The sequence below is a fragment of the Rhodopirellula sp. MGV genome (assembly GCF_002251265.1).
In the GTDB taxonomy this organism is placed as follows: Bacteria; Planctomycetota; Planctomycetia; order Pirellulales; family Pirellulaceae; genus Stieleria; species Stieleria baltica_A.
Genome location: NZ_NPDI01000067.1, coordinates 57,672 through 115,342, shown reverse-complemented (window position 1 = coordinate 115,342; position 57,671 = coordinate 57,672). Strand labels below are relative to the sequence as shown.

The 57,671-nt window shown below is 55.8% G+C and carries 31 protein-coding genes and 1 pseudogene (2 of these 32 cut by a window edge); 15 read left to right on the top strand and 17 right to left on the bottom strand.

Annotated elements, in window-relative coordinates; translation table 11 throughout:
- The 4 genes and pseudogenes from CGZ80_RS23055 to CGZ80_RS23040 all read left to right on the top strand — a co-directional run.
- Positions 1 to 1,347, top strand: a pseudogene (locus CGZ80_RS23055) (circularly permuted type 2 ATP-grasp protein); its annotated part reaches 143 nt to the left of the window's first position; the annotation flags it as partial.
- A 138-nt stretch (positions 1,348 to 1,485) separates the two neighbouring features.
- Positions 1,486 to 2,439, top strand: coding sequence for an alpha-E domain-containing protein (locus tag CGZ80_RS23050; RefSeq protein ID WP_094418032.1), 954 nt, complete (start codon positions 1,486 to 1,488; stop codon positions 2,437 to 2,439).
- On the top strand, positions 2,436 to 5,768 hold the full coding sequence (locus CGZ80_RS23045) for a DUF2126 domain-containing protein (RefSeq protein ID WP_094418031.1): 3,333 nt from the start codon (positions 2,436 to 2,438) through the stop codon (positions 5,766 to 5,768). Before CGZ80_RS23050 ends, CGZ80_RS23045 begins: the two co-directional genes overlap by 4 nt.
- 119 nt (positions 5,769 to 5,887) lie before the next feature.
- Positions 5,888 to 6,298 (top strand): hypothetical protein, encoded by a 411-nt coding sequence (locus CGZ80_RS23040; RefSeq protein WP_094418030.1) that lies wholly within the window; start codon positions 5,888 to 5,890, stop codon positions 6,296 to 6,298.
- On the opposite strand, the gene amrS is transcribed toward CGZ80_RS23040, so the two are convergent.
- Entirely contained in the window at positions 6,295 to 9,390 is a 3,096-nt protein-coding gene (amrS, locus tag CGZ80_RS23035) for an AmmeMemoRadiSam system radical SAM enzyme (RefSeq protein ID WP_094418029.1), read from the bottom strand. The genes CGZ80_RS23040 and amrS overlap by 4 nt on opposite strands.
- A gap of 120 nt (positions 9,391 to 9,510) precedes the next feature.
- Between amrS and CGZ80_RS23030 the strand changes: the two genes are divergently transcribed.
- From CGZ80_RS23030 to CGZ80_RS23020, 3 genes are all read left to right on the top strand, one after another.
- A complete protein-coding gene (locus CGZ80_RS23030) occupies positions 9,511 to 10,413 on the top strand; it encodes a sugar phosphate isomerase/epimerase family protein (RefSeq protein WP_094418028.1) in 903 nt (300 codons plus the stop codon).
- A 140-nt stretch (positions 10,414 to 10,553) separates the two neighbouring features.
- A complete protein-coding gene (locus CGZ80_RS23025; RefSeq protein ID WP_158222826.1) occupies positions 10,554 to 12,350 on the top strand; it encodes a CRTAC1 family protein in 1,797 nt (598 codons plus the stop codon).
- Positions 12,347 to 13,780, top strand: a complete 1,434-nt coding sequence (locus tag CGZ80_RS23020) for a tetratricopeptide repeat protein (protein WP_094418026.1) — start codon at positions 12,347 to 12,349, stop codon at positions 13,778 to 13,780. The genes CGZ80_RS23025 and CGZ80_RS23020 overlap by 4 nt, the downstream gene beginning before the upstream one ends.
- Positions 13,781 to 13,807: 27 nt before the next feature.
- On the opposite strand, the gene CGZ80_RS23015 is transcribed toward CGZ80_RS23020, so the two are convergent.
- From CGZ80_RS23015 to gatA, 5 genes are all read right to left on the bottom strand, one after another.
- Positions 13,808 to 15,385: an autotransporter domain-containing protein gene (locus tag CGZ80_RS23015; RefSeq protein WP_094418025.1), complete on the bottom strand. Its 1,578-nt coding sequence runs from the start codon at positions 15,383 to 15,385 to the stop codon at positions 13,808 to 13,810.
- A 642-nt stretch (positions 15,386 to 16,027) separates the two neighbouring features.
- Positions 16,028 to 16,927, bottom strand: coding sequence for a hypothetical protein (locus CGZ80_RS23010; protein ID WP_094418024.1), 900 nt, complete (start codon positions 16,925 to 16,927; stop codon positions 16,028 to 16,030).
- Positions 16,927 to 17,472 carry a hypothetical protein gene (locus CGZ80_RS23005; protein WP_094418023.1) on the bottom strand — a complete coding sequence of 182 codons (546 nt, stop codon included), beginning with the start codon at positions 17,470 to 17,472 and terminating at the stop codon, positions 16,927 to 16,929. Before CGZ80_RS23005 ends, CGZ80_RS23010 begins: the two co-directional genes overlap by 1 nt.
- Before the next feature lie 181 nt (positions 17,473 to 17,653).
- A complete protein-coding gene (gene gatB / locus CGZ80_RS23000) occupies positions 17,654 to 19,126 on the bottom strand; it encodes an Asp-tRNA(Asn)/Glu-tRNA(Gln) amidotransferase subunit GatB (protein WP_094418022.1) in 1,473 nt (490 codons plus the stop codon).
- 3 nt (positions 19,127 to 19,129) lie between these two features.
- Positions 19,130 to 20,587 carry an Asp-tRNA(Asn)/Glu-tRNA(Gln) amidotransferase subunit GatA gene (gene gatA, locus CGZ80_RS22995; protein WP_094418021.1) on the bottom strand — a complete coding sequence of 486 codons (1,458 nt, stop codon included), beginning with the start codon at positions 20,585 to 20,587 and terminating at the stop codon, positions 19,130 to 19,132.
- 368 nt (positions 20,588 to 20,955) lie between these two features.
- Here gatA and CGZ80_RS22990 point away from each other — a divergent pair, with 368 nt between their 5' ends.
- Positions 20,956 to 21,855, top strand: a complete 900-nt coding sequence (locus CGZ80_RS22990; protein ID WP_158222825.1) for a PEP-CTERM sorting domain-containing protein — start codon at positions 20,956 to 20,958, stop codon at positions 21,853 to 21,855.
- A 10-nt stretch (positions 21,856 to 21,865) separates the two neighbouring features.
- Here CGZ80_RS22990 and CGZ80_RS22985 read toward each other — a convergent pair whose 3' ends face one another.
- The 3 genes from CGZ80_RS22985 to mnmG all read right to left on the bottom strand — a co-directional run bounded on the left by CGZ80_RS22985 (position 21,866) and on the right by mnmG (position 26,062).
- Positions 21,866 to 23,197 carry a sensor histidine kinase gene (locus CGZ80_RS22985; protein ID WP_094418019.1) on the bottom strand — a complete coding sequence of 444 codons (1,332 nt, stop codon included), beginning with the start codon at positions 23,195 to 23,197 and terminating at the stop codon, positions 21,866 to 21,868.
- A gap of 58 nt (positions 23,198 to 23,255) precedes the next feature.
- Positions 23,256 to 23,840, bottom strand: coding sequence for a response regulator (locus CGZ80_RS22980; RefSeq protein ID WP_198953774.1), 585 nt, complete (start codon positions 23,838 to 23,840; stop codon positions 23,256 to 23,258).
- A 362-nt stretch (positions 23,841 to 24,202) separates the two neighbouring features.
- On the bottom strand, positions 24,203 to 26,062 hold the full coding sequence (gene mnmG / locus CGZ80_RS22975; protein ID WP_094418017.1) for a tRNA uridine-5-carboxymethylaminomethyl(34) synthesis enzyme MnmG: 1,860 nt from the start codon (positions 26,060 to 26,062) through the stop codon (positions 24,203 to 24,205).
- 181 nt (positions 26,063 to 26,243) lie between these two features.
- Between mnmG and CGZ80_RS22970 the strand changes: the two genes are divergently transcribed.
- Positions 26,244 to 28,295 carry a hypothetical protein gene (locus CGZ80_RS22970; RefSeq protein WP_143544109.1) on the top strand — a complete coding sequence of 684 codons (2,052 nt, stop codon included), beginning with the start codon at positions 26,244 to 26,246 and terminating at the stop codon, positions 28,293 to 28,295.
- A gap of 26 nt (positions 28,296 to 28,321) precedes the next feature.
- On the opposite strand, the gene CGZ80_RS22965 is transcribed toward CGZ80_RS22970, so the two are convergent.
- Positions 28,322 to 29,566, bottom strand: coding sequence for a DUF5658 family protein (locus CGZ80_RS22965; protein WP_094418015.1), 1,245 nt, complete (start codon positions 29,564 to 29,566; stop codon positions 28,322 to 28,324).
- 246 nt (positions 29,567 to 29,812) lie between these two features.
- Between CGZ80_RS22965 and CGZ80_RS22960 the strand changes: the two genes are divergently transcribed.
- Together CGZ80_RS22960 and holA are read left to right on the top strand one after the other, a co-directional pair.
- A complete protein-coding gene (locus CGZ80_RS22960; RefSeq protein ID WP_198953773.1) occupies positions 29,813 to 31,306 on the top strand; it encodes a sulfatase in 1,494 nt (497 codons plus the stop codon).
- Positions 31,307 to 31,473: 167 nt separating this feature from the next.
- Complete coding sequence (holA, locus tag CGZ80_RS22955; RefSeq protein ID WP_094418014.1) at positions 31,474 to 32,511, top strand: DNA polymerase III subunit delta; 1,038 nt, start codon at positions 31,474 to 31,476, stop codon at positions 32,509 to 32,511.
- A 39-nt stretch (positions 32,512 to 32,550) separates the two neighbouring features.
- On the opposite strand, the gene CGZ80_RS22950 is transcribed toward holA, so the two are convergent.
- The 5 genes from CGZ80_RS22950 to CGZ80_RS22930 form a co-directional block, all read right to left on the bottom strand.
- On the bottom strand, positions 32,551 to 34,812 hold the full coding sequence (locus CGZ80_RS22950; RefSeq protein WP_094418013.1) for a ribonuclease R family protein: 2,262 nt from the start codon (positions 34,810 to 34,812) through the stop codon (positions 32,551 to 32,553).
- Between the two features lie 24 nt (positions 34,813 to 34,836).
- Positions 34,837 to 36,294: an aldehyde dehydrogenase family protein gene (locus CGZ80_RS22945; protein ID WP_158222824.1), complete on the bottom strand. Its 1,458-nt coding sequence runs from the start codon at positions 36,292 to 36,294 to the stop codon at positions 34,837 to 34,839.
- Positions 36,295 to 36,405: 111 nt separating this feature from the next.
- On the bottom strand, positions 36,406 to 37,101 hold the full coding sequence (locus CGZ80_RS22940; protein ID WP_158222823.1) for a class I SAM-dependent methyltransferase: 696 nt from the start codon (positions 37,099 to 37,101) through the stop codon (positions 36,406 to 36,408).
- Complete coding sequence (locus tag CGZ80_RS22935; protein ID WP_094418062.1) at positions 37,098 to 38,306, bottom strand: glycosyltransferase family 2 protein; 1,209 nt, start codon at positions 38,304 to 38,306, stop codon at positions 37,098 to 37,100. Before CGZ80_RS22935 ends, CGZ80_RS22940 begins: the two co-directional genes overlap by 4 nt.
- 23 nt (positions 38,307 to 38,329) lie before the next feature.
- Positions 38,330 to 39,787, bottom strand: a complete 1,458-nt coding sequence (locus CGZ80_RS22930) for an ArnT family glycosyltransferase (RefSeq protein WP_094418011.1) — start codon at positions 39,785 to 39,787, stop codon at positions 38,330 to 38,332.
- Between the two features lie 260 nt (positions 39,788 to 40,047).
- Here CGZ80_RS22930 and arsS point away from each other — a divergent pair, with 260 nt between their 5' ends.
- Both arsS and CGZ80_RS22920 read left to right on the top strand, forming a co-directional pair.
- On the top strand, positions 40,048 to 41,058 hold the full coding sequence (gene arsS / locus CGZ80_RS22925; protein ID WP_094418010.1) for an arsenosugar biosynthesis radical SAM (seleno)protein ArsS: 1,011 nt from the start codon (positions 40,048 to 40,050) through the stop codon (positions 41,056 to 41,058).
- Positions 41,059 to 41,091: 33 nt separating this feature from the next.
- A complete protein-coding gene (locus CGZ80_RS22920) occupies positions 41,092 to 42,195 on the top strand; it encodes a methyltransferase domain-containing protein (protein WP_198953772.1) in 1,104 nt (367 codons plus the stop codon).
- Between the two features lie 6 nt (positions 42,196 to 42,201).
- Here CGZ80_RS22920 and CGZ80_RS22915 read toward each other — a convergent pair whose 3' ends face one another.
- Both CGZ80_RS22915 and CGZ80_RS22910 read right to left on the bottom strand, forming a co-directional pair.
- Positions 42,202 to 43,812, bottom strand: a complete 1,611-nt coding sequence (locus CGZ80_RS22915) for a glycine--tRNA ligase (RefSeq protein ID WP_094418060.1) — start codon at positions 43,810 to 43,812, stop codon at positions 42,202 to 42,204.
- A 181-nt stretch (positions 43,813 to 43,993) separates the two neighbouring features.
- Positions 43,994 to 44,800 (bottom strand): tetratricopeptide repeat protein, encoded by an 807-nt coding sequence (locus CGZ80_RS22910; RefSeq protein WP_094418009.1) that lies wholly within the window; start codon positions 44,798 to 44,800, stop codon positions 43,994 to 43,996.
- A gap of 472 nt (positions 44,801 to 45,272) precedes the next feature.
- Between CGZ80_RS22910 and CGZ80_RS22905 the strand changes: the two genes are divergently transcribed.
- Positions 45,273 to 47,810, top strand: a complete 2,538-nt coding sequence (locus CGZ80_RS22905) for a hypothetical protein (protein WP_094418008.1) — start codon at positions 45,273 to 45,275, stop codon at positions 47,808 to 47,810.
- A gap of 11 nt (positions 47,811 to 47,821) precedes the next feature.
- Positions 47,822 to 57,671 carry the 5' portion of a GEVED domain-containing protein gene (locus tag CGZ80_RS22900; protein WP_094418007.1) on the top strand. It continues 3,356 nt past the right edge of the window, so the window shows 9,850 of its 13,206 coding nt (coding positions 1-9,850); the start codon lies at positions 47,822 to 47,824; its stop codon lies off the right edge, out of view.

Below are 57,671 nucleotides of genomic sequence, written 5' to 3'. Positions count from 1 at the left end.
GTCCCTGTTCAATCGCTTAAAACCCGCTGAACTGTTCCGTCGGCAACAAGCGATCGAAAAATCGCTGTACCAGATGGGAATCACGTTCACCGTTTACAGCGATTCCGCAGGTACCGAGAAAATCTTCCCGTTTGATGTCGTCCCGCGGATCGTTTCGGCGATGCTGTGGAAACACATCGATGCCGGTTTGAAACAGCGGATTCGGGCGCTCAATCGCTTCTTGTGCGACATTTACAACGAACAAGCGATTGTCAAAGACGGGATCATTCCACGTGTCCTGATCGAAAGTTCGCCAGCGTATTTGAAAGAGTGTCAGGGTTTGGCACCGTTCAATGACGTCTGGTGTCACATCACCGGGACGGACTTGATCCGTGACAACGAAGGCACCGTCTACGTCCTCGAAGACAACCTGCGTTGCCCATCAGGCGTGTCATACGTGCTGCAAAACCGGCACGTGATGAAACGCAACTTCCCGCAGGTCTTCGGTGCTTCGCGAGTCCGCCCGGTATCGGATTACAGCTGGCGTCTGTTCGACTTGCTTCGCGGGATTGCTCCGCCGCACGTCGATAACCCAGCGATCGTGGTGCTGACCCCGGGCATTTATAACAGCGCGTACTACGAACACTCGTTCCTAGCCCAAAACATGGGCGTTCGATTGGTCGAAGGACGTGACTTGGTGGTCGAAAACGACTTCCTTTACATGCGAACAACCGGCGGGCTGAAACGAGTCGACGTGATTTACCGACGAATCGACGACGCCTTCCTGGACCCTAAAACCTTCCGCAAAGACAGCGTGCTGGGTGTTAAAGGCCTGATGGACGTTTACCGCGCCGGTAACGTCAGCTTGGCAAACGCACCAGGAACCGGGATCGCGGACGACAAGGTCATCTATGCCTTCGTCCCCGACATGATTCGCTATTACCTGGACGAAGAACCGATCCTGCCGAACGTTCCTACCTACGTTTGTCAAAAGGACGACGACCGGAAATACGTTCTCGAACACATGGACGAACTGGTCATCAAAGCGGCTGGTGAATCCGGCGGATATGGCGTTTTGATCGGTCCTCATGCGACGAAAGAACAACGCGAAGAATACGCCGCGAAGATCAAAGAAAACCCGCGTAACTGGATCGCGCAGCCAACACTGCAGCTCTCCCGCGTTCCGACACTGATCGACGGCCAACTCGAAGGCCGTCACGTCGACCTGCGTCCCTACATCCTGTGCCGTCGACAAGAGACGTGTGGGTGTTGCCAGGCGGATTGACTCGGGTCGCGCTTCGCAAAGGCTCGCTGGTCGTCAATTCATCGCAAGGCGGCGGCAGTAAAGACACCTGGGTCGTGGCCGAAGAAGGCCAGCAAGTCGCCTCGCCCAAGAACGGACTCAAACCCGTTCAACCGGTCGACAAGATGCCGCCGATTGACACTGTGTAAACGCGCCGCGATCTCCTCTTCTTCCGAACCACCCTCCGGTCCACGCTAGCCTCCATGCTTTCCCGAGTCGCCGAATCAATTTATTGGATGAGCCGTCAGGTCGAACGGGCTGAAAACCTCGCCCGGTTCATCGAAGTCACCCTTCACATGACGCTGGAACAGGCGGAATACATTGTCGAGCCCTGGGAACCGTTGGTGCAAGTCACCGGCGACAACGAGTGGTTCTTGGCGAAGTATGGAAAGCCGGACCGACAAAATGTCGTTCAGTTCTTAGCGTTCGACGAAGAATACCCGAACTCCATGCTTAGCTGTCTGCGGGCCGCACGTGAAAACGCACGCGGCGTCCGCGAGATGATTTCCACCGAGGCGTTCCGCGAACTGAACAGTTTTTATCACTTCGTCTGCGAAGGCAGCACGCCGCAACTGACCAGTGATCCGACGGAACTGTTTTTTGACCACGTCCGCAGCCAAGCGTTGATGTGGAGTGGCGTGATGGAAAACACCATGACGCACGACCTCGCTTGGCAATTCATCAACCTTGGTCGCATGTTGGAACGCGCCGACAAGACGTCGCGAATCTTGGATGCAAAGTATTTCAACTTGCTACCCAGCGTCGATGACGTCGGTACCGCCGTTGACGATTTGCAGTGGTCAACTTTGCTGTTGGCGATCAGTGGCTTCGAAGCCTATCGTCGTGAACACCACTTGGTTGACGTCGAAAAAATCGTCGCGTTCTTTTTGTTTCATCGCTCCTTCCCACGCAGCGTTTATTACTGCGTGGCGGCAGCGGACTGGTCCCTGCGAGAAATCGAAAAGGTCTCCGGTGCCGACCGCCCGGGCGAAGCCAAACAACGCATCTCTGCACTTCGTCACCGCTTGAAAAATACGAACGTCAAGGAAGTCATCGCCGGCGGCATGCACGATTTTATTGATCGTTTGCAACTTGAACTTAATGCCATCGGTGAATCGCTCGGCCGCGACTACTTTCACAACACTGGAACCTCATGACGATCCGAGTCGCACTCCACCACAAGACCCAGTACAAATACGACAAAGCAATCGGACTTGGACCTCAGTTGGTGCGACTTCGACCTGCTTTTCACAGCCGCACGAAGATCGCATCGTACAACTTGAAGGTCGAGCCAGAGGAGCACTTCCTCAACTGGCAACAAGACCCGTTTGCGAATCCAGTCGCGCGATTGGTCTTTCCTAAAAAGGCAACCCAGTTTTCGATCACCGTCGACTTGCAAGCCGACATGACGGTTATCAACCCCTTCGATTTTTTTATCGAAGAGGGTTCTGATTCGTGGCCGTTCGAATACTCGCCTACCGTAAAAGTTCAGCTCGCACCCTACTTGGATGCCGAGCCGTTGACGCCGCAGTTTCAAGAATGGCTGCGTGAAGTCCCCGAAAAAAGCGAACGAGTGATCGACTTTCTGGTTGACGTCAATCGCTATGTCCAACGTTCGGTGAACTACACCGTCCGCATGGAACCCGGTGTGCAAACCCCGGAAGAGACGTTGACCTTAGCCAGCGGATCGTGTCGCGATTCGGCGTGGATGCTGGTCCAAGCGTTTCGAAACATTGGGATGGCCGCGCGATTCGTGTCAGGTTACCTGATCCAGCTCGCACCCGACGAAAAACCGATCGAAGGCCCCGAAGGTCCTGTCGCTGACTTCTGTGACTTGCACGCCTGGACCGAAGTCTATCTGCCCGGCGCTGGCTGGGTCGGCTTGGACCCGACCAGCGGATTGTTAGCCGGTGAAGGACACATCCCGCTGTCCTGTACGCCACACTATCGCGATTCCGCTCCGATTACTGGTGGCCACGAACCGGCCGAAGTCGAATTCGCACACGAGATGACCGTCACGCGGATCATCGAACAGCCTCGCACGACGAAGCCTTACCAAGACGAACAGTGGGAAGAAATCCTCTCGGCGGGTGACCGCATCGATCGGATGTTGTCCGAAGGTGACGTGCGATTGACCGTCGGCGGCGAACCGACCTTTGTCGGCATCGATGACACCGACGATCCGCAGTGGAACACCGATGCGGTGGGCGTTGAAAAACGTGTGCTCAGCAACGTGCTGCTGCTGAAGATGCGTGACGAAATAGCCCCCGGCGCGATGCTGCACTACGGCCAAGGCAAATGGTACCCCGGCGAATCGCTGCCGCGTTGGGCGCTGACTTGCATGTGGCGTCCCGACGGCGAACCGATTTGGCAAAATCCGAAGTACATCGCTGACGAAGGCAAGGATTATAAACTCAACCACGAAGACGCCGGTCGCTTCGTCAAGCATCTCTCTGGCGTACTGGGAATCGAATCGCGTTTGACTTTCCCTGTCTACGAGGACGTGTTTCATTACCTTTGGAAAGAACAGCGTTTGCCGATCGATGTCGACCCGGCCGACCCAAAACTAGACGACCCCAACGAACGTGCGATGATGATGCGCACGTTTACCCAAGGCATGGGAAAACCGATCGGGTTCGTCATGCCGCTGCGTCGTGCTTGGTGGCAAGCTCATCCCGGTTGGGTCGGCGGACGCTGGCCCGTTCGTGGCGACAAAATCTTTGTTATCCCTGGCGATTCGCCCATCGGTCTGCGATTGCCGTTGGACAGCCTGCCGGTCGGCTCACGCCCCGGGCCAACCAGTTCGCTGCCGTATGACCCGTTCGCATCACGCAACCCGTTGCCTTCGGTCCAAATTATTCGGCACGATCCCAAACGGATTCAACAAGTCCAAGAGCAACTGGACAAGGCGGACGATTCGGAAGTAAACCCGGAAGACGACGGCGAGATCATCCCAACTGCGTTGTGTGTCGAAGCTCGCTTCGGCCGCATCCATGTTTTCATGCCGCCAACCCAACGCTTGGAAGACTATCTCGATCTGCTTTCCGCCGTCGAAGAAACCTGCGTCGACTTGGACATGCCAATCGTCCTCGAGGGATACTTGCCGCCGCCGGATCACCGCGTCGAGCTGTTCAAGATTACGCCGGACCCTGGTGTCATCGAAGTCAACATCCAACCGACGTCCAACTGGAAAGAGCTGGTAGACCTGACAACATCGCTGTACCAACACGCACGCGAAAGTCGATTAACGGCACAGAAGTTCGACATCGACGGAACCCATACGGGAACCGGCGGTGGAGCTCACGTCGTCTTGGGTGGCAAATCACCGATGGACAGCCCATTTATCCGGCGTCCAGATCTGCTGGCTAGCATGTTGCGATTTTGGCACAACCACCCTGCCCTTTCGTATCTGTTCAGCGGCAAGTTTATCGGCCCAACCAGCCAAGCGCCGCGGATGGACGAAGCTCGTCGCGACAGCGTTTACGAAATGGAAATCGCGATGCGCGAGATGGAGACCTTTTATCAGAAAGGTCAAACCATCATGCCATGGACGGTCGACCGTTTGTACCGTGACTTGCTGGTTGACCTTACCGGCAACACGCACCGTGCAGAATTCTGCATCGACAAACTGTATTCGCCCGATTCCAGCACCGGTCGCTTAGGCTTGGTCGAGCTGCGTGGTTTCGAAATGCCACCGAACTCGCAAATGAATCTCGCCCAGCAATTGCTGATCCGAGGCATCATCGCGGCGTTTTGGAAGACGCCGTACAAAGCACCGCTGGCACGCTGGGGCACGGCCCTTTATGACCGGTTCATGCTCCCGCATTTCGTTTGGAATGACTTGGGCGAACTGCTATCGAAACTGCGTGACTGCGGCGTCAACTTGAAACACGAATGGTTCTTGCCGCACTACGAGTTCCGCTTCCCCAAAGTCGGCGATGCGATCTTCGGTGACGTCAAAGTCGAAGTGCGTAGCGCGATCGAACCTTGGTACTTGATGGGTGAAGAACCAGCATCGGGCGGCACCGCTCGTTTTGTCGATTCGTCATTGGAACGGCTTCAAGTCACCGTCGACGGATTCGATCCCGCTCGGCACGCGGTGCTTTGCAACGGACGCCGAGTCCCAATGCACCAAAGCCAAATCGCAGGTCGATACCTGGCGGGAATCAAATTCCGTGCTTGGCAGCCACCGCGTTGCTTGCACCCAACCATCCCAGTCGATGTGCCACTGCAGTTCGACATTGTCGATCGCGTGACACAGTTCTCGATTGGCGGTTGCCGCTATCATGCGGCTGACCCCAGCGGTCGGGCACACGAGATCTTCCCGATCAACGCCAACGAAGCCGAATCACGTCGCGCGGCAAGGTTCCAAACCGGAACACTGACCGGAGGCCGAATGTACATTCCTGAAATGCCACCGGTCGACTCGCCCAACGACTTCCCTGTGACCTTCGATCTCCGACGCTACCGGCACACGGTGTATTAACAGTAATACGTGATTTAACAAGCACGTGGATGTATCGCTCGCCGTCGCAATGATTGCGGGTCGGAAATTCGAATACCCGGCATAGGTATCGGAACATGTATCCCACACTCCGACCTGCAATGTTGCTGCGAGGGACGATCGGCTATCTGCTGATCGTCTTTCCGCTGGCCTATGTTTGGCATCTCGTCGCGTTTGAATCGACGTATCGTGAGCTTGGCTATTTCAGCCGTGAAGAACCGATCGTCGCATTCGGATTCGTAAGCGTTGTCTTGCAAGGTGTTCTGCTTTCGTTTCTTTATCCATTAATTTGCCGAACGTCGTCTGTTCTCGCCAACCTGTTTCTCTTTGTGTTGGTGATGGGTGGCTATCACTGGACGGTTCATGTGCTTGCCGAAGCTGCCAAACATCCAATCGAACCTTTATCGACTTGGTTTGCACTCGAATCAGCTTACTTGCTGATTCAATTCGCAAGTACCGGCTTGCTGTTTGCGGTAGTGCATCGATCAACAACAGTCGCTTCGAGTAGCTAACCAAGAATCACGCCGGCATAACCAACGACGCGTTGACGGTCGCCGCCCGCATCAGCACTGGTGGCATAGGCGATTTCTTCGCAAGTGACTTTTTTGCCCAGTCGCTTCATCACCATCAAGATCAATGCGGCAGGTAACTGACCACACATACTGACGTTTTCCGTTCGGCAAACCTCAAGCAACTTTGCGCCATCGCCACTTGCCAATGCGTCGAGAGCCAGGCGATCGCGACGGCGATTTTCGCTCTCCTCGGCAAAGTGATTCATGTCACTACTGACAACCAACAATGGCGGCTCAGCTTGTTCCGACCACCACTGAGCCAATTGATCGGCTGTCTTTTCCAATTCATCAACGGTGGCCCCATGCATTGCGATTGCGGTCAACTTTGTCGTTGGACACAGGCGATACATCAGCGGCAGCTGGACTTCGATGCCATGTTCGCGTGCATGGGCAGCCGAGTCGAGTTCGAAACCCTCTAACCGCTCCGCCAACTGCGTCGCCATTTCCTTGTCGCCGGAAAGCCCGGCCGTCTGACTGATCATCCAGCGTTCATACGGTGCGACGGCCCAATCCATGCCGTCCGGAGTGTGCTTGGGGCCGAGGATCAAAACACGTGAAGGCACGTTGATCCTCCGCCAAACTTCCGCAGCAACGCGACCACTGAACCGTAAACCTGCATGTGGCACCATCACCGCAAACACGTCACGTTTTTGAGGATTGTCAGAGCCTGCTGCGATCAATTGATCCACCATCGCTTCACGGGCGTTGTCTTCGGCCGGATAAAAGGCACCGGCGACGGCGGGTTGACGGATCGATTGCTTGTCATTTGGCTTGGGGCCCGTCGAAACGAACATCACGTCTGAACTCGCGCAGCAGGCCATCGAATAGGCTTGTGTCGGCGAACGAAACGATTCGCAATGAGCGGTTTGATGCAGCACTCGATCCAGCGGAACGCCGGCTTGATAGCCGATTGCCCATCGACGCTGGTCAGTCAAGATGATCGCTCGCTTGGCCGTTTCGAAGCCTCGCCAATCTGCATGCGACAAGTCACCATGATGATTGCAGTCAGTCAACACGGCGAATTCGATCGTCGACTGAAGTGGATCGGCACTTCCAAGCCAACCGGCAGCTCGCTGAGTCATCTGAAACAGCGTCGACTGCAACGGACGCGATTCTTTGAATCCGAGTTGCATCCATTGTTGCCGACCCAAAACCGGATGATCCACCACCAAGATCAAACCCAGCACCTCTGCATCGCTAAGGCCGGACGCGTAATACATGGGCGTCGCGCCGCTGCACATCGCAACTAAGTTTTGCCGAATCCATTGATGATAGGACACCACTTCGTCCGGACGCAGCAGCGACGCGCGTGTCGCGACCATTCGCGGATCGAGTTTCAGCGTGTCATCAAAATGGACACCGTCAAAAAGCATCAGCCGAGCATCATCGCGTTGCCAAGTTCCAGCCGGCAAACCAGCTTTGCGACAAACGGCATCCAAGAACTGTCGCGAATTCCATCCTTGTTCGGTCGCAACTTGCGGGAGCAACAGTCCGCTAGATTGGCCTAACGAGATCCGCAGCCCGTGCTTGCCGATTTCGATCGCCTCGGCGCGTTGATCACCGCGTTCGCTAATCTCTCGTGGTGGCCCAAGCAGTGAAACCGACAGATTCAAGTACGGCAACTCGGCCGCCGACAGCGGCGCCATCCTTGGGTCACGCGCGGTCCTGGTTGCGGAATGCCACATCGCTTCACCAAGTTTGACGGTGCTTCCCAGTTGTCCACAGCATCCGCGCAACGCACCTCCACGCTTGACGGTGAGGAAGACTCCGTCGACGAGCATCTCGGCCAGATCGCCAAGTGTCTGCATTCCAAACGAAGGATCCTGCCCCAGAACAGTCGATTGAATCATTTGCGATGCCGCATGAATGATTGTTTGCTTCTGGGGCTCAGTCAGCTGCGTAAAATCCGGCATCGTGTTCGCAAGACGAGGTGTTTGAATGGTAGGCAAGACGACCGATGGCAACCCAATCGGTTCAATTCGGACGCGCTGACGCCGAGCTCCCCAATCGCCAGCCTTCGCTTCGAAAACGCCGGGTATGGGGTGATCACAATGTGCACAGCGATCATGACGGAGCGAGTATTGCCCAAGTTGATGCCAATCTCGTTCAATGATCAACCGTTGGCAATGATCACAGTAGGTACTCTGACGCTGCGTGTCGTGGACGTTTCCGAGATAAACATAGTTTAGTCCCACCCGCTTCGCGATCTCATACGACTGAATCAAACAATGGTGTTCTGTACGGTTTCGATCGGTCAGTCGAAAGTCAGGATGGAATGCCGTGAAGTGCAGTGGCACGTTCGGGCCAACATGATCGATTATCCATTCGCACATCGCTTCGATCTCACCTGGTGAGTCGTTGGCATCGGGAATGATCAGATTTGTTAGTTCGACCCAGCAATCGGTTTCGTTGCAAACCGCTTCGATCGTGTCGAGTACTGGCTGCAAATGCGAACCTGTCAACTTGAAATAGAACGACTCGGTAAACGCTTTCAAGTCGATATTGGCTGCATCCATCTGCCCAAAGAATTCGCTACGTGCCTCCGAGGTAATGTAGCCTGCTGTCACGGCAACCGCTTTGATGCCGGCTTCGCGGCAGGCGATTGCCGTATCAATCGCATACTCGGCCCAAATCACAGGGTCGTTGTAGGTAAATGCGACACTCCGGCATCCGTGTTTCGTTGCCGCGGCAGCAATTTCATTGGGCATCGCGCGATCACTTAACCGAGCGACTTCACGGCTTTTGGAGATATCCCAGTTCTGACAAAACTTGCAACCAAGATTACAGCCAGCGGTACCGAAGCTGAGCACCGGTGTGCCCGGCAAGAAATGATTCAAAGGCTTTTTCTCGATCGGATCGATGCAAAATCCGGTGCTTTTCCCATACGTATCGAGCACCATTTGACCGCCTTCATTCTTGCGGACAAAACAGAAACCACGATCCCCTTCGTGCAAATGACAGGCCCTCGGGCAGAGCTCGCAAAGCAATCTGCCATCTTCGGTTTTACGATACCACTGGGCTGCGTTGGTCATTTGACTTGCTTCTCCATCCCAACTTGAAATCAGGCATAATATGGCAATCGGTTGCGACCGAACCACTGCTTCGCTGCTCCCCTGCCCTGCCCTTCCCCTGGCCGACGAGACCTTCCCATCATGTCAATCGACCGCAGACGATTCTTAGCATTAGCCGGAACCATCACAGCCTCCGCCAGCGTTCAAATGGCAGCCAACGCGGCAACACCGCTTGCGTCTAATCCGATTGCCGTTTTTACGAAGCCATTTAATTCTCTATCGTTTGATCAACTGGCTGAATCGATGGCAGAGCTGGGCGTCGACGGGATCGAAGCCCCAATTCGTAGTGGCGGACATATTGATCCTATCAATGTAGTCGAACAGTTACCGCGACTTGTCGAAGCTTTGGCGAAGTGCAACTTGAAAGTCACGATCTTGACCTCCGACATCAATGACGCCGACGATCCCGCGACCGAGCGTGTCATTCGCACCGCGGCGACACTTGGAATCACGCGATACCGGATGAAGTATTTCCGATACGACGCCAAACAATCGGTGAAAGACCAACTTCAGGGCTGGAAGCCAAAGTTTAAAGCGCTCGCATCGCTCAACCATGATTATGGGGTCACCGGTTTGTATCAAAACCACGCCGGCACGAATTACTTGGGAGCACCAATTTGGGACTTGGCAGAAGTACTTGATGGAATCGAACCGAGTGACTTGGCGATGGCTTATGACATCCGTCATGCGACGGTCGAAGGCGGTACCAGTTGGCCAACGACGTATCGCATGATTCGCGATCATATCGACACTGTTTATGTGAAAGACTTTGTTTGGGAAAACGGGTCGGTGAACAACGTCCCACTCGGAACCGGCTTGGTTCAAGAGTCGTTTTTCGAGATGCTGAAATCAGACGGCTTTTCGGGGCCGATTTCGCTGCACGAGGAGTATTTGGATCATCGTCCGGCGGAACTGGTTCCGCAGCACCTTGCCGCCATCAGAGAGGACTTGGCCAAGCTTGACCACCTGCTGGGACGTGCTTGATCGCTGGCATCTTCGGACATGAGCCTTCTTAGGGGCTAAGCAGCGGATTGATCTTGTCCCAGCGGCGAGATACTCCTATATGCAGTTTTGAACTGCCCTATCGAACGCCCCGACCGACCATGCCCCATCGCGATCAACCGATGTCGAACGTGACATCGGCCAAACTTGCATGCCTGTTTTTGGCAACTCTTGCGTTGGTGCCTGGATGCGCCGATCGCTCAGCGTCGTCTGACACCAACCCCGACGCAACAGAACTCGAGTCAGAAATCAGCGGTTCGTCCGAAAAACCAACCGCATCTCAATCCGCTGACTATGCGTTTGAAGAGGTTTCATCTGAGTCTGGTTTTGAGTTTCAAAATCTGTCCGGTCGGACGTTGGAGTATCGTTTTTTTGAGATCGTCGGCACGGGCGCGGCATTGTTCGACTTTGACAACGATGGCGACCTAGACGTGTATGTCGTCCAAAGTCACGAAGGCCCTGTTCTGACAAAAGGATCGACATCAGATACACCAAGTGATCGTCTCTATCGAAACGACACTGCTGGAAGCGGCCCCAACGTCGAATTGAAGTTCACTGACGTTACCGTATCCAGCGGTGTATCGGTTGCCACCGGGTATGGGCAAGGCGTCGCCTGTGGTGACATCGATAATGACGGCGATGTCGATGTCTTTGTAACCAACGTTGGCGGCAATCAATTTTTGATCAACAACGGCGACGGCACGTTCAGCGACGCGACCAAAGCGGTCGGTCTGCAGTCCGACCGTTGGAGCACGAGTGCGTGTTTTGTGGACTTTGACCGCGACGGTTGGTTGGATTTGTTCGTATCGAACTATGTGATCTACTCCGCCGAGTCCCAAAAACCTTGCTATGGGGCCAGCGGTCGGCGTGACTACTGCGGCCCCAACAGCTACACCGGAGAAGCCGATCAACTGTATCGAAACGATGGAACAGGACGTTTCATCGATGTCTCGGTCAAGGCAGGGATCGCATCTAAATACGGCGCCGGACTTGGCATCGTTAGCGCCGACTTTAACGGTGATCACTGGCCCGACATCTATGTTGCCAACGACGGGATGGAGAATCGACTCTGGATCAACGGCAAGGACGGCACCTTTGAAGACGCTGCGTTATTGTTTGGCTGTGCCTTCAATGCGGTCGGAGCTGCAGAAGCCGGGATGGGCGTCGATGCCGGTGACTTTGATAACGATGGCGACGAAGACATCTTTGTCGCCCACCTGACCAGCGAAACGAACACGCTGTATCTGAACGACGGTAGCGGCGGATTCTCCGATCGAACCAACTTGCTCGGACTCGCCGCCCCCAGTCAAGCGATGACCAGCTTCGGCTCTGGATGGCTCGACTTTGACAACGACTCGCGTCTCGACTTGGTCGTGGTCAGCGGAACCGTCAAACGCGAAAACGGCACGGTGACAACGAGCCAAGATTATCCGCTCGGACAACACAACCAACTGTTTCATAACGAAGGCGATCGGTTCGTCGAAGCCAAGCGTCGCGTTGCCCCTTCGTTCGAGCAACAAGAGATGAGCCGCGGCCTGTCGATGGGCGACATCGACAACGATGGCGACATGGACTTTATCGTAATCAACAACGAAGGCCCGGCGAGAATGTACCGCAACCAATTGGGCCATCAACAAAACTGGACCGGCGTTCGGCTCGTCGACGCCAGCGGACGCCGCGATCAGCTTGGCGCGGTCGCGCGATTGACACTCAGCAGTGGTGTCACAATGCAACGTCGCTGCCGCGCCGATGGCAGTTACTGCAGCGCCCACGACCCTCGTGTCTTGTTTGCTGTCCCTGACGGCGCCAAAGCGACCAACTTAACCGTCCGTTGGCCCGACGGAACCATCGAACAATTTCCCGCCCCAACTTTGCGACAGTACAACACCCTTCGCCAAGGAACAGGTCAACAGCTGTGATCGAATCCAAACGCATTCAAACTGTCGCTTCGCTGTGCCTGTCGATTGGCATCAGTTGCAGCATGACGGGCTGCTCCCCATCCCCCGTTGCGAAAACGGAACCGATCGAAGCCTCGATTGAAGCACCCTTCGACGAACATCTCTTCAAAGTCGTCGGCGGACATCGAATCCCAAGACTGGACGATCCTTCGATCGAAGCATCGATCCAAAAGCAAATCTCGGATCTAGAACTTCGATTTGAACAGATCGCCAAATCACCTGACGCAATTCGCCACGGCAAAATGGTCGAGTGCTATGGCGAAATGGGAATGATCAGCCAATGCTTGGAAAGCTTCGATGCCGCGCAGTTTTGCTACGAACAAGCACTTCAGCACCAACCCGACGACTATCGCTGGCAATTTCTGATCGGGCATCTTCACCGACTCGAAGGCCGACCCAAAGAAGCCAAGACAGCTTTCGCCAATGCACTTGAAAATCTTCAGCCCATTGATGCGGAATCGCTCGAGACGCAACTGGCCGCGATGTGTTGGTTAGGCGAAATCGAGTTATCGACGGGGCGTACCGACGAAGCCGAAACCTGGTTCGACAAGGTACTTTCGATTGCCCCCAACCATGCCTTCGCACGATATTCGCTGGGCCGAATCGCAGAACAACGCGATGAATTGCAAACGGCCATCGAACACTTGCAAGCTGCGTTGAAGCAGGACCCACATTCTGGAAGCATCCAGCACCTGCTGGGCACCGCCTATCGCCGAAGCGGACAACTCGAACTTGCGAAAGAGATGCTGACCAGTGCGGCTTCGAATCGCAAACCCTATGGGCCATATGATCCATTGTTGTGGGCTGTCGAGTCATCGCTTCACAGCCACCGGCGTTATCAGTTCATCGCCGACCAGAATTTCAAAGCACAACAATACGATCGGGCAATTGAGTTCTATGTCAAAGCGTTGTCACTTGGCGCGAGCACAGAAGCACTAGCACAAACCCATTGCAATTTGGGAAGTGCGTTGATCAAAACCGGACAACCTGCCAAAGCGCTCGAACATTGGAAACGAGCCGCGACGCTGAATCCGAATCACGTCGAAACGCTACTCAACTTGGCAGCGTTAACGACAGCGATGAAGCAATATGACAAATCGATCGAGCTCTACCGAACCGTGTTGGCCAGCCAACCGGAGCACCGCAAAGCACGATTGAAACTTGCACAAGCTCTGCAGTCGACGGAAGTGTATGCGGGCGCTATGACTGAATACGATACGTTGCTGAATATCGACCCAGGCAATCGACAGGCATGGCTGGGAATCGTACAGATCCACATCGCCGAAGGTCGGCAGGAAGAAGCTCGGAAACTAGCCGAGGAACACGGCCTATCTGAACTAGTCCCGCATCTCGCAAATCGCCAAGAAGAAACGTCCAATCAGCAGCGTTAACACTGCTGATCAAACGGCACGTGAGAGTTACCAAGCAAACATTAATCCGCCTTGGCCGGTGTGCTGGTCATGACTGGATGTGAACTGGGCATCGTAGTCGGCGTACAAAGTGATGCCCGAGCGAGTCGAATAGCCGAAACCGACGCCAAGGTCCAAGAAGTCGCGACCAAGTTTTGCACCTTGGACCGACAACGCGTTTCCGCCGGCAAATTGCGTCGTCAACACTTGGTTGGTATCGGCAAACTCGTGGGCGTATCCCAGCCGATAGATCGGTGCCAACGTACCGCCAAGCACGCACATGTTCTTTGAAAAGCTCGTGCCAATAATCCCACGTGCCGAATTGAAGTGGTCTTCGGCGACTTGCAAGTTCGATGCACCCGCGCCGCTTTCGGTGTATCCGTCGTAGCTGATTCCGATGTACTGCATTGCGACGTGTGGCTGAACGCTCCAATCGCCCGCCCGAAGGTTTCGACCGAGCTCGAAATAGCTCTGGAACGAATCGCTCTCTGTATTGCCAAGAGCATCACCCGTTGTGGTCGAACGGTAGGTGTCGTAGTCGCCTTGGTTGAAACCCAAAATCCCGGTGAAGTACCGGTTCGATGCGAGTTGACGACTTGCATAGGCCGCGAGTCCGAACGCTTCTAAATCGACGTTCGCTGCCAAACGACCGCCGTCAGCACCGAAGTAGTTGCCAGCCAATCCAACGGTGGTAAAGCAATCGATTTGACGCTGGGCTCCGAAGGTGAGCCCCGAAAAGTCATAGCTGAATCCGTTGTCGACCGAACCCTGCGACCCGTAGCCCGAGATCCAAGCTTGGGTTTGCGAGATCTTACGCCGTTTGTAGACAGGCGATGTGTGATACGAAACCTGCTCGACCGTGTGATCCGAAGGAGCCGTCGAAACCAGACGAATTGGGTTGGCGGAATCTCCTGAAGCAATGGACGGAGCCGCCGCCGAAAATTGCGAAACCTGATACGCGTATTGCTTCGCACTGGTCGGAACACCACCACGTAGACGGTCGGCGAGCTGACCGAGGAACTGGTTCGTCGCTTGGACTTCCAGAATCGCCGAACTGGCCAACACGTCCGCGTAACTGAAGTCCTCTGCAGCCACAAACAACAACTGCCAAAAGTTCAAAAAGCCGGAGTCGCCTGGTAATTGATCGTTGATAGTTAACGTCCATGTTCCCTGGGCGTTCTCTCCATCAAACGCGGACAGCAGTTGGTTGGGGCGATAGGTTCCCGGGGGAATGGGATTGCCGCTACCGAACGTATTCCCGGACTCGTCATCGAATCGATAACCGCCATTGGCCGCATTGGCTCCCCCACCCACTCCGTCGAACAGCTTCGCGGTCGTTCCATTCGGTGATGTTACGGTCGCGACCAAATCACCGTTGAACGAGTGGTTGTAATCAACATTGACGTCGAGATCAGAAATCGAAAGTCCACTCCCAACGGTGATCGACGAGATCGTCGTTCCCGAAGTGCCTCCCGGCGGAATTCGAAGTGGGGTGTCCTGTGAAGTAAACGTCTGTGCGGAAGCGTTGGAACCGAAGAACGCGAGCAATCCAGCAAGCGCAACACGACGGAGCTTTTTCTTGGCCATAGTGATGGCATCCTTTCCAATCACAGAATCAACAGGTCACCGTCCTGCGACTTGATCGTTGTCACAAGATGAAGCGGTGATGGTGATATCGGAAGCGGGTTTTCCCTCATCGCAAAGATTCCATCCACCGCGGCTCAACCGCGATAACTCGTCCAACCGGACTCCTAAAACTGCTGCCCCATGGCCGACCGAGCCCCCTTCTCTGAGTCCCTCCGCAGCGCGCCGAGGCTCCATAGCCTAGGACTTGGGCAGCCTGCCTGATGTCCGTGCAAAGTTCAGGTTGCGTCATCAATGGGCGACTGAGCGCCGAAATGCGTTCAGCGGTGACAAACGCAAAATGCGAGCTGATTGTGCGGGACCGGATTGAATAAAAGGCCGCTGAGGTGAATCCGTTTCCCGTAGAGTCGAAGTCGTCCCCGAAAACAAAAGGCTTCCGTGAGAACGATGCCAATTGGCACTGGGTTAGCGGTGTGTGTTTGTCCAGACAAATCACTACGGCTAATCAACCGACATTGAGTGGGGCAGACCATTGTCGGATTGATGTTGCGATGCGGCGAGCAGTTGAGTGAGCTTTCAATCGAGAGTGAATTTGATTGAAATCGAAACTCAATCGCTCGCCGCTATTCGCTTTAATGGGCTGACCTAAGAAGTCAGTGTCGTTTTCGCGGGGACAAAGAACCCGACGGCCGAAAGCCCGACCAGACATGTCAGCACGGAAAACAACAGTGGGTTGGATAGAAAGGCGATCGAAAAGAAGATCGTCACGCCGACAAACGCTGCCCATCGTGCAGGCAGAAGCCACATCCCTAGACCTGCGATCGACTCGACCAGGATCACTTTGCGGCTATACCACATTGCCATCGTCTTTAGGGTCTCGGTGTCGAATCGTTCTCGCATCAAATTGAAAACCCAGAAATCGCGGTCGACGAAATAGATGTCATAGAACACCTCGCCGGACCAATACTCTGGCGTCCATTTGCCGACCGCCCCGCCAAGCAGAATCATGGAGCAAATCACGCGTGCCAAAAAGGCGGCCCGGCGTAGCAGTGGATAGGGATCCTCATGACTCATTCTGGTCGTCAACCAACAGACCCAAAGTGAGACCCACGCACTTGTCGCGAAGGTCATGTCATTGTGACTGGATTGGTGCAATAGCAACACACCGAGGCACCCCGTCGTTCCCATCGCTGCGAACGTTCGCATCCAAGGCGTCAATCCGAACACGCCCAAGATGATCGCTGACAGCGATCCGATGTACGCGTTGCGTGCGACATCGGGTGACTGCAACCACTCTGGAAAGAACGAATCACTGATCGGAAAGTGTCGATAAACTTGGTCTGCGAGGTAGAAGAACGAATACTTCCAAACCAGTCCGATGAACAAGCAGCACTGCACCACCAAGTAGGCCGCGAAAACGCGTCCGCTTCCGGGTTCAGGCATTGTGACGGAAGCGATTGAGCCTTGACTCCGATCCGCTGACACCGAGTCATCGTGTTGGCGTGAGGTGGCCGACACTGGCGATTCCAAAACTTGGCCAGACATCACTGCAACACCTCCGGAAGAACGAGCTGATCCAAGCCTAGTGGATCGGTCGATTTACTTTGATCCATTGCAGCAGGGTCGATGAACTCGGACGACTCACGAATCCATTGATAACGCCCTTCACCGATTGGTCGGGCTTCGATTTTGGATTCGAGCAACTGACCGCGATAGGCCGACCGAATTGTCAAATAACAATGCCGGCCTTCGCACAATAAGTTGTAGCGAGTGTTCGCGAACGTCAGCATTCGCGTTGGAAAGTGATTGATGTAACGAGGACGCGTCGTATCTAACACCGGCGTGATCAAGCCTGCGGGCAGATCGCTGACTTCGTACTGATTGCCAAAGTTGTACATTGCGGGGATGGGAGCCTGGATCGCCCACAGCCCGAACGATTCACTGCTCAGATGAAACCGCCGCATCGTCATGCGGGCAATCGCCGGGACGAACGGCATCAAGAGCAGCCATCCGGACACCAGGCCGGTCAGCAGCAACACGGCGATAAAGAAATAGTCAGGGCGTTTGGGTTTCGAAGGAGCCACAGCCATCAGACCTTACCCGTCAAAGTCGGCAACAATCCTCATAATGCGACCGCCTCTGCGGCAGTCCCAATCGTGCGGTGAAACGGTATTACCATCGACTGATCGGCGGCGCGACAATCACTCTCGTGTGACCAATCGATGGTAACTCGTTTTGTTCCAACTTTACCTTACGGGTTGGGCAGGTTTGCTAGGCTTGCTCAATCAACCGCAAGGCAATTTGTCGCACAGTTTGTGGATCTGCGTTCGGGTTTTTCTTTTTTGCCTGCCCGATCAACGGTCCGATCGCCTTTTGGTTCCCGTTTTGCAGGTCCTCGACAACTTTGGGGTTCGCGTCCAGAAGGCTCTGCACAAGCGATTCCAGTTCGGATTCGTCGACGGCTTCGATCCCAAGTGACGAGACGGCGTTCTCGACGCTGCCACCATTTTCCAGAATGTGTTTGAAAACATCGCGGGCGCGATCGTTTGGCAATTCGCCTTTACTGACCATCGCCAACAATTGCCCCAGTTCAGTGGCACCGACCGGAAACGTTTCGATATCTGCGTTTTGTTCTTTCAGCGTCCGCAAGACGTCTTGCTGGATCCAACTGCTAGCTCGTTTTCCGTCACCGCATTGTGTCGCGACCTCATCAAAATACTCCACCATCGCGCGGCCCTGCGACACGATTACGTCGGCGTCGTATTCTTTGATGCCGTATTGCTTCTGTAAACGCTGACGAGCTTCGCCGGGAGTTTCACCGAGTGTCTGACGGATCTCCTCCACACGTTCCTGCGTGATTCGGACGGGCAAGAGGTCAGGACATGGGAAGTAGCGATAGTCAGCCGACTCTTCTTTTTCACGCTGCGGGTACGTGACCTCTTTGACGTCGTCCCACCCAAAGGTTCGCTTCCCTTTGGTTTCCTTGGTCCAACCGTTCTCTTCCCATTCGGCATATTGTCGTTTCACTTCGTAATGCAACGCGGAAGCGACATTGCGGAAGCTGTTCATGTTTTTGATTTCGACAATTGGCGTGCGAATGACTTCGCCATGTCGATCGATTTCCAAATTCACATTGGCATCGACACGCAATGATCCTTCTTGCATTTCACAGTCCGAAACGCCGAGGTGAACCATCGTCTCTTTCAGCTTGGTGAGGTACGCCAAGCACTCTTCGGCCGTGCGCAAATCTGGCTCGCTAACGATTTCCAACAGCGGCGTACCACAGCGGTTCAAGTCGATCCGGCTGTCGCCGCTGCCGGCGGCTTCGTCGTGCATGCTCTTGCCGGCGTCCTCTTCCAAATGGGCGCGCGTGATTCGGATTTTGCGCGTCGCATCGGGATCTGCCGGGTCTTCGATCTCCAAGACTCCATCGACACAGATCGGCAAATCGAATTGGCTGATCTGGTACCCTTTGGGTAGGTCAGGATAGAAGTACTGCTTTCGATCCCACTTGGTCATCGGCGGGATATCACAATCAATAGCCAAACCGGCGCGGATCGCCAGCTCGATTGCTTGTTCGTTGATTACCGGCAATGCGCCGGGTAGTCCCAAACAAACTGGACAGACTTGTGTGTTGGGTGCACCACCAAACTTGGTGCTGCATCCGCAAAACAACTTCGTTTTCGTTCGCAGTTGGACGTGGACTTCCAGCCCAATGATCGTTTTAGTCGGTAGCTCAGCCATGGCTTATCCGCGTGGTCGTTTGGTGTGATAGTCCGTTGCCGACTGAAATGCCGAAGCGGCAAACAACAGTCGAGCTTCTTCAAGTGCCGGGGCTTGCAATTGAATGCCAAGCGGCAATCCCTGTTCGTTCAGTCCTGCGGGCAGGGACATTGCGGGAACGCCGGCCAAGTTTGCACCGACGGTAAACAAGTCGCAAAGGTACATTTGAATCGGGTCATCCAGCTTCGCGCCGAGTTCAAACGCAGGCGTTGGTGTGACCGGCCCGAGTAAGACATCGACTTGGGAAAACGCTGCGTCGTAATCGCCGCGAATCAGTCGGCGGACCTTTAACGCTTGGTTGTAGTATTGGTCAGCGTAGCCTTCGCTTAACGCATAAGTTCCGATCATGATTCGCCGTTTGACCTCGTCGCCAAATCCTTCGGCGCGGCTCTTGCAATACATCGCTTCCAAGTTGGTCCCGGTTTCGCTGCGATGCCCATAGTGTGCACCGTCGTATCGAGACAAATTACTGCTCGCTTCGCTGGGCGCGATTACGTAATAGGTCGGCACCCAATACTCGCGGTGTGGGAGATCCACGTCGATAATTTCGGCCCCCAGTTCGGCATACACACCAATCGCATGTGCCACAGCGGCACGAACGTCCGCATCCACACCTTCGGCTTCCATCGATTCTCGAAGGACGCCGATTCGCATGCCACGCAAATCATTCGACTCGGTCGCGGCAACATAATCCGGCACGTCTTTGTTCAATGACGTCGAATCGCGAGGCTCATGACCAGCGATGGTATTCATCAGCAGGGCGCATTCTTTTGCACTCCATGCGATCGGTCCGATTTGATCGAGACTGCTTGCGAAAGCGACCAACCCGTATCGGCTGACACGCCCATAGGTCGGCTTCAGCCCGGTCACACCGCAGAACGCGCTCGGCTGGCGAATGGAACCGCCGGTATCGGTTCCCAGGCTTAACGGTACGGTTTGCGCCGCGACCGCTGCGGTCGCACCGCCGCTACTGCCGCCCGGCGTCCGCTTGGTATCCCAAGGGTTGGTCGTCGCGCCGAAGGCTCCCGTTTCGGTGCTGCCGCCCATCGCAAATTCGTCCATGTTGGTCTTGCCAACAATGACGGCATCGGCGGCACGCAGTTTTTCGACCACGGTCGCGTCGTACGGAGGGCGAAAACCACGCAGCATCTCGGACGAGCAAGTGGTTGGCATATCGGCAGTGCACAAGACGTCTTTGACCGCAACAGGGACGCCCGCCAAGGCACCGAGTGGTTTACCGGCGGCACGTTTTTCGTCGATCGCTTTCGCCGTTGCGAGTGCGAGGTCGCGGTCCACATGGGTGTATGCATTATGCAGCGATTGCGAGGCTTCGATCGCGTCGATCGCTTGACCGGCGATCTCCACCGCAGACACCTCGCCGTCAGCCTGTTTGCGCAGCAACTCAAATGCAGAATCGAGCATGAATCTTGGACTCTGGAATCGGTTCGAATAGTCAAACCGCGATTATCAAGCATAACCAGCCAGTTTGCCTACCACCTGTCCGACCCCAAATCCGCGTCGGACGTTTTCCTGTTCGGCAAAGCTTCCTGTTCGGCAAAGCGATTTCTCTTCAAAGTCTGCGGGATCGGAACAACCGCCCCTTCCCTACCGAAATGAGCGTGAATCTTTGCGTGAGGGTCCTCCCTCATCCCCCGTCATCGGATCTAACAACTTATCTCTGTGTGCCTGTCGACCTCTACGACACTTTTCAACGGTCCTGGCAAACAGATGACAACGACCGTGAAACCAACTTGCCCCGCCGAAACGCCACTGGCGCAACGACTTTCGCAATGAATCGACTCCTTCGAAACAATCGCATTTTCTCCTTCTCTGTTGCCCGCGCCCTGGGTATCGCCTGCGCCCTGGTTTCGGCGCCGCAACCGTTTTCACATGCGGCTACGGTCACCGACCTGACTCCGTCTTGGAATGCTGTTCAGTTTGCTGGACCAGGCCAATCCGATTACTTCGACGATCAACAAACCGGAAACGCACGCTCCATCTCTGACATCGTTGGAAACTCGTCCAACCCGTCGTTTTTTTACCAGTTTGATGATGGCGGAACCCCAGGAAATTGGACGGACGGAAGCCTGCTGTTTCGTGTTCGCCTAGGGGCAGGCGACAGCAGCGGATTTTCGCGCAACCTGTTTGTCGGAATGGATGCCAACCAAGACGGTGCGCTGGACTTGTATGTCGGTGTTCACAACCAGGGGTCTGCGGATGAACTGGCAATCTATGGGACCGGATCGGATCTAAATATTTCGCCGAACACGACCAGCATCACCGGACCGCTACAAACCTTTGCCGAAACCGCTTCGAACTACCACTACGCGGCCGTCGATACCGCCGAAACCGACTTGGATTCAGACCGAGAAACCGACTACTTCCTCAGCTTCGCGTTGCCCTACCAATCGATCGTCGATTGGATGCAAACCGAATCTGCGATCAGCATCGATCAATCATCCTCGCTTAGTTTTGTGCTGGCAACGGCCACGCAAGACAATTCGTTCAACCAAGACTTGAACGGCGTTCCCAAAACGTACGACGGCAGCATGACTTGGCAGGAACTCGGCGCACTTTCGGTCGGAACTTCACCGTCAGGAATCAGCGCGATCCCAGAGCCATCTGCTGGCTTAGCGCTGCTGCTCGGCTCGATGACCGTCTTTGTCCGATCACGTCGTCGTTCGAAATAGCAATCGGATTTCAGTGTTGCGTTGGCAACGTGATCGTTGCCACGCAACCGGCAAGTCCACCGGACAGCGAAATCGCCGCACCATGCAGTTCGGCGATGCGGTACGCCCGGCAAAGGCCAAGCCCCAAACCGCGCCCCGCTTCACGCCCGCTGTAATACGGATCGAATGCGTGCTTGGAAGCCTCCGTGGATAGCCCCGGCCCGCTATCGGCGACATGAATCTCCCAGCGGTCTGGCTCCGATTGAAGCGACAAGACAATGGTTCCGTCATGTCCCACCGCTTCCAACGCATTGCGAACCAAAACACGAATCGCTTCCAAAATCATCATGCGGTCACCGCTCCATCGGTTCTGCTCCGGTGGAGAAACCGGTTCACCTGGCAACTCGATTAACAATCGACTCCCCTGCTCTTCTGCCAGCGATTGGAATTCATCGAATGCTTCACGAACCACTTCCGCGAGTTGGAACGGCTCAACATCGGGTTCGGTCGGATTGGCGTAGAACATCAACCCGGCAATCATTTCGTGCGCCCGAAAGACTTGCCGGACGATTTGTTCCAACGACTCGCGGCGACGCGAATCAGCCTCGTCGTGTGCCAACGATTGGGCACGTGCCGAAATATTGGCCAACGGATTGTTGATCTCGTGACTCAATCCGTAGGCGAGTTGCTTGGCGGCGGATAACTTGCGATGTTCGGCCAAACTCTCGATCCGCTGTCGATCGCTGCGACCTTTTTCGGCCGCCCGTGCGAGTACATGCAAAAGCTGACTGCCGTCTGGCGAAGCTTCAGCGTCCATCGAGTCGTCGCCATCCCAGATCAGTCGCGGCATTTCCACCGAGAAATCGTTGGCGACTGCCGGTGAAATCACATCCAGCCAATCGGTGACCTGATCCAGCCAATCGGTTGGTGACTGATTCGCCGCGCGAGCCATCAGACGCGACCAACGATTCTGGTGCCGGTCGAGGATAGCCGGCGCCGCAAGCATCCATTCGCCATCGGAAAAGCGAGCGGCAAACTCAGGCATCAAGATCCACTCGGCCAATTCAGTCAATGAGACTGCTAGGCCTGCTGGCACCGTCAGCATTGCGTACATCAACAATGGCGGATCATTGGCGAGCGCACGTTTCACGCGCTGCAAAACGACCTTCGCATCCGAAGGTTGATCATCGGATGGGGCGTCGCTGGAGAAAGCCAATGAGATCGCTGCCATTGCCCGGTCGGACAAAGGCAACCAATACCGTACCGGCTGCGCAGTGAAGTCCGATTCCGGAGACTCCGCAGGGGCAACGATCGGTGGCAACAGTCCCCACCAACCAAGCGTTCGAGTCGATTGCGAAACCATCGGCTCATCCGTCGTTGAAGGGGTGACTACCACCGTCTCGATTTTCTAGAACAACGGATTAGCTGACGCTACGTTCCATTTCCAACAGCTCGCAGGATCGCAACACAAGGTCGTCGATCGCGAACGGCTTTTGCATGAAATCGTTTGCACCGGCCGCTTTCAAAGCGTCGACTTTGTTGTGTTCGACCATCCCGGAGATGCACAGGATCTTGACCATATCCAAGGCCGGATCACTGCGAACACGTTGGCAAACTTCTTTTCCGTTGATATCGGGAAGCATCACGTCCAAGACCACAAGGTCGGGACGGAACTCTTTGACGCCCATTCCGGCATCAAACCCGTTGTTTGCGGTGCGGATATCAAAGCGACCATCGCGCTCGAATCCTTCCTTCATCAACTCGACCAAGTCCTGGTCGTCGTCGACGATCAATAGTTTTTTCTTTCCGCTCTCGAGGGCATCGGTGGGAATCCCGTTGTCTTTCATGAACAGATAAAGCTGCTCACGTGGAATTCGCCTAAACTTGCTGCCCGGTACGCGAAAGCCTTTCAGCGAGCCATTGTCAAAGCAACGAATAATCGTTTGCTGACTGACTTTGCAAATTTTGGCCGCTTCGCCTGTCGTAAAGACCGTTTTCGTGGTCATCGCAGAAACCATCCTCCCTGCAGGACGAGCCGTTTCCCAACCTGTGCGTTAGTCGGTGGACCCACTTGCCAATCGCAAAGTCAGCCCATCACGCGCGTCTTTCCGTGCTATTCAAAAGTCTGCACAACTGTGTTAGTCACCAAACCAACACGACACGCGTCTTTTAACAAAACCCCCACGTTTGCACACAAGATCACTTTGCCGCAATTTGTGCGAAAAACGCAGGCAACAGCAAACTCCGAAATCCTCAAGCTTGCCGATCTTGCCCGACCAGCGAATCTTACCAATTATCGGGCTTTGGTCAAGATAGGCTGACCGGGACCGCACAACCCGTGCTCAATCCGATCACGTTCCCGTCCGCCTTAGCTTTTCGATTCTTTCTCCGCCGAAGCTTTCGACGGAGATTCGATGTAAGCCAACAACAACGCGATGTCCGCTGGCGTGATCCCGCTAATCCGTTGTGCTTGATCCAATGTCACCGGACGAATGTTGCTCAGCTTCTCGCGAGCTTCTGTTCGCATCGCCGTGATGGTGGCGTAGTCAAACGACTGTGGAATCTTTTTCTTTAACATCCGTTGTTGTCGCGCCACTTCATCGCGTTGGCGACTGACATAGCCTTCGTATTTAATGTCGTAAACAACTTGTTCCGCAGCTTGCTTGCCGATCGAATTCAGCTCGGGCACGATTTCGCACATCGCCGGCCAATCGACTTCCGGGCGTCTTAGGTAAACGTCGCCTTTGACGTCTCCCTTTGCCGTTCCGACGCGAGCGGCGGACAACAATCCCATCGCACGTTCAATATCCGCGAGCTTCTGCTGGAATTTGTCGCGGCGAGTTTGACTGATCAGGCCCAGCCGATCGGCGTCAGCGGTCAACCGTCGATCCGCGTTGTCTTGGCGAAGCAGCAACCGAAACTCCGCTCGACTGGTAAACATTCGATAGGGCTCGTCGGTGCCGCTTGTAACTAAGTCGTCAACCAACACCCCAAGGTAAGCTTGATCGCGTGTCGGCACCCACATTGATTCACTGGCAACGAGCGCGGCGGCGTTCAATCCGGCAATCAATCCCTGGCCGGCAGCTTCTTCGTACCCTGTGGTGCCGTTGATTTGCCCAGCCAGGAACAAGCCAGGCACAAGTTTGGTTTCAAGGTGCGGCCAAAGCTGTGTGGGCGGACAGTAGTCATACTCGACGGCATAGCCATAACGCATGATCTGCGCGTTTTCTAAGCCTTCGATCTGCCGGAACATCGCGTCTTGAACGTCGCGAGGCAAGCTGGTCGAGATCCCGTTGACGTAGATTTCTTCGGTGTGGTGGCCTTCGGGCTCAAGGAACAGTTGGTGCGAATCCTTGTCCGCGAACCGCACCACTTTGTCTTCGATCGATGGACAGTACCGTGGGCCTCGCGAATTGATCTGTCCGCTGTACATCGGGGCGCGATGTAAGTTGGCACGGATCAAATCGTGAACCGCTTTGTTGGTCATCGCGATATGACACGGCACCTGTTCCAGATCCAACGAGTCGTTCAAAAACGAGAATGGTTGTGGGTCGTCGTCACCGGGCTGTTCTTCCAAACGGCTGTAATCGATCGTGCGACGATTCAATCGCGCGGGCGTACCGGTTTTGAATCGATCGATGCTGAAACCAAGTCGTCGCAGCGCGCCGCTGATTCCTGTCGTGGTGCCTTCGCCGGCTCGGCCGCCAGCGGTTTTGGCATCGCCGGTATGCATCACCGCTGACAAGAACGTCCCGGTGGTTAGCACCACCGCGCGAGCACGATAAATCGCGTCGCCGCGGACTTGGACTCCAACCAGACGTTCGCCCTGCGGTGTCGATTCGGTCAACAGGTCCTCAACCGTTTCTTGCCTCAGGTCCAGATGCTCCTGCAGCTCGATCTCGTGTTTGATGTATTGCTGATAGGCCTTTTTGTCGGCCTGCGAGCGTGGGCTGTGCATCGCCGGTCCTTTGCGGCGATTAAGCAGGCGAAACTGAATGCCCGTCGCGTCGATTGCCCGACCCATTAATCCGCCGAGGGCGTCGACTTCGCGAACGATTTGGCCCTTGGCGACACCGCCGATTGCCGGGTTGCACGACATCTGGCCAACCGTGTCCAGATTGGTGGTCAGCAGTGCTGTCTTGGCCCCCCGACGGGCTGCCGCGGCGGCGGCCTCAGTCCCGGCGTGGCCCGCACCGATCACGACGACATCGTATTCGTATTCAATCATGGCTGAATGTTGTTAATTCGAAATCAAGATCTCGAGGTTGGACTGCCGACCAAAAAACAGTGTGTACCGATTTCACTCGACTTTGACGATTTTGATGACTGTCATTGGCCCAGCTCCATCGATGGAACGTGAGCAACCGCTGTGGTTACCCAACCGGCGGGGCGATCGAGATGTATTTGATATGAACTCGCCTTGTTTCACGCAATCAAGTTCCACCCGCCCCCAACGAAGCCTGTTGGTGGTTGCCATTTTGATGGCGATTAGCGTGATCGCAACTCCCGCGAGGGCAAACGATTCGCCTGAACCTCAAGGTTCGGACAATGTAATCGCGATTGCGTCCCGGTCCTTTGACATTCCATTTCACGTCAATGGGAACAGTACCGCCAGCAGCGTGAAACTTTACGTCTCCGTCGACAAGGGGGAAAGCTGGCAAATCGCAAGCGAATCGCCGCTTCCCGTCGAAAAGCTGCACTTCGATGCGACCGAAGACGGCGAGCATTGGTTCGCCCATCAAATGGCTTCGCCAGAAACTCCAACGCCGGAGCAGTTGACCGCCGAGCGCAAGATTCTGATCGACACCACGGGCCCAACCATTCGCCTTGACGGCGAAGCGGATTTGGACGGCGGCTTGCAGGTCCAGATGACGCTCGACGATTCACGTGAGCTCGGCTCTCTGCGGATCCTGTATGCCACGGACGTCTACCGACAATGGATTACCGTCGACAGCCAAAGTGTTGACAGCGAGGGGCGGTTTGAAGTTCGGCCCGATCACGCCTGGAAACAAGTCGTCCTGCACGTCACCGCGATGGACGCTCTTGGCAACGTATCGGTCGAGTCAAAATCGTTTCGCAAACCTCGTATCGCGACGCTGCCCACCAAGGGTTTGGCCGGAACTGGAATGCCTCAGGTCCATGCGGCTGCCGGTCCGAGCGACCCGCCGAACTTGCACATCGGACCGCCAAGATTCGAAAGCGCGCCCACGCCGCAATCCGGATACGGACAGGCCAACCAACCCGCGCAACAATGGAGCGCCGACGTGCCGTTTGGCCTGCAACGCTTCGGCCTTCGTGGCACGACCGACCAACGCACCCGTCCGCTCGATACTCCCCAATCACGGATGTCGCCAATCGATGGGGCGAGCAGTACTCCGCAATCGGCAAACAATGATCAAGTCGCACAACTGCCTGCGAGCGGACTCGAGGCGCGTCTCACACAGGGCGGTGTCGAAGTTTTGCCTGCGCCATCAGCCGAACAAGATCCTGAAGCGGCAAGTGACGCACCGGTCTTGGAAGGCCCCAGCACAGCTGCTCCGGCGGACGCCGCGGCACCGGTGAATACACCCGTTGATTTGCCACGACAGGACCGACCGATGTCTTCACAGCAATCGCCGTCCTATTCAGAACAGAAAAAGACACTGGATCAAGCTCTTAACCCAATCAATTCGTCGCGTCCCGATGCGGCGGACAGCTCCAACAGTCCGCTAGAGATTGTCCCAACACCAAAGCCAACGACTGTGATGAGCGACCAACGCCGTCACCGCGTCGAACGCGCCGAGCTTGAAGGAAAAAAACTGCAACGCGAGTTTGACCTCGCCCAACTGAACCATACCGTGCCTTATCGATTCAGCGACTCCAATCGTTTCAGCTTGGAATACGAATTGGAAGCAGTCGGATCAACAGGTGTCGAATCCGTCGAACTCTACGGCAGCCTCGATGGCGGTGGCACGTGGCAACGTTGGGGTTCCGATCCCGATCGCACCAGCCCCTTCGATATCGAAACAAACGGCGAAGGACTCTTCAGTTTTCGCATTGTGGTGCTCGGCAACAACGGGCTAGCCAGCCCACGCCCCTTGCCAGGCGATACTCCTGACATTGCCGTATTGGTTGACCAATCACCGCCGCAAACTCGCATCACCTCCGCCAAATACGGCGAAGGCGACCGCATCGGATCCTTGGTCATTCAATACGAATGCAATGATGCCAACCTAACGACCCGCCCGATCGCACTGGCGTTCTCCGATTCGCTTGCTGGGCCTTGGACAACGATTGCGGCTGGCCTGCAAAACAATGGTGTCTACGTATGGCCGGCGGATCCAAAATTGCCAGGCCAAATCTACTTGCGAATCGACGCGACCGACAAAGCCGGGAACACGGGAAGCTATCTGCTCGACCAACCGATTCAAACGAGCGGCTTGGCACCGCGGGCAAAGATCCTTGGCTTTCGCTCTCGCTAGTATCGGTTACAGAAACCTAGGATCGACTACAGAAACATTGACTGGAACACGACCCAGCGAGCAGTCAGCAGCGTTAGCAACAAGCAGCACCACCAGGATGCGAGGTGGGCGATCGGTTTGCGGCGTAACCCATAAAGAATACCAATCGACAACCCCGTCACCGCGAACTTGAAGACGGTCAGCATTGCCGGGTCATCAATAAAGTGACTGCCCAGCGGATTGAGTTCACGCATCGCACCTGCATTGGTGGCGGTAACCGTCAACACCAAGTCCACGACAGAGAACAGCGCGATGATCATCAGCGATTGCACAATGATCTTAGGACCTTTGACCTCGTCGTGTTGATCAGGATCAACAGTGGGACGGTTGGTTAGCAGATGCCCAAAACCTAGCACGACGCCGACCATCGCCAATAGTGACAGAGGGTATGCCAAACGTTGGCTCAAGAACACGGCATCGGTGACCGACGCAGTCTCGGCTGTTACCGCGTCCACACGTTCAAGCTCGGCCTTCGCTCGTTCAAAAAAATCGCCGCTGGGCTGAAATCCGGTAGCGAGTTGCTCCCATGACGATTGGCTGTCCGGCGTCAGGTGCTTTGGTGGTGCAGACTTGATATCAGTTTTCCCCATCAACAATTGCAACAACCGATAACCATCACCAGTTGGATACACGACCAAGGGTTTGCGTTTCGGGTACATCACAACGATCCCGCCCAATGTCGCCTGTTGAACATCATTGGCGTACATTTCGATCGAGTACAAGTAAGGTCGAAATCCACCGTAACCGCCAAATCCTCTTGGCCCCCAACGACGCCAGTCGCGGCGTTCAAAACCTTGACCAGACCGCCCCGGATCGTTTCGAAAAGATTCTGCATCTCTCCGGTAGGACTCCGCGCCTCTGCGAAATGGGTCCGGATCTCGAGCGAATCTTGTTGGCGTCACTTCGACACTTGATGCTTCGCCAGGATCGCGGTCCGCTGAAGAATTCGCTTGCGTTTCCGGCTCTGTTGACGGTTCGGGCTGTGGCGGCGGATCACGGAAATACTCCAGCTTGTATTCCTCGCCGTTGATCGTAAGCACCCCTTCTTCACACTCGATATCGTAGGGCGGTGCGAGGTATTTGCCGTCGATGAATAGGAACCCCGACGTTACCTGAATGACGTCTAATTCTTCCGCCTGCAATTCTTCGTTCAATGAACATTGCTGCAATGCAAACGGCAGGACAACGAGTGTGAACCAGCGGCCGAGCAGGCCTGACAGATGACGTTGCATGCAAAATCTACCGTGTGACGTCCAGTTCTGGGCGTGGGGGAACAAAGCACAGACACAATGCCTTTAACGCATCAAACTCCGCCTGGTTCCGATCCCTTTGCAAAAGAATTCCGAACCACCCAACAAGGCGGCCCATCGCATCATCTCGGCAATGCAGTTTCGTTGCAGCGAACCAGTTTCGCCAAATGCGCCGCCCCAAGCACTACAATTCAGTCGCGACTACTCTGCCCTGCCCCACCAATCTTGATGAGTGATCCAATGCGATTGACGTTCCTGCTGCTGTATGCCGTATCGATCGGTCCTCTTGCGATGATCACTCAGGCTTCGGACATCCAGGCTTCGGACACAAAGGACGCAGAACGCCCGAATATCGTCTTGGTCATGGCTGACGACCAAGGCTGGGGCGAGACGAGCTATAACCATCATCCGATCTTGAAAACCCCTCACCTCGATGCGTTGGCCGAGAGCGGCTTGCGGTTCAACCGATTTTACGCTGGCGCCCCCGTCTGCTCGCCGACTCGTGCCGCGGTTCTGACCGGTCGTTCTTGTTATCGAACGGGCGTTCCGGAACATGGTTATGCACTGCGGCATCAAGAAGTCACGCTTCCCCAAATCCTTGCCGACGCTGGCTACCAGACCGCGCACTTTGGCAAATGGCATCTCAACGGATTACGTGGACCCGGCGTTCCGATTTTTGAACATGACCCGTTCAACCCGGGAACGTTCGGATTCCAAACTTGGCTGTCGGTCACCAATTTTTATGATCGCGATCCACTGCTAAGTCGAAACGGTACCTTCGAAGATTATCAAGGTGATTCGTCGGATGTGATCGTCGAACAAGCCCTCGACCATCTGTCGGTGGTTGCGCAGAACGATGAACCATTCTTTGTGGTGATCTGGTATGGCACTCCTCACTCGCCCTTCAAAGCATCCGCCGAAGACTATGCACCGTTCGCGACATTGAACGAGTCATCAAAGAATCACTATGGCGAACTGGTCGCACTTGATCGAAGCGTCGGCGCACTTCGTCAAGGCTTGCGTGATTTGGAAATCGAAAAAGACACCGTGCTTTGGTACTGCAGTGACAACGGAGGCTTACCCAAAATCGAGCCGCCAACCACCGGCGGGCTACGAGGCCACAAAGGTTTGATTGACGAAGGTGGCTTGCGCGTCCCTGGGATTATCGAATGGCCTGGAAAGATCGCACCACGCCAGACAGATTTTCCCGCGACCGTGATGGACATGATGCCAACCGTTTTAGAACTTGCTGGCGAAACACATCCGATACCCCAGCGTCCCACCGACGGAGAGAGCTTGGTTCATCTGTTCGATGGACAGACGCCTGATCGCGAACGTGGGTCGGCGTTCTACTTCCGCTACAAGAAAATGGCCGCAATGATCCACAACGATTGGAAACTGACGTCGCGAAACCTCAGCCAAGGTCCCTTCGAGCTTTACAACTTGGCGACCGACCCGGTTGAAGCGAACGACGTGTCAAAGCAATATGCGGAACGTCAACAATCGATGGCCGCAAAACTTATCGAATGGCTGGCCGAGACAGATGACAGCGAAGCCGGCAAAGATTACCCCGAAGGCAACGTCAACGCCGATCATCCCGAACCGATCCACTGGACGGACCGCGAAGACTATCAACCGTATCTCGAGCCGTGGAAAAGTCGCTGGGAGTACGGCAACTGGATCAAGAATCGCACCCGCACGAAACGTCCCAACGCGAAATAGACAACACCTATTCGCTTAACCAATCCTGGCCCCCGCGATCGCCCCTCTCTGGAACAGTCATCGATCACTCAAGTACCGGGGGGACTGTCTGCTCGCCGGATGCCCGCGTATGATCTGGTGACCAACGACCTATCGAGATTTGTTTCGACCTCACGTTTCCGGCAACGATGGCCAAGACCCACGCTTTCGATTTTCTGACCAAGAATGCTTCCGCGGAAACACTCGAGTTCGCGGTCGCAGGATTGTTCGGTGGCGATCGAACGCTGATCGGCTGGGCAACATCGCTGTTGCTCGGTGACGCGGACGTCGTCGAATTTGACGGCACCACCGCCCGCTGGTCGGACGTCAACGACGAACTTTCCACCGGCTCGTTGTTCGACATGGGCGCCAAACGCGCGATCGTCATTCGCGATGCGGATGCGTTTCTGTCGTCCAACCGCAATGAAGTCGAAAATTACTTGGCCAAGCCCGGACACGTTGCACGATTGATCTTGCAACTGCAATCTTTGGCCAGCAACACGAAGGTCTACAAAGCACTCGACAAGTCGCACGTGTTGGTTTGCTGCAGCGGCGAGACGGGCAAGAAAACAGGCGCAACTGCTGTCTCGCGTCGCAAGTTCCTGACCGAGTTCGTCGCCCCTCGCCATCAGACCAAAATCACCGGCGAAGCAGCCGATGCCTTGGTGGAAATGCTTGGTGACGACGTCGGATTCCTTGACACCGAAATCGCCAAGCTGGCCTGCCATCTCGATCCTGGCGAAACGATTCAAGTTGACTTGGTTCGCGAAGTCGTCGCCGGATGGCAAGGCAAAACGATTTGGCAAATCACCGACGCGATCTCCTCCGGCAATGCTGCCGAAGCATTACTGCAACTCGACAAGTTGATTTCCGGCGGACAGCCTCCCGTGGCGTTGCTGCCCCAAATCGCGTACTCGCTTCGCAAGCTTGGCTTGGCCACCGCGATTCACTTAGCCGCAGAACGCGCTGGCAAAAAGCCACACCTCGAAGACTCGCTCGTCAAAGGTGGCTTGCGTCCGTTCGAAATCGGCCGCGCCACATCCGACATGAAACGGATGAAACGTGAACGGGCGGCGAAGCTGTTGGAATGGTTACTCGACGCCGACCTGCGATTAAAAGGCACACACAGCTCTGACGGCTTGGACCGGTTCCTGCTAGAGAGCTTCGTTCTGAAGCTCGCTCAGTAACGTTTCCTTTTTAAGCTGTCGCTTGACAGCCAGTTGGTCCTATCGTCGTTTGCCACGCTTCGGCTTTTTGCCTTTGCCACCGCGACCGATATTCTTTTCGCGACGCGGCTTGTGCGACTTCGAATTGCGATCGGTTGGCTTACCCGATCCAACCGAGTGATTTTTTTCTGGCTGCAAAAACAGCTGCCGACCGACCAAGTCGACTCTGGCAATCTTCACCGTCAGCTGGTCGCCTAAACGATAGCGCTGGTGTGCTTTGAACCCAACCAACATTTGGCCGCGACGTTCAAAGCGGTATTGGTCGTTTGGCAACTGATCCACACCAACATATCCGTCGATCGGAAGCTTGGTGCATCTTGCCAAGAATCCATCAGCGAACACACGTGTGATCACCGCCGGCATCGATTGGCCGATGTGCTTCTTCATGAAGTGCAGCAATTTCAGCTCGGTCAACTCGCGTTCTGCTTGAGCCGCGTTGCGTTCTTGATCGCTACAGTGGTGCCCCAGTGTGACCAAGGTCCCCATCGAATCGTCCGGGGTCGGTTCGCCTTTTCGCAATCGGTCGATCAGCCGGTGAACGGTCAAATCGGGATAGCGGCGAATCGGACTGGTGAAGTGACAATAGTGTGGCATGTCGAGGGCATAGTGGCCTTCGACTTGCGGTCCATACACCGCTTTGCTCATGCTGCGCAAAACCGAAAAATTGACCGCGTCTTCCAGCGGTGTGCCCGCAACGCGATCGATCACGCTTTGAATTTCGAAACGGCTTTCGACCGAATCGACGCCGATCCCCAAGTCCCGGATGAACATCGAAAGTTGGCGGATCTTGCGACGGTCTGGTGGCGGGTGAATCCGATGCAGGAACTTTAATCCCAAATCATCGAGCCAGGTCGCAACCGCTTGGTTGGCTGCCAACATGAACTCTTCGATGACTTGATGGCTTTCGGTGTTGACGGTCCGGTAAGCGCCTTTGACCTTACCGTTGCGATCAAGGTCCAGTTTGACTTCGGGCATGTCCATCGTGACTGCGCCGCCCTTGATGCGTCGCTTGCGAAGTGTCATCGCCAGCGAATGCATCGACGTGACCAAGTCACAGACTTCTTCGCCCCACGATTCACGATAACGCTGCGGATCGTCCAAGAACTGATCGACCAATCCATAGTGCAGTCGTTTGTCACTGCGGATGATGCTGTTATGAACTTCGGTATGAACGACGACGCCTTGGTCCGTCATTTCGATTTCGACGGTCTTCGCCAAACGAACGCGTTCGGGTTGCAAACTGGCCAAATGGTTGCTGATGATTTCAGGAATCATCGGGACAACTCGGTCCGGCAAGTAAACACTGGTTGCACGTCGCCTGGCTTCTTCGTCGATCTTGCCGCCGGGATGGACGAAGTACCCAACGTCAGCGATGTGGACCAGCAAACGCCAGTGGCTCTTTTCATTTTTTGAAAGCGAGATCGCGTCGTCAAAGTCACGCGCATCGAACGGGTCGATGGTGATCGTCAGCTGGTCGGTAAAGTCGACACGATCTTCGGGCAGTTGCTGCTCGTTGAACTCGTCCGATCGTTGACGAGCCTCTTCGATCACTTCCTCGGGAAAACTATCAGGCAACGCGTACTGACGCATGATGGTCAGCGTGTCGATGTTCGGATTTTTATTGCTGCCCAAGCGTTCGAGCAAAACCGCTTCCCCGCCCTGCCCTTCTTCGCCAGGAAAACGCACGACTTCGACAAAGACCTTGTCGTTGACTTCGAGCGGCAGACCTTCGGTGTCGCCGATAAAAACGGGGTCATCGTGTGGCGTGCCGTCCAAATAGACCGCCGGACTTTTTCCGACCAGCACATAGGTTCCGGTAAATTGACGGCGAGCGCGTTCCAGAATGCGATGGACGGAACCTTCGTTTTCGCCGCGTCGACCGGGACGGACTTTGATCTCGACCAGGTCACCTTCCAACGCACCGCCGGTTTGGCCCGGCGGAATGAACAGATCGTCGGTCATCGCACCGTCACCGGAATCACCGGGACGCACGAAACCAAACGCGCCGCCAGCAGCCATCCGGAACACACCGCGAATTCGATCTTGCGGACCGCCAATCGCGCCGGTGCTGATCACCAGATGATTCGAACCGTAAAGCAAACGGCCTTCTAAAACCAACTGCTTGATCGTTCGACGCAGTTCCCGGTATTCGTCCGGCGGCAAATCGAGCGCCGCCGCAATTTGTTTTGGTTTGCTTGGTCGATACTCGGGTGAAACGACCAATCGCATCACGCGGTCGACAAGCTCTTGTGAGATTTCCATAACTTCTTTGATTCGTCTTATGTCTTAGCTTGCGGAAGCGGAACCGTTGATCGTGATCCACTTCCATTTTGTATAATCTTCGACGCCAGTTTCCAAACCTTCGCGTCCAAACCCTGAACCGCCATCACCGCCAAATGGCACCTCAGGCTCTTGTTGAATTGTCATCTCGTTGACGTGTACCATGCCGCAGCAAAGAGATCGCGAGACGCGCATTGCCCGATCAAGATCGCGGGTAAAGACCGCTGCGGATAGCATCGCCGAACTTGCGTGGGCTAGCTGCATCGCGTGGGCCTCGTCATCCGCCACTTCGATCGTGACGAGCGGGCCGAAAGATTCTTCGCGATAGAGTCGCATTTCTGAAGTGACACCCGTCACCACGGTCGGGTTCATACGATTTCCGTTCCAAACATTGCCACACTGTATCGTGGCCCCCAGCCGAACGGCGTCGTTCAAGTGATCGTCGATGCGTTGTCTGGCAGCCTGATCGATTACCGGACCGATAACCGTCGAGGGGTCACGGAGGTCGCCGCAAGACAATGCCGAAGCCGCCGCAACAACAGAATCGGTCAACACGCCAGCGATGTTTTTGTGCACGATGATCCGGCTGGACGCCATGCAAATCTGGCCCTGATAGATAAACGCCCCACGCACCGCTGCCGAGACGGCCTGCTTTAGATCCGCATCCTCAAAGATCAGAATCGGATTCTTTCCGCCAAGTTCCAGCGTCACACGTTTTTGAAATTCGCCACACGCCGCTTGGACTTGGCGACCGACCTGTGCCGAACCGGTAAAGCTGACCGCTTGCACGGACGGATGCTTGATCAACGCCGGTCCGAGCACTCCGCCCTCGCCATGCACCACGTTGAACACGCCGGCTGGCACACCCGCTTCGGCATACAGCGTCGCCAAACGGTTAGCCAACAAAGGTGCTTGCTGGGACGGCAGCCAAACGAAGCTATTGCCAGTCGCGATCGGCGTGCTGCTGTGCTTGACGCCTTTGACCAAGGGAACGTTAAACGGAGTGATCCCGGCAACGACGCCAAGCGGTTGGCGAATCGCAAAACTCATTCGACCAGGCACGTCGCTGGGATAGGTCCGCCCGGTCATCCGCCGTGCCAGCGACGCATTGGCACTCAGCGTCCGTGTCGCGATCGCAATCTCCAGCCGGGCCTTACTGACTGGCGAACCGATTTCGCGAATCAACAGATCGATAAAGTCGTCTTGGTCGCGACGTAGCAGATCTGCCGCACGGTGAAGGATCGCTTCGCGTTCACTCGGCCCGGTCGCGGCAAAACGCTGCTGTGCAATTTGGGCTGCTTCAACCGCCGCGACAATCTCTGTCTCGTTGCCCAAGAGGACTTCGGCAAGGCATTCGCCAGTCTCGGGATCAACGTTTAGGAAAGTCTGATGATCAGCCGAGTCGACGGACTGACCACCGATCCAATGACCGATGCGGGGAACGTTAGATTCGCGATCACTCAAGATTGGTCAAGGAGGCGGTTGTCAGAGTGGCATTTGTCGGGAAATCGCCGGAAAGGCGTTTTGCGAAGACGACCTCCAATCTTAACGAGAGAGTGCTTCGACCGTCACCACCTATGGTGCAAATACGCCCGCCAGCTTCCCCCAACTGGTCTGCCACCGGACCTCCGTCAAATGCTTCCCGAATGCCCGGCGGATCACGTCGGGCATTCCCAGCCACTGCTCGTAAGTCACGCGTTCTTGCTCAGTCATCACCGCCAACGCATCGCCTTTGGCGTACAACTTCCGCATCACCTTTAGCTCAGTGACAAAGTGGGCGAAGGTCAAAAACGGTGTGCGCCAAGGCTCGATGACATAAAACCGACCGTCTGGGCAAAGGATGCGTTTCACCTCATGCAGCGATTGTTCCAAGTCATCTGGCATGTTGGGCAAATGGTGCAGCCCGCCTTGCACGATCACGATGTCAAAGCTCGCATCCTCAAACGGCAAACTCAAACAGTTCGCCAAATGCAATTGTGCGTCGCCTTCATATTGCCGCAGCAACGTATCGCTCAAATCGACGCCTTCGACTCGTTCAAACCCCATCCGTTCTAGCGCGACCAGTCCGTTGCCGCGTCCGCAGAAGATCTCTACGATCCGACTTTGCCGGTTAAGCTTCTCAAAGCCGAACCGCTTCAACCGGCCAATGAATTTCGCGATCTCTTCTTCAGGAGTTTCGAAACGTGAATACGCTTCTTCCCAAATCGGGTCGCAACACATTTGGCCTGCGGGTACGTGTTCAATGATTTTTGGAGTTTGCGTGCCTATCATTTTGCAGCCTCGGTTGTGGCAGGCATCACGGAACGCAATCGTCGCGAACGCTGCATCATCAGCACTCCCGCCATCAACGATCCCATCGCGGTTTGAAATCCGATCGCGATCAACGTCACGCCCGGAACAACCCATCGCATCGTTTGTGGATACTCGAGCGTGCCGAAACCCGATTGCCACCACTGATAAACAATCGCGCCGACCATCGAGACACCGACCAGGCCGCTGATAATCCCGAACATCAATCCACGTTCGACAGTCACATGTTCGAGCTTTTCATGCGGAGGCATCATGCCTTCGCGGCCGGTAAAAATTCGTGCGAGGGTTGCCAACAATACGCACTGCCAACCAAGTAGTAAAAACAAGCTTGCGACCAATAAGGTATGCACATCAAGCGCCGCACCGAACAGACGAACCTGCGGGAGCGCGAGTGCATAGCCGATCAATCCGATCGCCAATAGAACTAACCCGGGACGAAAGAACGTCCAGGTTGGGCTGAATGCCAAAAACAGCCGCAGCGTTCGCCAACCGTCGCGAAACGTTCGCAGGTGTGGACCGTGCTGTTTGCGACCATCAGGGTGCAAGGTGATCGGAACCTGGCTCATCGATGTCCCGTGAGCATTTCGATGCAGCCCGCTCTTGATGATCATCTCGGTCGCGAACTCCATCCCCGGCGATCGCAGATCCAACTGGTCGTAATGCTTGCGAGTGAACCCACGCATCCCGCAGTAAACATCGTTGATCGGGATACGAAACATCAACCGCACGAGCAGACTGAGCACCGGGTTACCAAACCAACGATGCAGAAACGGCATCGCCCCCGGTAACACCCGCCCTCCCCCACGCGGCAAACGACAACCTTGAACCAGATCGTGACCCTGGCGAAGGCTGTCGACGAATTTTGGGATTTCCAAAAAATCGTAGCTGTCATCCGCATCGCCCATCAACACAAAGCGTCCCTCGGCGGCTTCGATGCCATGCATCAGCGCCGCACCGTAACCACGTTCGGCCACATCGACGATGCGTGCTCCTTGTTCACGGGCGAGATCTTGCGACCCGTCGGTACTTCCGTTGTCAGCAACAACGACTTCGCCCACCACACCGTGTTCACGCATCGCACGAACTGCTTTTTCGACGCAAATTCCCACCGTATCGGCTTCGTTCAAGCACGGCATTACGACGGAGAGTTCTAGTGGTGAATTCATTTCGACAATCTGCAACAAGAATCCTATGAAGGGACCGAACCGGGGCCAGTATCCGCTGATCGGTTTTGCTCGCCACGCGTTTTCAACAAGTTGGAACCGGCGAGAACGATCGCCAACAACATGACCGGTTCGACAATCATGCGATAGCGATACCCGGGAATCTCCAGCACGGCGGTCACCGTACAGAAATACGAAAGCACCAACGCGATCCAAACACCGCTGGCACGTGTAGCCGGGCGGACAACCAATAGCATCGTTGCGATCCCGGTCAGCAGCATCAACAACGTGTTTGCCGCCAAGGAATTGCTCGCCCGGTAACGTACGGCTGTATCGATTAACGGGACTTGCATGCCCCAAACCACCTGGCCTGCAAAGTGCCGACCGTCCGGCAACTGCTTTTCCAAAGACCCAGGAGGGATCTCCAAATCCGCCGCCTGAACCGGCAGTTCCGTAGCCCGTGTCCGCCAGAAGTTCACCCACCGACGAATCGTTTGCCGCCCATACACAACGGGTGATTCGGCGATTGCATCAAACGCGACTCGCTTCATCAGACGATCGATTTCAGCATCATCGATTCCAGAGGCGTCGAGGGCGTTGGAGACCGTCCAGGTTTCGCGCCAAAGCTGCTCGGACTGCAGTGCTTGCCAGCGTTCGCTTCCCATCGCGTCTTTTAAACGCTCCGCAGCTACCGTCTGCGGAAACGCCAAATGCGCCCCGCTCCCGTCTTGGAACGTGACGATCCAAATATTACGTCCGACGAACTCGGTCATCATCGCTTTGTCGAACATCTCCTTGTTGCGCATCAGCCAGGGCGACAATGTCACGATCGCAACGAAGACCGCTGTGGCTACGCCCGTGAGAACGGGTCGGAGTTCCAATCGTTTTCCGGAATGGCGTCGCGAGTCCTGCCACCAATCCATGCCAAGAAACGCGACGTCAGGAATCCACAGCAACATCGCGACTGGTCGGGTGAGCATCGCCATTGCGAGAGTCAGCCCCACCAACATGCCAGACGCAAGATCTGGCCCACGAACAAATCGTGCCGCACACCAAAGATGCAGCATCACCAAGAACGTAAACAGTGTCTCAGTCAATATCGCACTTAGATAGATAGCCGAGGAGACCATCAACACAGCGCCACAGAGCACCCAAAGGAACAAACGACTGTCATCGCTTATCAGACGGGCGATTTGAGCGGTGATGCAGACCGTCCCCAACCACAAGACAGCCTGCACGCAAACCAACACCAACATCGGCCGAGGAAATGCTGCTTGGACCGCCCCCACTAACCACGGGTAACCGGGGGTTCGGTACGCCACCTCATGTCCCCTCAGCAGCCAATCGCCGTTTGCCACCGACTGGCCAAGTTCCCAGTAGTAGTTCGAGTCCCAAATCAACGGGCTGGGTCCGCGCACGACAATCGCCACCACTTTTAAAAGCAGCAACACCATCACGATCGCTATCGCGGTTTTCAGTCGCAAACGTTGCTCCGTCGAAAAACTGGTCGAATTGTGTGGCGGTTCATTCGATACTTTGTACGGACCTGGTCCGATGCTGTTCGATCGGAATGGCTGCGCAAGAGAAGGATTTCGCCTAGCGGACGCCTTTTCATCCGTGACGGCCAGCCCGGATGGGTCGACATTACCTTAAAGTGTCTAAAACATGGTGTATGGAGAGGCAGATTGAGTTCCCATCGATCCTGCGGTCTTCGCTAATCAATCACTTCCTTCTCTTGGTCAAAATGAACCCTCTTTTACCGGTGATCGACGCGGGGCGACCGACGCAACTGGTGCAACCGTTTGCAAAGAGGATTGCCGACGAAGCCCAGCCGATGATCCGCCAAGCGATACACCAGTTGCAAATCAACGTCGGCAAGCTGTGCAATCAAACCTGCGTTCACTGCCATGTCGAAGCGGGACCGACCAAACGCCGCGAAAACATGGACGAGCACACCGCCGACCGCATCGTCGAACTCAGCCGCCAATGTGACTCGCTGCAGGTTGTCGACATCACCGGCGGTGCCCCCGAAATGAACCCCAACTTTAAACGGTTGGTACTGGAATTTCGTTCGCGTGGAATCCGGGTCATCGATCGCTGCAATCTGACTATCCTTCGCCAACCTGGGTATGAATGGGTCGCACCGTTTTTGGTCGAAAACCAAGTTAACGTTGTCGCTTCCCTGCCCTGCTACCTCGAAGACAACGTCGATTTACAGCGTGGTGATGGTGTGTTCTCGGCGAGTATCGAAGCCCTGCGTCAACTGAATGACTTGGGTTACGGTAGCGACGAGCGGCTGAAACTGGATTTGGTGTTCAACCCCACGGGAACCGGACTGCCGCCCGACCAAGCTTCCTTGCAAGCGGATTACAAACGCGAGCTAAACGAACACTACTCGATCGTCTTCAACGAACTACTGACGATCACCAACATTCCGATCAAACGATTCGCAATGTATCTGGCCAAGCGAAACAAGCTGGAGGACTACTTCCGCACGCTGGAAGCTGGATTTAACGCGACCGCAGCCAACTCCGTCATGTGCCGCTCACTGCTTTCAATCTCCTGGGATGGCCAAGTGTATGATTGCGATTTCAACCAAATGATCGACATGCCGGCGATCACCGAACATGGTCGACCAACGATTTGGACAATCGAATCGTTTGACGAACTAAACCACCGCCCGATCAACACCGCCGACCACTGCTATGGATGCACTGCCGGTGCGGGCAGCAGTTGCGGCGGCGCACTGACCTAGAGCAACTCAACTCTCATTCACATTTGAAACATCATGTCTCAACTGAATACTGAATCCGCCGTCCGGGACCGCTACTCTTCCGCCGCGGCGGAACGCGAACCAGAACTGTGCTGCCCGGTCGACTATGACCGCCGGTACCTCGAAATCATTCCACAAGAAGTGATCGACCGTGACTACGGTTGCGGCGACCCGTCCAAGTACGTCCGCCCCGGCGAAACAGTGCTGGACCTGGGCAGTGGCGGCGGCAAAATTTGCTTCATCGCTGCGCAGATCGTCGGCGCAGGCGGCCACGTTATCGGCGTCGACATGAACGACGACATGCTGGACTTGGCCCGACGCAGTCAAACTGTCGTTGCAGAGAAACTCGGCTATGACAACATGAGCTTTCGCAAAGGCAAAATCCAAGACCTGGCGATCGACCGCGACCGTGTTGATGAGTACCTCAAAAGCAATCCCGTTTCGGACGAAGCCAGCTTACAAACACTGGAAGCGTTCCTACACGAGATGCGGACGAACGCACCATTGATCCCTTCAAATTCAATCGACGTCGTGGTCAGCAATTGTGTACTGAACCTTGTCGACGGCGCGGAAAAGCGAGCCCTATTCGCCGAACTGTTTCGTGTCTTGAAACCCGGCGGACGTGCGGTCATCAGCGACATCGTTAGCGACCGAGTGGTGCCATACGAAATGCAACAAGACGCGACGCTTTGGAGTGGCTGCATCAGCGGTGCTTACGAAGAGAAAGCGTTCATCGATGCTTTCACAGAAACCGGATTCGAAGGCGCACAGATCGCCGCTTATCAGGCCGAGCCGTGGCAGACTGTACAAGGGATCGAATTCAGATCCGCCACCATCATCGCTTACAAATACGCGGCGGGCGAAGAAAACAACGCCGGACAGTCAGTCGTTTACCGTGGACCCTACGCGAGCATCCGCGACGACGCGGGCAACGAATATGTTCGCGGCGAACGCACATCCGTTTCGCGGCAGACGTTCCGGAAACTGAAACAAGAACCGTATGCCGCGGATTACCTGCTGATCGAGCCAGCCGAAACACCACAATCCGGCTCGCTGAAAACATTCACCATCGGCAGCACTGCAAAGGACACGTGCTGCGGTGATGGTGGATGCTGCTAAAGCGATTTAGCGCAAACGCTGGTTCAGTTCGCCAACGAGATCGTCGATCTTGACGCGGACTTGCTCCAGCGAATCGCGGTCACGGATCGTGACGGTGTTGTCGCTTAGCGTGTCGGTATCGACGGTGATACAGTACGGCGTGCCGACTTCGTCCTGGCGGCGATAGCGTTTTCCGACAGCACCTTTGTCGTCGTAGTAGACGTTCATGTGCTTCTTCAGTTCGGAATACATTTCCTTGGCGATTTCGGGCATGCCGTCTTTCTTGACCAAGGGGAAGATCGCCGCTTTGATCGGAGCCAAACGCGGATTCAACTTCATCACCGTGCGTTCTTGCAAATCGCCTTTGTCATCGGCAACTTTGTCTTCGCTATAGGCTTCGCAAATGAATGCGAGCGCCGCGCGGTCAGCACCGGCCGAAGGCTCGATCACGTGTGGAACAAAACGCTCGTTGGTCACCGGGTCGCGGTAGGACAAATCCTTGCCGCTACCTTTGTGCTTCGGCTTGCCGTTCTCGTTCAGTTCGACTTGCATCGGTTGGCCCTCCGGTGAATTCGGGTCCAACTTACCTTCCATGTGGCTTCGCAAGTCAAAATCGCCGCGGTGGGCGATGCCTTCCAGTTCGCCGTACTCGCCAGCCGGCAAAAACGGGAACGCATATTCGATGTCTGCCGTTCCGATGCTGTAGTGCGCGAGTTCCTCTTGGTGGTGCTCTCGCATAATCAACGACTCGCTGGACAAGCCCATCGAGGTGTACCAGTTCATACGACGATCGCGCCAGTACTGATACCACTGCTTCGATTGTTCTGGATGGCAAAAGAACTCGATTTCCATCTGCTCGAATTCACGCGAGCGGAACGTGAAGTTACGCGGGGTGATTTCGTTTCGGAAACTCTTGCCGACTTGGCCGATACCGAATGGGATTTTGACGCGGGAGGTGTCGACGACGTTTTTAAAATTGACGAAGATTCCTTGCGCGGTCTCGGGACGCAAGAACGCCGCGTCTTCCTCGCCACCAAGTGCACCCAATGTCGTCTTGAACATCAGGTTAAATTCGCGGGGCTCGGTCAGTGTGTCCAGCGACTTCGCATCGGGGGCAAGAACTTGATCGCGTTCTTGGATTTGATCCAGCGTCAGCGACTCGTTGCCGACGCTTAGCTCGTCCGCATTCTTTGGACGAAGCTTGAAAAACTTCATCGCGCGGCGGCGTACTTCGTCGAGTTCGAGTTCCGCTTCGGCCATCGTCGTGACGAAGATTTTCTTCTCGCCATGCGAACACCAACGGCCGCGGACCTGGTCAAACCGGTACCGCTTTTTCGACTCGCGGCAATCGACCATATGATCGTGGAACAGGTCATAGTGACCACTGCATTTCCACACTTGTGGGTGCATGATGATGGTGCAGTCCAATCCGACCATCTCGAACTCACTCGGCGCGTTCGCCGGAACGATCAGCTCGTTGTGGGCGCTGATCATGTCAGACCACCACGCGTCCTTCAGATTTCGCTTCAGCTCGACGCCCAGCGGGCCGTAGTCCCAAAATCCCTGAACACCGCCATAGATTTCACTGGATTGAAACAGGAAACCTCGCCGTTTGCACAGCGAGACGATTTTGTCCATCGATTTCATGGGTCCGGATCAGATTGTGTGTGGTTGGACGGTCGGGAAACGACCGCAGAATGTAGGGATTGTCGCCAGTTTGCGGGAGGTCTGGCAGACGACAAAGATTGAACGAAGGCGGCCTAACCTCATCACAAAAAGCAAAACTTCGAAAAAACCGAAGTTCGCGAATCAGATCGGCTTAGTACCGGTTCGGTGCCGAATACGGCAGCGGCGTAGCGATTTGAGTCCCTGCCCCGGAGCGTGCCGCGTCCAAATTCGAATTGATTTGGCGGCTGAGCGCCGCGACTCGCTCCGCGATCATCGGCTGGGTGTTATTCAGCGCGAGGGCCCGCTGGTAGTTCTGCAGGGCCTGCGGCAAATCGCCGCTAGACTCACGAAGGCGTGCTAACGCCAGCCAAGCCCGTGAATTGTTTGCATCCTGCTGCACCGCGTCTTCGAGGTACTTCAGTGCCGTCTCAGGTTGGTTAACTTCTTCATACAGACGCGCGAGCTCGATTCGTGGTTCGGCTTGGGTGGGATTTCGGCTGGCCCAATTTTTGATCAAGGCAAACGAGCGATCAGGACGACCGGTGTCCATCAGCAAGACAGCAAGACCGCGATGGCACTCAACATGATTGGGATCGTGATCGAGGCACTGGTTGTAGAGCGCCTCGGCGTTATTAAAGAGTGCTTCGTCGGATCGCTGCTTTGCCAGACGGTGTGTCGTGGCAGCAAGATTGTAATAACCGTCAGGATTGGCAGGATCCTCAGCAACCACCTGTTGGAACTGTTGCAAAGCGGCGGTGTACTGGCCCTGTTGGTGCAACTGGGCACCTAACGCGTTTTTTCCACTAGCGCTAAAGCGACAGCCAGCCGATGTAAGGAAGAGAAGGAAAACCGTCACGATGACTGGGCAGGCCCTCGCCACCAGCACCAAAGGACGGAACTGGAACCCGCCACATTCGCTAGTCAATCGGAAGCTTGATTGGTTATCTTCTGCGTTCATCGGTACTGTCGTCCTGACATTTTGTCCACTCAACCCACTCTCGGTAACTCCACAATGCCTACCAAGAAGGGCGGATATTGGGCTGCAAAATCAGCATCTTGCTCACAGGACGGTATCAACCTGACGCGAAACCACGCAAGAGAGGAACTTTCGTGAGTGAAGAATCGTCGAATGTGTCGCCTCGATGTGCCGAAGAGCGTCGGGGTTGGACTATGGGGTCGATTAGGAGGCTGCCCTGGCGATGGAAATAGCCGAAGCTGCCTTTTTCATTGCGGTTCGACTCGGTCTAACTACACTTCGAGCCAGGCACCGCCGCTATCTAGCGCAGTCCCCCTAGCTTATCAACTTTGCAAACTTTGACCTGACTTGGGTCAAATCCGCCTGCTCGGCAGACCGGCAGCGGAGTCACCCATTACGTGCTGCCCCAACAGAACGACAGCCCTTTCACCGGGCGAAATGACGAGGCCTCTGGATGACCTTTCGTAAACGAACTCACTCCCTTCGCTCGCAACTGAGCCGCGTTTCTTCTTCGCAATCAAGCGAGTCGACGGCAGGTCGTCGCAGCTCTCACACGCGTGAAAAGTCACGGCGTCGCGACGAAAAGCGAAAATCGTTGTTGCAGAATCTAGAAACCCGGCAACTGTTGGCCGGTCCGGACTTGATTGGTATCCAGCCCAACCAGGGCGATTTGCTGAAAGCGAACGACGTTTTGACGTTTTCGCCCAAGGAATTGACGTTCCGTTTTGATGACAACACCAGCATCGACGAATCGACGCTGGAAGCGATTCGTATTACGCGCGCTGGCGAAGATAACGTCTTTGAATCGGCCGCCGTCACCAGCGACTTAGGCACCGGTGGCTTCGCGATTTTTGAATTCCGTGCCGTCCAATCGGGCACCCTCGGCAACGGAATCATGATCGAGTTCGCGTCGAATCCAAATGCTTCGTCGCCGATCCCAATGCTTTCGACGGACGAAGCGACTCGGACGATCACGGTTACGTTGAGCACCAATCCCAACCTGCGCACGACAGGTGGTGATCTGGAATCGGCGATCAACAACGCCAAGCGAACCTCCCCTACGGACCCACTGCAAGCCGGCGACTTGGTCGAAGCGATCCAGGTTAGCGGTGCTAGCGGGCAAGCGTTGGCGACTGCGCGCAGCCTGGATGAAGAAACGTTGGTGCTTGACGGCGCCAATGCGGCCCAAGCGGTCACTGATTTCGGCACCGGCGGCGATGTACGCGTCCGGCTGATCTCTCAGATCCCGGGCGAGGAAGGTCGCGACATCAACCTAATCGTCGAGCGGCGAAACTTTGGCGGTGTCACCAATCCGGTCGTCGTGGTAAGCGACAACACGATCCGCGTTCAATTGAATAGCTACACCGCCGGCGGACAGGACCTCTCGTCAACCGCTGCCGATTTTGTCGCGCGGATCAACGGCAACCCGCAAGCGAATCGATTGGTTCGGGCGACGATCCAAGAAGGCAACCCAGAAACACGCATCGGCAGCCAGCCGGTCAACTACTCGCCAATCCAATTGAGCGGCGTGAGCGATATCGCCGTCGAACCCGGCTATGTCGGTCTGGGCGATTCTTCGCGGGAAGTCGTGTTCCGCTTCTCTGACCCGCTTCCAGATGACCGTTACCAAATCGACATTCTTGGTGCCGGTTCACTTGCGCTTCGAGATGCCGAAGGCGACGCGTTCGGCGACGGGACGAACCGATCGATCCCATTCGAAATTAACCTCGGCCCAAAAGTCGTTGCTGTTGTACCTGAGCCCGTTCGTCGTCAGTCCAACGGCTCATTGGCTGTTGAAACCGGAATCATCGAAGTCCACTTCAATGATGACGACCTTCGTCAAGCGGATGCAGAGAACCCCGGTTTCTACCAACTGATCTTTACGCGAGACACGGCCAACAACACCGACGACTACATCGTCCCGTTGGATTCCGATGCGGTTGACTATGATCCGGTCACGAACGTCGCACGGCTGAACTACAAACGATCGCTCGCACGAATCGAAGACCCTGTGAACCCAGGGCAAATGCTCAGCGGAGCCATACACCTTCGCGTCGGCCAGTCAGCGCCGCTGCCAATGGCTCCACAGCAACTGACGCTTCCTGCTGCGACGACACAGATCCCCGACGGCGCGGGAGATAGCTTCCAAACGGCATTTAATCTGAACTCTGGCTGGACGATCTCGGGCAATGCGACCAGCTCGGCCTACCTAACATCAGAGATTCGCAACGAGACGCCTTACGGACTGGAGCTTCCTGGCCCAGATGTTCCTGGCACTCGCACCATCCGTGAAGAAGATCCGTCGCGTCTCGATCGCACGGTACCGCTGGACTATGTCCGTCAGATGGCGGATTCGGTCGACGGAATTTCGGTCATTGAATACGACTTCGTACCAAGCTGGCTTGGCGATGACCCCAACAGCCCCGGGATCGCCGAGGACTTCAACTATTTCAACATCATCAGCGAGCAACAAAAGCAACGTGTTCGCGAAGTGATGACGCTCTACAGCGAATACCTTGGCGTTAACTTTGTCGAAGTCACCGACCGTGACCCATCCGATATCGCGGGTTTCTCAATCGCGGTCGGCGACCTTTATGGTGGCGACGAGCGTGGCTCCAGCGCAGAAGGCGGCTTGGCGGTCGTCACTCGAGACCGAGACGGCGACGGGTTTGACGACTTGGTCGTGATGGATTTCCAAGACTTTGACGAATCCGACGACGATCAATTCGGTGGCGAATTCTTCCGTGGTGCCATGTTCGGTGTCGGACAATTGCTGGGCTACGGCTATGCCGACGACTTGCCGCAACCGACCACTCAGAGCACGAGCTTTATCTTCGCGCCCGGGACAGACAACGAGCCGGCATTCCCGAGCTATGCGGACATCCTGCACGGTCAGTACTTGTACCGTCCGGACAGCAACGACATTGACATGTACGAGTTCACCGTCGATCAGGTGGCTCCGTTGCGATTGAAACGATCGCTGAACGATTAACGTCGCCAAGTTTGCTGGACACGCAACTGCGTTTGTATCGCGAATTAACCCCGGGCCAATGGGTTGAAGTCGCACAGAACGATGACTACTTCAGCAATGACTCGCTGATCCGAATCGAATCACTGGCCGCCGGTCGTTACATGATCGGTGTGTCGGCGAAGGGCAACAATTCGTATGACCCAACGATTGGCGGTACCGGTTACGGCGGTCTAAGCCAAGGCAGCTACGAACTGCGTGTCGATTTCACACCGACCTCCTCGAGCAATATGTTCGACCGCGAGGGGATCGCCCTTGACGGAGATGCGGATGGCCAACCAGGCGGAACCTTTGATTACTGGTTTGTCCCCTCCGACCCATCGGAAACGGTCTACGTCGACAAAGGAAACGTTGTCCAACGAACCGGATCACAGCGTCTTTCCAGCGGGCTTAGCAACCGAGACTTCATCAATCAGTTCCGTGCCCGCACGACGACGAACCTTGCCAGCGCATACAGCGAAATTGACGAGGCGCTTGCTGACGTCAGCCGCATGTCATCGCTGCGTCAGCAGTTCCTCAACGGCACGTTGGAATCGAGCCTGTTGAACGACGCATCGATCGCTCGTTACCTGCGTGAATTGGACCTGACCGTTCGTGTCATCGGCAACGGTGGTCGTGACGGCTTGCTTCAAACGCCGGGCGATAACTTCAGCTACAACATCGGTGTGGCCAACAACGGTTCGCCATTGGCTGACGGCACTTCGCTTGAACTGCCCGCAGACGTCCAAATGATCGTCGATTCGGGCGCCATTTTGAAGTTTGGCAAGACGCGATTGGGCGTCGGCAGTGTGGCACCAACAGTGGACTTGAGCGGATCGAATCTGCAAATCTTGGGCACACCAAGCATCATCACTCCTGGAGGACTGCCCGCGCGTGACGCCGGTGGCGCGATTATCTCCGGTGCGGTTTACCTGACCAGTATCAACGACGACTCGATCGGTACCGGAAACCAGATCGGGTTAGTACCCGACGCCGTCCCTGGTGACTGGGGAGGAATCGACTTCCGTGGTGATTTGGACACCGCTGACGAACTTCGCAACAACCCCGAAGACGCCGGCATCTTCGCCAACCACATTCAATTCGCCGATATTCGCTATGGCGGCGGTCCGGTCACAATCGGTGGCGACAGCGTCGTTGTGTCTCCGATCGATATGGCAATGACGCGTGCGACGGTGATCAATTCACGCATCACCAACAGCGCTGACGCCGCGATTGCCGCGACACCGGATACCTTCCGTGAAGATCGCTTCACCGATCCACGCTATCAAGACACCGGACGCTTCACGCCTGACTACACCCGAGTCGGCCCGGAAATTCACGGCAACACCGTTATTGATAACAGCATCAACGGTTTGTTTATTCGCGTTCAACAGCGCAGTGGCGAAGAACTCGAAGCGATCACTCGCACCACGCGATTTGACGACACCGATATTCCGCACGTGCTGACCGAAAACCTGTTCATCAACGGGACTCCGGGCGGTGCGATCATCCAAAATGCCGCCCCACCATCGTTCTTGATTCGCCTGAGTGAAGTGGCTGGTGGCGGTGCGATTGATGCTGGACAGTACGTCTACCGAATCACCAGCGTCACCAGCGACGGTCTTGAATCGGCGCCAAGCGAAGAGACCGTTTCCGTAACGGTCAACAGCGACAACAGTGGCATCCGCCTCGTTCAGTTGCCGACCTCGACGGATGGTGACGTTGTCTCGCGACGTCTATACCGTGCCACGGTTGACCCAGTCACCGGTAACGCGGGTACGTTCAAGCTGGTCGCAAAGTTAAACGCGAGCAACACGACTTACACTGATCGGATGGAAGAAGGCGGCGCCGATCTTCCGACGACCGCAAGCCCACTTCGCAGCCGACTGGATGCGAGTTTGGTCATCGATCCATCGACCGTCATCAAAGTTGACGGCGCACGCATCGAAGCCAAATTTGGCGCGAACCTGATCGCGGAAGGCACCTCGGGCAACCCGATCATCATCACAAGCCTGGAAGACCAACGCTACGGCGGCGGTGGAACGTTTGACACCAACGCCCGTGGAAACAGTGGCGAACTCACCCCAGGCGACTGGGGCGGGATCTACATCGGGCCCGGTTCGGTCGCGAGCTTTGATCACGCCGTCATTGCGGGTGCAGGCGGTTCGACTCGAATCGAAGGCGGCTTCGCATCATTCAACGCGATCGAAGTCCATCAGGGCACACTGCGACTGACCAACAGCCGCATCGAAAACAGCGCCGACGGTCGCGGTTCGCTGAACGGAACTCGCGTCGGACGTGGAGACAATGCACCAGGTACGGTCTACGTTGGTGCCTCAACGCCGATCATTGTCAACAACGACTTCATCGATAACGACGCCGCGGCGATCACGATCGACGTCAACTCGCTGAACGGTAACGAAATCTCTGACCACGGTCGCTCCCGTGGATTGCTCGACAACTTCGAAGTCGTCGGCAACTTGGGCCCGCTCGTCGAAGATAACTCACTGACCCGAAACGGTATCAACGGCATGTTGATCCGCGGTGGCGAATTGGTCACCGAAGGCGTCTGGGACGACGTCGACATCGTGCACGTTGTCGAAGACACCATCGAGATCCCCAATAAGCACATCTTCGGTGGGCTGCGTCTGATCAGTGACGCCCGCGGATCGCTGGTTGTCAAATTCGAAACTCAGGAAGGCCAGGAAAACACCAATCCCGCCGGGATCGTGGTTGGCGGTTCGCTGCTATCGGCGGAAGGTCAATTCCGAGACATCGCCGATCGCATCGGCGGTTCGTTGCAACTGATCGGTCACCCGGACTTCCCCGTCGTGATGACGGCAATCTCCGATGACTTTGTCGGTGCGGGATTCACGATCGACGGTTACGCCCAAGTCGACACCGACAATGATGGCGTTATCAGCGGTGTTATCACCGGCGATGACGACGGCGATGAAAACACGACCGGTGGCCAACAATTGGTAGGCAACTTGCCAACCGGCCCCGAAGTCAACTTGGGAACGACGATCGACAACGACGTTGCCGCGACCATCACCGGATCCTTCACGGCGACTATCGGCGATGCAGGCCTCGTAAACACCAGCCAAGTCACCGTCGACAGCTCGCTGAACGGACAGCAACTGGTATCCCAGAACTTTATCTTCTTGTCGGCGACTTACTTGACCACTGCCGGCACGACTACGCCGCTGAACCAAACGACGATTACGCAAGCGGCAACTCTCGTGGCCGACGACCGCGTCGAAAGCCGTGGTTCATACGCCGGTCCCAACGGTGTCGTTAACTGGGTCGCAACGACTTACTTCATCGACGGTTTGGCGACGATGTTCTCGACGCTGGACCTGAGCAGTTCAGCGCCACTGGGCGACATTCGCGTTATCAGCTACTTGGATGAAGATATCCAAGCGAACGACGACGACGTGCTCTACACCGTTGGCACACCCGGCCAAGCCGACTTCCGTGTTTACACCGTCGACGGCCCACTTCGTGTCGGCTTCTCGCACGGTGGCTACTATACCAACGACGGCACCAACCAGATCAACGCGACCTATGAAGGTTGGGCAGCCGATCAATACGACGATCTTGAACAACAGATCCTCGGTGGCACTCAAGCCTACTCCGTCCCCGGAGTGATCGACCTGAACGACTTGCCCGCGATGACCGACCCGGTATTCGGTTCGGTCTATGGGGCCAACGATGTCACCACCGCTCATTCGTGGATCGTCAACAGCAATGCGTTGTCATCGCGTGTGACCAGCTTCTTGGAATTGCTTGCCGGTGACCCAACCGTCGTCCAGCCTCCGTCTGCATCGCTTTCGACCGGGCAATGGGACGGCATCACGGTTCGCGAAGGTGCGGACGACCGCAACGTCGTCGCCGTGGCAGAGCAGGAACCGGTCCGCATGACCGTGTTCGAAAATAACGCGATCGCTGGCCAGGCACAGTTCCTCGGTGAGCTCGCTCCCGATGAGCAATCGGGTGACGAAAATCGTCGCCTCGGTTTTATCATTGATGGTGCAATTTCGACTCGCAGCGACATCGACGTTTACTCGTTCGTCGCTGAAAGCGGCACCGAAGTGTGGTTGGACATCGACCGCACCAGCAACAGTCTGGACACCGTGATCGAGTTGATCGATATCAACGGCAATGTCTTGGCTGCATCGAACGATTCGCTGGCCGCCGAACGCGACCCATCGACGGGTCTTTACGTTTCACCACTGCTTGATAGCGATGCCGCACAAGCGTTGACCGTCAACGAACAGCGTACGCCAGTGGCGCGTTTCACGTTCGATGCGGCGATTGCCAACGCGACCAGCGGAAACTTCACCTTGGGACTGGACACCAGCATCAGCACCCAAACGGTGAACGTGAACGTCAACACGTTTTTGGCCAATCCCGCGGCCGCGATTGCCAATGCTCTCAACAGCACCTTCGGCAACGAAATCGGTACCGTCACCGCACAAACGTTGTCACGTAGTGCCACCGGTGACTATGTCGTCGAGGTTCATTTTGACCCCGACTTCTTCACCGCGACCGAAGTGCCAGGATTCCGATTGGCAACTGGCGGCGTGTTCCCATCCATCCCGGCATCGCCGACACCGGTTGTGGAAAACGCAGATGCGATTCTGCAAGACACTTACTCGTCGAACTACAAAGACGCTGGTATGCGAATTCGCCTGCCCGGCGAAACGGGTACGCGAAACCTGTATCACGTTCGTGTCCGCAGCAGCAATACACGCGATGCCAGCGATTTCACAACTCTGATCAACCCTCAATTGGTCAACCAAGGTTTGACGAAGGGTCGGTACTCGATGCAAGTTCGCTTGCGTGAAACCGACGAGAGCGCCGGTACTCAAGTTCGCTTGGCCGACATCCGTTACGCGACCAACGGTTTGCAGATCATCGGCCAGCCCTTGCATTCTCAGCTGACAGGCGACGAGGCGGAAACGACCGCGCCGAACGACACCGCCTCGACCGCACAGCCGCTTGGTTACTTCAGCGTTGGCAACGACGCGTCGGCGGCAGCTGGTCCGCTGCAAAGTGACCGATTGGCCAAATCGATTGCCGGCCAAATTGACTCGGCTACCGACGTCGACTGGTACTCGTTCAGTGTCAACTATGACGACCTGACACGTGACGGATCACCGATGTACCTGTCGACGGTCATCGACCTCGACTACGCATCGAATTTCGCTCGCAGCGACATGGCTTTGTACGTGTTCGACGCGGCAGGCAATTTGATCTACACCGGTACCGACAGCAACATTGCCGAAGACCTGCCGGCATCGCGTACCAACAGCAGCACCGACGACCTCAGTCGTGGTGGTGCCGGCACCGAAGACCCCTTCATCGGATCGGTCGAGTTACTCGAAGGCACGTACTACGTCGCCGTCAGCAACCAGACTCAAGTTCCGCTTGCGTTGGACCAATTCTTCAACCCGGCCAGCACCAATCCACTGGTCCGCGTAGAACCGATTGCGGCGATCGATCGTGTTGCTGACGACAACATGCAAAACGGCATTTTGTTCAACAACACTTCGATCGTGCCTTACTCGTTGGATGACGTCTTCTTGTACGTCAACACCACGAACGGATTGCACATCGTCAACCCGTTTACCGGTGTTGACTACGGCGAAGTCGGCAACTTTGGTGGCGAAGCGATTCGTGACGCCGCGTTCCGAGCCAACGGCGAACTGTACGCATACACGCAGTTCTCCGGACGTCCGCGAGCCGACGACGCGTTCTTCTATGTTCAGTTGGATACCGGCACCGCGACGCCGACCGTTGTGAACACGGCTCCGATTGTCGCGACGTATGAGTCGATTGACGTCGAAGATCCCGATGTTCTCGAAGAGGACTCCGATGTCGGTCTCACCGTCGAAGCGATCACGATTCGTGAACTGCTTGACATCGAACGCGGGTTCTTCGTCGGCAGCCGTGCTCCCGGAGCCGCACTGGACTACAGTCGCAACGTCCTCTGGGAATTCGATCCTTCGACTGGCTTGACGAACGGCGACCCCTTCGTCAACCGCTTCGTAGCACAGGCTGGTGCCGGTACCGACCGTCGTGAAGTCGGACAGATCGACACCAGCGTGATCCCAGGTGGTAACTCCACCCAACTGGGCGTAACCGATGTTGTCAATGTCGACGCGGCTGGCAACTTCCAACAGCAACTGTTTGACGGTGACGGATTCTCGATCACCAGCGGCATGGACACCGTCGCGTTCGAATTCGATCTGATCGGCGCCGCGGTTCAAGTCACCGGTGCCCCCGTGCTCGACGGCGACACGCTGACCGTGGGCGGTACGACGTTCGAATTTGATTCCGGACGCCGATTGGTGTTGTCGGATGTGGACCCCAATGGCGGACTGGATGTCGGCCAGCGGCTGACCGTCACCACTCCAACCGGAACCCGCACCTTCGAATTTGTTGCCCAAGGCACTCCGCCGAACTTCGCCAATGCGATCCCGATCGTGATCGAAGATTCGACCGGCTTGGCACGTCCTGTCACCGCAATCGCGACTGACCTCGCATCGGCGATTTCGGCAAATATGCCCGATGCCGACGTCACGCTGATCGGCAACCAAATCGCCTTCGGCCCAGACGCAACGTTCGCGACCTTTGGCGCCGGACTTCGACAAATCGGATCCAACGGTGTCAGCGGCAACAACATCCCGATCATCGTCGACGAATCGTTTGACGGTTCGGAAGTTCTCGACGCGATTTTGGATGTATTCGCTGATAACTCGATCATCGCAACTGTCGACGGCCTGACATTCACCGTACCTGGTGCCTCAACGATCGTCGTCAATTCGTCGGGTCTGGTCGGTGGCGGAACCTTGGGTGTTACCCCAGGTGCAGAAGTCATCCAAATTGAATTGGGTGACAGTGCGGCTGTCGTTTCACAGAAAGTCGCAGACGTGATCAATTCACTCGGCGAATCCTTCACTGCCACCGCTCAGAACCACAGCGTCTTGATCAGCGGCGGTTACATTTCGGTCGCGACAGGAAACTTGGTCGCTGGCGGCTTGCCCCAAGGCGGTCTCATCACCGGTGTTGAAATCGTCGGCAACGACATTTACGCCCTCAGTGATGCAGGCGGTTTGTACCGAGTGTCGTCCAACGAGTTGGTCTCTGGCACACAAATTGTCAACGGCGATCGTCAAGTCGGCAGCTTGGTCTCAACGGCAACCGACTTGCAACGCGTCAACGAACGGTTTACCGGACTGCGTGCAGGCCCGAACAGCGTCGACGGCGGTTTGTATTCCAACGTCCTGTTTGGAATCACCGAAAGCGGCAACATTTACGCTTTCAACCTGCAAGGCGAATTGGTGCCTTACTTCGCCGGTGGACGGTCGATGATTTCGACCGGCATCGAAGATGCTCAAGGTTTGGATTTCAGCACGCTGGATTACAACCTGTGGCACTTTACCAACACCCGTTCCGGCGACGCAGGTCACAACAATAACGGTGGCTCCACATCGTTGGCGTTCAACTATGAAGGCCTGTTCCAATCGAACTACGCGACCCCAACGGAATACCCGACGACCGTCGCGCGTCGTGACGGACAAGGCGTCAACCAAACTTACAACTTCCCTGGCGGTGCAAAGGGTGAAGTCCTCAGTAACGAGTTTTCGCTAGAAAACTACTCGCCGAGCGATTTACCAACCCTGTACTTCACCTACCTCAGCGAAGCTGACGGCGGGGGATCCACCGATGCGTTGCGAGTCTTCGTGGTCGAACCAGATGGGACTCAACATGCCGTCGCTTTGAACACCACGACACGTCGTCCAGGTTCCAACGATTCGCCAGTCAGCTCAACGCCTGATGACGAGTTCGATGATCCGCCAAAGTCGTATCCGTACAACGACACCATTGACGTCGACAAACAACAGTTGTTCGACAACACGTCGACTTGGCGTCAAGCTCGTGTGCCATTGGGCGACTTCGCCGGCATGGAAGGCTTGCGTCTGCTGATCGAATTCTCCACCGCAGGACGCGTCGACACCGGCTCGGCGTCGATTCAAGCGGTCGCGGCATCCGACCTTGTCGAAGGTCAAACCATCCGTGTCAGCGGCGAAGTTTTCGAAGTGAACTTCCCGCCAACGATGATCGCGCCTTCGGGAGCGGAAATCTCGGCTGCCTACGCGGCTGATGCGAACGCACGTGCCGAGTTCGTCCTCGACGGTCAAACCTACGTGCTCGACGACGGCACGCGAACGATCGACACGACCCCATCCGATCCACTGGATGCCAATTCGACGCCAAACGAAATCGCGATCGACTTGGGATTGGCCAGCGATTTGGCGTCGCTTTCGGCAACTGAAATCGCAAGCTTGATCACACAAATGGTCGCCGCTTCGGCACCCGATATCGGTGCAAGCTATGACTTCGTTTCCGACGAAAACTCGATCGAGTTTGGAAACGCCAGCGACTTGGATTCGGTCTCGACGAACTTGTTGACCGTCCGCAATGTGTCCTCGACGACGCCGAATTCGATCAACGTCCGTGCGGCGATGACCGCGAACGAAGTTGCTCAAGCGATCCGATCAGCATTGCTGACTCGATTCGTTCCGAGTTCGATCGGACAACGCACCCCGAATTACATTCCGGTCAACGGCGCCCGCGTTTCCTTGCCAGGTTTCAACCTGTCCGACTCAGGTCCGTTTATCAACGCATCGCAGCGTTATGTCGACCAGTACGGTGCGACGCCGGTTGCCGGCTCGCGTGACAACGACTTCAACGGTATCTATCTCGACGATTTCATCATCGGCTTGGCTGAACGCGGCGAACAAGTCGTCGACGATCGGCCTGCCGGATCCGGAATCGATACCTCGTTCGTCACCGACACACGATTCGCTTTCCCTGAACCTGATGATCCACGCAGCAGCTTGGTCACCGGCTCCTACCAAGTCGAAATCCGTGACGCGAGCGAGTACATCACCAGCGTCAACGGCCTGCAATTCCGTGAATTCAATAGTAATGAACGGTTGAGCGATGCGATCACACTGGAAGCTCGTCCGGCCAGTGAACTCGTCGACGGCCAAGTCTTCTCGATCACTGATGGTCGCTCGACGATCGACTTCGAATTTGACTTCGATGGCGTAGTCACACCTGGGCGTGTTCGCGTTCCGGTATCGCTGAAGGTTACCGATCAGGACACCGGTCTGCTTCGTCCACAAACCGCAACCGAAGTTGCCAAGAGCATCATCAGTTCGATCAATCGGACCGATGTTCGCAACGTCATGGATGTCCAAGCCGTTCCAAGCACCGGCTTTGATACGAACGTGACACCGCCTGCAAACATTCAGTCGGTTCAACGTATCGACACTCGAATCAACTTGGTTGGCGATGTCACTGTCTCGAACGCTGACCGCGCATTGGCCGCAGTAGACCAGTCCCGCTTGCGTGGCGATAGCAACCGTGATCGCTCCGCCCAAGGGGTCATCATGGTCGAAAACAGCCGCTTCCTTTACAACTCGGAATACGGTATCTCGATCCAGCACGACGCGAACGCGATTGTTGCCGGAAACGACACGCCATCGGTCGTCCGTTACCCGCGTAACTTGGTCGAGCTGAACTCCGACCACTACGTCCCCGGTGTCGTTGTCCAAAGCAATATTGTCGCCTTCAACGGGACTGGCGGAATTCAGATCGAAGGCCTTGACGTTTCGCTCAACGAAACGATTCTCGACCCTGTCAACATCGACCGAATCGTCAATAACACGATCATCGGTGGTTCGATCATCGCCGGCACGAGCTCGCCTTCAGACACCTACAATGGGATTCTGTTTGATCAAGGCTTGATTTCGTTCGCCGACGTTGTCG

Excerpts from the sequence above, each read along its gene's own strand:
- arsS (WP_094418010.1), top strand. The coding sequence starts at position 40,048 with ATGAACCCTCTTTTACCGGTGATCGACGCGGGGCGACCGACGCAACTG.
- CGZ80_RS23010 (WP_094418024.1), bottom strand. The coding sequence starts at position 16,927 with ATGTCTGGCCAAGTTTTGGAATCGCCAGTGTCGGCCACCTCACGCCAA.
- CGZ80_RS22935 (WP_094418062.1), bottom strand. The coding sequence starts at position 38,306 with ATGAATTCACCACTAGAACTCTCCGTCGTAATGCCGTGCTTGAACGAA.
- CGZ80_RS23015 (WP_094418025.1), bottom strand. The coding sequence starts at position 15,385 with ATGGCCAAGAAAAAGCTCCGTCGTGTTGCGCTTGCTGGATTGCTCGCG.
- CGZ80_RS23005 (WP_094418023.1), bottom strand. The coding sequence starts at position 17,472 with ATGGCTGTGGCTCCTTCGAAACCCAAACGCCCTGACTATTTCTTTATC.
- CGZ80_RS22960 (WP_198953773.1), top strand. The coding sequence starts at position 29,813 with ATGAGTGATCCAATGCGATTGACGTTCCTGCTGCTGTATGCCGTATCG.
- CGZ80_RS22910 (WP_094418009.1), bottom strand. The coding sequence starts at position 44,800 with ATGAACGCAGAAGATAACCAATCAAGCTTCCGATTGACTAGCGAATGT.
- CGZ80_RS23025 (WP_158222826.1), top strand. The coding sequence starts at position 10,554 with ATGTCGAACGTGACATCGGCCAAACTTGCATGCCTGTTTTTGGCAACT.
- CGZ80_RS22905 (WP_094418008.1), top strand. The coding sequence starts at position 45,273 with ATGACCTTTCGTAAACGAACTCACTCCCTTCGCTCGCAACTGAGCCGC.
- CGZ80_RS23040 (WP_094418030.1), top strand. The coding sequence starts at position 5,888 with ATGTTGCTGCGAGGGACGATCGGCTATCTGCTGATCGTCTTTCCGCTG.
- CGZ80_RS22980 (WP_198953774.1), bottom strand. The coding sequence starts at position 23,840 with ATGACCACGAAAACGGTCTTTACGACAGGCGAAGCGGCCAAAATTTGC.
- CGZ80_RS22970 (WP_143544109.1), top strand. The coding sequence starts at position 26,244 with ATGAACTCGCCTTGTTTCACGCAATCAAGTTCCACCCGCCCCCAACGA.
- CGZ80_RS22940 (WP_158222823.1), bottom strand. The coding sequence starts at position 37,101 with ATGATAGGCACGCAAACTCCAAAAATCATTGAACACGTACCCGCAGGC.
- CGZ80_RS23045 (WP_094418031.1), top strand. The coding sequence starts at position 2,436 with ATGACGATCCGAGTCGCACTCCACCACAAGACCCAGTACAAATACGAC.
- CGZ80_RS22965 (WP_094418015.1), bottom strand. The coding sequence starts at position 29,566 with ATGCAACGTCATCTGTCAGGCCTGCTCGGCCGCTGGTTCACACTCGTT.
- CGZ80_RS22950 (WP_094418013.1), bottom strand. The coding sequence starts at position 34,812 with ATGGAAATCTCACAAGAGCTTGTCGACCGCGTGATGCGATTGGTCGTT.
- holA (WP_094418014.1), top strand. The coding sequence starts at position 31,474 with ATGGCCAAGACCCACGCTTTCGATTTTCTGACCAAGAATGCTTCCGCG.
- CGZ80_RS23050 (WP_094418032.1), top strand. The coding sequence starts at position 1,486 with ATGCTTTCCCGAGTCGCCGAATCAATTTATTGGATGAGCCGTCAGGTC.
- CGZ80_RS22915 (WP_094418060.1), bottom strand. The coding sequence starts at position 43,812 with ATGGACAAAATCGTCTCGCTGTGCAAACGGCGAGGTTTCCTGTTTCAA.
- gatA (WP_094418021.1), bottom strand. The coding sequence starts at position 20,587 with ATGCTCGATTCTGCATTTGAGTTGCTGCGCAAACAGGCTGACGGCGAG.
- CGZ80_RS23030 (WP_094418028.1), top strand. The coding sequence starts at position 9,511 with ATGTCAATCGACCGCAGACGATTCTTAGCATTAGCCGGAACCATCACA.
- CGZ80_RS22990 (WP_158222825.1), top strand. The coding sequence starts at position 20,956 with ATGAATCGACTCCTTCGAAACAATCGCATTTTCTCCTTCTCTGTTGCC.
- amrS (WP_094418029.1), bottom strand. The coding sequence starts at position 9,390 with ATGACCAACGCAGCCCAGTGGTATCGTAAAACCGAAGATGGCAGATTG.
- gatB (WP_094418022.1), bottom strand. The coding sequence starts at position 19,126 with ATGGCTGAGCTACCGACTAAAACGATCATTGGGCTGGAAGTCCACGTC.
- CGZ80_RS22920 (WP_198953772.1), top strand. The coding sequence starts at position 41,092 with ATGTCTCAACTGAATACTGAATCCGCCGTCCGGGACCGCTACTCTTCC.
- mnmG (WP_094418017.1), bottom strand. The coding sequence starts at position 26,062 with ATGATTGAATACGAATACGATGTCGTCGTGATCGGTGCGGGCCACGCC.
- CGZ80_RS22985 (WP_094418019.1), bottom strand. The coding sequence starts at position 23,197 with ATGGTTTCGCAATCGACTCGAACGCTTGGTTGGTGGGGACTGTTGCCA.